We start from the raw sequence: 57,671 nt of genomic DNA, 5'->3' as shown, positions 1-57,671 counted from the left end.
GACTGAGTTTTCCGTCCTCATACCCTGTATTGGACCGTCTCAGCATCAGAATTTTCCCATTCCGTATGAATAACATATATACTGCACTGTTGACTTGAAACCATGGTTTGCTCATAAGCTGCCTCCACACCGATGTTCATTGCCATTACCGAACAGGACCTGCCGAACATCCATTTTTATCTCGAATCGCTTGATCCAATCCTTCCGCGTTCTACAGTGTATGATGACCTCGCTTGGTCGTCCAGCCCAAATCGTTTGAACCCTACCGCCCCTATTTCATTCCATCGTCCGAATGCTATAAGGTTCCCCAAAATTCACTTCATGTCATGCTTGAACGGGAGGATTGGTATGCTGCAAAAAACACATAGCGCGGCCGGACTTGTAGCCGCTGAGCTTGTGATCGTTTATCATGAGGGTTCCTTTTGGTCCTGGGAAGCCGCAGGAGCTCTACTGCTGGGCTGTTTGGCCGGCCCTTTGGCTGATGTCGACAAGCAGGGATCGACGATGGCCAAGCTGCTTTTCCCCGTGTCCGCTCTGCTGCGGCTTCTCAACGTGCGCCATCGGACAATGACGCATTCCATTGTCTTTATTTTGACATTAATGGTGCTTTCTCTTCCTTTATCACCATTATATCATGCCGTTTTCATCGCCGCCTATTTATCGCACCCGCTCATCGACTTGTTCAATGAACAGGGAGTTCATTTATTTTGGCCGCTCAAAGCGAGGGTCCGCCTGCTTCCAAAATTTTTGGCAGTTGATACGGGCTCGACCAGCGAAACGGTATTTCGGTGGATGCTTCTTGCCGTCGGGATATGGCTTCCGGTTTCTGCGATTGGCTTTCCCCGCCTATTTTAGCGTGAAATGAAAAATAGCTGCCCGTGGGCTAACACCCGCATGGCAGCTATTTTCAGTTTTTAATACGCTCTTTCGTACTGCTTTGGCAGCTCCGGCTGGCCGGATACGGCCTGAATCGCATGAATTGCCCAATAAGGATCGCGCAGCATGCCGCGGGCTACCGCGATCAAATCGGCATCGCCGTTAGCGACGGTCGCTTCCGCCAGCTTCGGATCTTCCAACAGACCGACCGCGATGACCGGAAGGCCAAGCGCTTGCTTGAAGGCGCGCGCCATCGGAACTTGATAGCCCGGATAATTTCCCGGCTTTCTTTGGCCTGCAGGCCCTTCCCCGCCGCTCGTAATATGGAACACATCCACTCCGGCTTCTTTGTACCTTTGGCCGATCTCAAGGCTGTGATCCAGATCGTAGCCTCCATCAATGTATTCGATTGCCGAGATTCTCATAATAAGCGGCATATGCTCCGGAATGACGCTTCTGATCGCTTGAACGACTTCCACACCGAACTTCGCCAAATCACGGCCGTACTCATCACTGCGGTTGTTGATGGCCGGAGAATGAAACTGATGGATCAAATACCCGTGGGCACCATGGATTTCGATCGTGTCCACCCCGGCTTCAACGGCCCGTCTGGCGGCTTCCCGGAATTTCACGACCATCTCCTTGACTTCCCCGGTTGACAGAGCCCTCGGCTTCTTAAATCGGGGACTCACCGGAATGTCGGAAGGTCCTACCGGTACCTCCGCATCCTCCGCTTTGCGCCCGGCATGGGCGATTTGAATTCCTATTTTGGCGTTATATTTATGTACTTCGTCAATAATTCTTCTGAACGCAGGAATCTGGTCGTCGGACCATAATCCGAGGTCATAGTCTGTAATGCGGCCATCCGGCTCCACATCGGTCATCTCCATGATGAGAAGCCCCGCTCCTCCAACGGCTCTGGAAACGTAGTGGACAAAGTGCCAGTCGTTCGGGGCACCGTCTTTTGCGGTAACGGAGTATTGACACATCGGCGGCATGACGATTCTGTTTTTTAATTCCAAGCTCTTTACGGTAAAAGGAGTTGATAACACAGCCATAAATGATTGCTCCTTTGCACAATGTGGTTTTATGACAATAGTACCCCAAATGGATATTATTTACAACTCTTGGGACTGTTTGGGATTCGGTTGAACAAGGTTGAACGATATAAGTAGGCCGTATTGGGCATTCCTCACACTTTTATGGTGTGAATACCACATCGGCAAGCAGCTCGTAGGAACGCAGCCGCTTGCGATAATCGGGTACCATGGTGACGATGAGAAACTCATCCGCGTCGTACATACTGCTGAATTGTTCCAGCTTCGCTTTCACTTGCCCGGGAGTTCCCGCGAGCAGCTTTCGTTCGAAGTGTGCACTCTCCTCTTCTGCAGGGCCTTCCGGTCTAAACCATGCATTCGCCTTGACCGCTAGGCTTTGGGCCTCCTCTTCCGTGTCGGCGCAAATGACGCCCACGGCCACGATGATCCGGGGTTTCTGGGAAAGATGCGAAGGCTTGAACTCCCGTCTGTAAGCCGACAGCACCTCCACTCCATCCTGGTCGCTCATGAACTGTCCGAAAACATAGCCTGTACCGAATTCGGCCGCATACGAGGCGCTTTTGCGGTTCGTGCCGAGCATCCAGACTTCCGGCGGGAGGGGCGGAGTTGGCCGTGCCTTAACAGAATGGCCTTCAAGCTGATAATGGCCGGCCAGCAATTCCGACAAAGCCTGAATTGTTTCCGGAAGAACGCTGACATTTTCCAAAAAATTGCCGCTCAATGCGATACTGACGTGCGCTGAGCCGCCGGGAGCCCGCCCGATGCCCAAATCCATTCGTCCGGGATACAGGACAGCCAGCATATGAAAAAGTTCCGCCACTTTGATCGGCTTGTAATGAGGAAGCAGCAGCGCTCCCGAGCCTAACCGGATCCGCTGTGTGCGGGCGCCGATATGGGCTAACAGCACCTCCGGCGCAGTGCACGCGAGCCCCTCCATATCATGATGCTCGGCTGCCCAATAACGGCAGTAGCCCAGCCTTTCCGCCGTACGAGCAAGCAGCGCCGCCTGTTCCAAAGCTTGTACAGAGTCGGCACCCGGAAAGACGGGAACAAGATCCAACACGCTAAGCTTCATGAAATCCACTTCTCTCTATGTGTATTGCTTACACTTCATCATATCAAAAACAGCCCTAAACCGGAAAACCATGTTTTGCGGGTTTCCAATAGGATTAATCTGTATGAATAACGCCGGGTTTATACGAAGCGGTACAGACCATAAAGACCCCGTACCGCTCCGCCTGACGGCGTTGCAAGCGCGAGGTCTTTACTCTTCAAGCCGATTACGGCATTTTTCGTCCTCTGGAGCTCACATACAGAGAATACCATTCTTCCCGGGACAGGCTTACCTGTAAGGCTTCGGCGCTGGCCTGAATGCGCTCGGGCCGGATCGTACCCAGTACAGGCTGGATGCCTGCCGGATGGCGCATCAGCCATGCCAATACGATGGCTTCCGGAGCAGTCCCTTTCCGTTCAGCCATTTCCCGGACAAGGGCGGCGGTCAGACGAACCGATTCCGGTTGATTCTCCGGCTCCCGGCCGGTGAATACCCCCTTGGCCAACGGACTCCAGGCTTGAATTTGAATTTGCTCCATCCAGCAAAACTCGATCGTCCCTTCAGGAAACGATACTTCGGCGCCCTCCTGCTGGTTCACCAGCACACCGGCTTCAAGCCAATCCAGCTTGCCCAGGTTCAATTCCAATTGGTTCACAAGCAGCGGCGCATCCAGATGCGACTGGAGAAACCGGATTTGCGCCGGGCTCATGTTCGATACGCCAAAGCCTTTCACCTTCCCGGCCTGCTTCAGCTTGCTGAAAGCGTCGGCCACTTCTTCCGGTTCCATTAAAGGGTCCGGCCGGTGCAGCAGCAGAATGTCGAGCGACTCGACGCCAAGCCTGCTTAAGATCCCGTCCACGCTGGAGAGGATGTGCTCCGCAGAGAAATCGTATCTTGCCGGGCGGCCGGTGCCTTCGTCGAACCGGATGCCGCATTTGGATTGCAGCACCATCTGCTCCCGAAGCCCGGGACGTTCCCGAAGCACCTGGCCGAATACCTGCTCCGCTTTACCATAGGCGTAAATATCGGCATGATCGAACATGGTGATGCCGGCGGCAAGAGCCGTTTCCACCGCAGCGTGTGCCTGCTTCAAATCGTCCGCGGTAACCGGATTGCGGTTCCAGCCTCCGCCAAATCCCATACATCCCAGCACCAGACGGCTGGCGGGAATGCCCCGTTTTTGCAATGGAATGGTTTTCTTCATATCTAATGTCGTCCTCCCTGAGTTCCGTCCACTTTCACTTTCAATTTCATCATCAACTCTAAAAGGATGGTACCAAGATGAAATCAGGTCTGTCAACCGTTGGAACAAGCGGTACATCCTGCTTTAACTCCGCTTTGGATTAAGAATGATTTAAGATTTTAACCAAAGGACCGTTAAGATTTATCGGGTAGAATGAAACATGTTATGATGATCTCGGAATCACGCCTGACAAAACTTTGGATATAAAGGAGGCCGCTTAACCATGGCTCAACATACGATTCTTCTGGTCGATGATGAAAAAGAAATTATAGATCTGCTGGAAATTTACTTGAAAAATGAAGGCTTCCGTCTTCTCCGGGCTGCGAACGGATTAGAGGCTTTGAGCATCCTGCAGAAGGAAGAGGTCGACCTTGTCGTGCTTGACATTATGATGCCGAAGATGGACGGAATCGAGGCCTGCCTCAAAATACGCGAGCAAAAAAACATGCCTATCATCATGCTCTCCGCCAAGAGTCAGGATATGGACAAAATTCTCGGCCTCAGCACAGGGGCCGACGATTATGTATCGAAGCCCTTTAACCCGCTGGAGCTGATCGCCCGAATCAAATCCCAGCTTCGCCGGTATACGCGGCTGAACGTGGCGCTGCCCAACAAAGACCATGAAATTGAGGTGGACGAGCTGACGATCAATACGTTGACCCATGAAGTGAAGGTGGACGGAAGAGAGGTTCGGCTGACGCCGCGTGAATTCGCCATACTTGAGCTGCTTGCCCGTCATCGGGGCACCGTATGGAGCATCGAAAAAATCTATGAATCCGTTTGGAAGGAAGCCTATCTCGATTCGGACAACACCGTCATGGTCCATATCCGCAAAATCCGCGAAAAGATCGAGGCCAACCCGAGAAAGCCCAAATTCATAAAAACCGTGTGGGGAGTGGGATATAAAGTTGAGTAACGCAGATAAAATGAAGCGGTCCCGCAAGCCGATCCTGGAGCGCTTTCCATTCACCTGGTTTCCGTTTACGCTGCTGCGCGGTCTGATTTTGTTCATCCTGGATTTGTTCCGGATGAGCCGAGAGCATGTCGAACGCAGCATACGGCTTCAGCTCGTACTGACCTTTGCGATTTGTCTTGGCGTAAGCACCCTTTTCTATGGCATCAGCTCCGCCTTGTTCGGACAAATCAACAAAGGCACTGTCATCGACTACTCCCAAGGCATCAGACAAATCGATAGCGCAGCCCGCTCGCTGGTTCGCCTGCTGGAGCCGTCCTTGTCGGATGATGAACAGATCGAAATGAGCAGCTTGCCGAGTCGCTCGAACGCTGATGTGGAAATGACCGATCAGGAATCTGCACAACCTGTTTCTGACACCGATAACGAGAAGCAGCAGCAGAAAAAGCAGCAGGAGGAACGGCGCAAACGCAAGTTTATGGAAGATGTCCAGCATCTAACTACCTATGAAAATTACAAAATCGTCATTACCGATCTGGAAGGAAAGGTTATATTCCGCAGCGAGAACGCTCCTGAAACGTATATCGACGTTCACAAAGTGATTCGCAATGCCATGGAAACCCGCAACGAAGTCTCTCACAGACGTTCGGAAGTATCCAGCTTTTATCCGGTTACCTATGATAATCAAAAATCCTACTTGATCGTCTCCGGCATTCCGCAGCCGTCGATCAGCTACATCAAAGGACAGAGCCCGCTTTCGCTGTTGAGCGCCATCGCCGTATTCATCTTTCTTTTTTACTATTTGACACGAAAAAAAATGAGATACATCGAGGAGCTGGCCACCGGGCTGCGAATTATCGCGACGGGCAACCTGGATCACCGGGTGATCGAGCGTACGCGCGATGAACTCGGCTCGCTCGCCAAAGACATGAACTTGATGGTAGCCGATCTGCAGCATACAATAGAAGAGGAACGGCGGGCCGAGCGGTTGAAAAACGAGCTGGTGACGAATGTATCCCACGATTTGCGCACACCGCTGACCTTGATCATCGGTTACCTGCGGCTTCTGCATGACAAGAATTACGAAACGCCCGAGCAAGCTGCAGGTTATGTCGCCATTGCTTACAGCAAAGCGGAGAAGCTGCAAGGACTGATCGAGGACTTATTCGAGTATACCAAGCTTACCCACCAGGACGTTCCCATGCATAAGCGGGAAGTCGCCATCAATGAGGTGCTGGAGCAGCTGCTGGAGGAGTATGTAACCCTCAGTGAGGAACAGCAGTTGACCCTCATCCGCAGCATTCCGCAGGAAAGACTCTCCGTGCGGATCGACGTGGACAAGATGATCCGCGTGTTCGAGAATCTGCTCGGCAACGCCATCAAGTACAGTCCCAAGCCGGGGACCATTACGGTCGGAATGGCGAGGGAGCGGGATCATGTGCTGATTCGAATCAGCAACAAAGCGGACGCCCTTACCCGTGAGGAGCTGGAGCAGCTGTTCGACCGCTTCTACCGCGTCGACAAGGCCCGGACCTCCGATACTGGAGGCTCCGGTTTAGGCCTTGCGATCGCCAGGAGCATCGTCGAATCGCATGACGGAACGATCTGGGCCGAATCGTCCGGCGGCAGCATTCATTTTTATGTCAAACTAAAGCTGGAAACTTAAGAAAAACCGGCTACACGATGCTCAGGAGGTTCAGAATGCCTGGATTTTTACTCGATTTGGATGGAACGCTGTACAACGGCGACCGCCCTATTCCCTATGCCGCGGAGTTTATCGGCTGGCTTCGGGAACGGGGCTACCCGTTTCTTTACTTAACCAACAATTCGTCCCGGACGCCGGAGCAAGTGGCTTTACACCTCACAGCCACGGGCATAGAGGCGTCCGCGCACGAAGTGCTGACTTCAGCCCAAGCGGCGGCAATGTATTTGAAGGATGCGGGACTTGATAGCGGTCCGGTCATGTGCATTGGCGAGACCGGGCTGCAGCAGGCGCTGCAAGAGATGGGATTGGAGCTGGTTGGAGAGGAAGCGGAGCAACGCGGGGTGACGGTCGTAGTCCAGGGAATTGACCGGACCTTCAGCTACGAGAAGATGTTTAAGGCCGTACGCTATATCAGAGCCGGTGCGAAATATGTCCTGACGAACCCCGATCACCTGCTTCCGTGGAACGGCGAGCTTTCGCCGGGGGCAGGCTCCATTTCCGCCTCCATCGAACGCGCAAGCGAGACGGCGCCTGTCATCATCGGCAAACCCTCTCCGATCATTATGCGCTATGCCACCGCCAGGCTCGGGCTTGCCCCAGAGGAAATTTGGGCGGTCGGCGACAATATAAACACCGATATCCGCGGTGGAGCAGAGGCAAAGTGCCGCACGGCCCTGGTGCTTACAGGGCTGGCGAACGAATCCAATGTAGAGGAGCAAATCGCAAGAGCCGGCGTCCGGCCGGAGCTCGTTTGCCTCCATCTCATGGAGCTCGCCGGGCGGATCGGGTAAAGAAGCTTACGATAATTCTATGAACCCCTCCAAAGGAGAGGGTTCTTTTATTTCCATTTGACAATTATGTTGGCTGGTGCTATGATTTTTGATTATTAAATTATTTACTATTAAACTATTTTATTATTAAATATTATTTTCAGATTAGGATGGTTGCTTATGAAAATCCCCTTGGATCCTGCTGTCCGTCGCTTTGAGGCCGCCTTCTTCACGCTGTTTCGCAAGCTGGGACCTGAGCTCGGCATACCGGCCGACCTGTCGTTAACAGGACCTCAAATGATGATACTGTTTACCATTTCCAGCAGCGGGCGCTGCCCTGTCGGACAGCTGGCGCAAAAAATGGAGGTTACTCCCGGCGCCATTTCCGTGATGATTGACCGGCTGGTGAACAACGGTTTTGTCGTTCGGAAGTACGACCCAAAGGACCGGCGGGTTGTGCTTCTTGAAATTACCGGGCAAGGACGCGAAGCGCTAGAGAAAATAAGAGAGGTGCGCACAGCCCAGATCAAGCAGTATTTAGCTTACCTTGAGCCGGACGAGCTGGATTTATTCCTGCATTCGTTCGAGAAAATCGCCGCTCACATTAAACAATAATAAAGATAAACGGGAGGAATAATGGTGTCGCAAACCTTAGAACTCAATTCATCGGAAAATAACCAAATTGCCGGCCGCGGTCTGCTGATCACCGGTTTGATCATAGCCATGCTGTTCTCCGCTTTAGACAACACCATCGTCGGAACGGCCATGCCGCGTATTGTCGGAGACCTCGGAGGTTTCAGTTTAATGACGTGGTTGACGACGGCTTATATGCTTACATCTACCACCGTCGTCCCGATTGCCGGCAAACTCGCTGACCTGTTGGGCCGCAGAACGGTATACTTGGCAGGTTTATTGATTTTTATTCTGAGTTCCATGCTCTGCGGGCTTGCCCAGACGATGGAACAGCTGATTTGGTTTCGTGCGCTGCAGGGTATCGGGGCGGGATCATGATGCCGATGGCCATGATTATTATCGGGGATATGTTTACCGGAAAGCAGCGGGCCAAATGGCAGGGAGTATTCGGAGGAATTTTCGGCCTTTCCTCCGTTATCGGTCCGCAGGTCGGCGGTTGGATCGTCGATTCGATGAACTGGCACTGGATCTTTTTTATCAATTTGCCAGTCGGCATTCTGGCAACGATTTTTATCGCGATGGGTTTAAGGGGCCAGCGGGCACAAGGACCGGTCAAATTCGATATGGCTGGCATGATTACGATGATTATCGGTATCGTCACGCTGCTGCTGGCCCTGACGTTCGGCGGCAAAGAATACGCTTGGGGATCTTGGCAGATCATCGGGATGTTCGCGGTTTCTGCCGTTTCGCTGCTGGCCTTCGTACTGATCGAGGCCAGAACCAGCGAGCCCATATTGCCTGTGCGTCTGTTTAAAAACAGGACTTTCACCGTGGTTAATTCCATCGGGTTTTTGATGAGCGTGGGCATGTTCGGAGCCATTATGTTCGTACCTCTGTTTATGCAGGGGATTGTGGGGATCAGCGCTTCAGCCTCCGGCACCGTCATGACTCCGCTTATGATCACGATGATTGCGGCAAGCATGATCGGCGGGCAGCTGGTGCACAAAATCGGTGTAAAAATACAAATGGTTATCGGTATGATCGTCATGGCCGCAGGCTTCCTTCTGCTTACGACAATGAATATCGATACGACCAAACTGACCGCCAGCGGGATCATGGTGGTACTCGGCCTCGGCATGGGTCTGGTGATGCCTCTGCTGACGCTTACGCTGCAGGAAACGTTTCCCAAATCGGAGCTTGGGGTGGTCACGTCCTCCAGCCAGTTTTTCCGCCAAATCGGCGGTACCTTCGGCATGACCATTCTCGGCGTGGTCATGAACAGCAAGTCGGATGAGCTGCTCTCGTCGCAATTGGTGCCCAAGCTGAAGCAGCTGCCGGATCAAGCTGCCGGCATAGCCGATCAACTTGCCGAAACGATCCATACGAATCCGCAGGGCTTGTATTCAACGCTTTTGAATCCGGAGACGCTGGCCCAATTTCCCAAAACGCTGGCGGATCAAATCGTTCCGATCGTTAAGAACGCATTGATCGAATCGCTGCATTCCGTCTTCTGGTTCGGACTGGTTTTCGTGCTCCTCGGTGCCCTCTTAACGCTGACTCTCGGTAAAATCAAATTGGAAAGCCGCAGCGGCAAAGAAGAAGCCACGGCCTCGAAAGGGGCCATGGAGTAATCCTTATAAGTCCCTTTAGAAAAGGAAACATCTTTTAAGCGCGGTTACCATTGTTCTTTCAACGGGGGGCTCCCTTTCGCATCCGAACCGGTCATCAACATTTAAATATTGGTTGGCTGCTTAGTTTGCCCTAATGCCGCAAGTATCATATAATGGTATTAGTCGAGAAACCGGATTTATGTATTTTACTCATTTGATAAAAATTAATTATTCTGCGCACAGTAGAGTTGCGCAGGTTCACGCTTGGGAGAGGAGGGATACCGTGAACCTCAACCAACTGGAAACGCTTATCACGATATCCAAAACGATGAGCTTCCGTAAAGCCGGCGAGCTTCTCAATTTAACCCAGCCTGCCGTGTCGGCGCAAATCAAGAGCCTGGAGGACGAGTTCAAAACGGTACTTATTGACCGGAATCAGCCCGTGACGTTGACTGACAGCGGCAAGGTATTTTTGGATCATGCCGAAAAAATTCTGCAGACGGTAGAGGATTTGAAACAGCGGCTTGCTGATTTGAACCAAACGCCCCAGGGACACATTCACCTCGGAACGACGACGTCCATCGCCATTCAAATTTTGCCAAGAGTTTTGTCGTATTTCCAAAACCAATTTCCGCTAATCAAAACAACGATTCATTCCATGACGACTTCGCAGATTATGCAAAACGTCGAGAACGGAACGATCGACATCGGCATTACGTATTTGTTCGACAAGCACCCGGCGCTGGAAAGCTCCGTACTGTATTACGACACGTTCGAGCTTGTCGTGTCCCCTGACCACCCGCTGGCTCAATACAGCCATATCCCCATCGAACGGCTGCATGAGCTGCCTCTCATTATGCTGTCTCCCGAAACGGCCGGACGCCGGTTCGTCGATCAAATTTTCAAGCAGCTTCATATCGTTCCGCAAGTGGTCATGGAGCTGTCCAGCAGCGAGGAAGTGAAGCGGATGGTGGAGCTGAATTTGGGAGCGGCAATCATCTCCAAGCTGTCGATTCAAAGTGAGCTTCGTCTTGGCACGTTGAAAATGATTAACGTCAACGAGTTGGAAATCAGCCATCCGGTCGGCGTGGTATACAAATCCGGACGTTATTTGAGCTCGGCGCTGCATCAATTCTTAATGGATCTCAAAGGCATGGAAGAAATTCAATTTATCGGTTCGGAGTGATGAAAAATATGAAATTCGATTTGCATACCCATCACGAGCGCTGCGGGCATGCCGTAGGTACGATCCGCGATTACATTGAAGCAGGTATTGCCCGCGGCCTTCAGGTCATCGGGATTTCCGACCATTCGCCTTACTTCGCAAGCGAGTCCGACCGGGAACAGCCGGGTATTGCCATGGCGAAGAGCGAATTTAAACGCTATGTAGATGAAGTTCTCAAGCTGAAAGAAGAATACCGGGGACGCATTGAGGTGCTGCTCGGTGTGGAATCCGACTTTTTCCCGGAGCATGCGGACGTATACCGTAAGGTATATGAACAATATCCGTTCGATTATATCATCGGCTCTGTCCATTTGTCCGGCGGGGTCAGCATTTTCAACAAAAAACGCTGGAACGGACTGACCGACCGTCAGAAGGTCGAGCAAAAAGAGCTGTATTACGATCTGATCGAGCAATCCGCGCGCAGCGGAATGTTTCAAATTCTCGGTCACATCGACGCGATGCGGGGCTTCTACCCTGCCTTTTCAGACATCCAAACAGATGCGGTGGACCGGACGTTAAAAACGATCGGCGAAATCGGCATCGCCATCGAGATCAATACTTCCGGCAAAACGAAGGATTGCGGCGGCTGGTACCCGATCGATCCGATTCTGGAGCGGGCGCTGCATTACGGGGTGAACGTTACTTTCGGCTCGGATGCCCATGTGCCCGGGCGGGTCGGTGACGATTGGGAGGAAGTAGCCGTGCGGCTCAAGGAGATCGGGTTTCGCGAATGGGTGTATTTCAAAGAAAAGCAAATGCATAAGGTACCTTTATAACCTGTTTGCAGCGGATGTCGGGGTCTCCCCGGCATCCGCTTTTTATACCAGCCAATCCGGTCAACCCGCTGTTCGGAGCCGGGGGCAGACCGGATTTAACCAAGCGGCCTGTAGCCAAGCTGACTCATTTGCTGCGCCATGACACGATATCCCGCCGCATTCGGATGAATCTTGTCGGAAGACAGCAGTTCTTTTTCCCTTCCTGCAAACAGGCTGTAAATCCGTGCCACCTGAAAATTGGCGCACTCCAGGCTCTCAATGTGCTGGCCCAGGCGCTGTACCCATCCGGCCGCCGCGGGAACTTGCGGAAGAGGATTGTACAAATCGACGGCACGGATGATATAAGGCCTTGAACGATTCGCTTTCAGCTTCCGGATGGAATCCACGATCTTTCCATAGTTCTCCCGGCACTGCACCAGCGCTTGCTGAAGCACCTCGGGATTGGTTTGCATCGCGTAACGCTGAGCAGCGCGAATTAAATCGTTGCCTCCCGCCGTAATCGTAATGATATCCGCACGGGCCAGAATATGACGAATTTCGGGGCTTCCGTGCACCACCCGAAGCAAGTCACCTGTCGTCGCCCCGGATATTCCCAAATTGATGCTGTACACACATTGTCCCAGCCGCTTCTCTGTCATAGACCGATACTGCGGCACCAACCCGCCGCCGGGACATGCGCCTGTTCCGACGGTTATCGAATCTCCAAGTGCAGCATAGGTGAGCACGATCTTCACCCCTTTCTTCCATTATCTCTGTTTTTGGCGTACAACGGCTTTCTTGGGTTTTGCAGCATGTTTGCCTTGCAGAGGGACCGCCTTGACGTTGGCCGTTCCCAAACCGCCGATCCCGGTTCCAAATCCGCCAAAGCTGCCCATCAGCTTAAATATCGGCCCCATCTGTTTCATGATCGTAAACAGCTTCTGGAATTTTCCCATAGTGGACACAATACCGTCCAATCCGCCGATTCGATCGTACATAGAGAGAAAACCTCCGCCCGATCCGACCGCTCTGGCTGCGTCACCCGCGCCTGTTCCCCCCGCGCCATCCGGAATGCTGGTCGCTCCTCCACCGCCGAAAGGACTGAACAATCCTTTTACATTGGCTGTATGCATGTGAGGACGACTTGTACCGTCAGAGCGGCGACGTTCGGGTTTAGAGCCTTGCGCCGCACGCGGGACGGATTTACGGACTTGCGATTGCTTTGTCTTCTTCATGCTCGTTCCCTTCCCTCTTCACGTGTTGGCATACTCTGACTTGTCTACTTAATCCAGATTATGTGAATGCGCTCCGTATGGCTTGGGTAAGTGGAATGCTTGCGGTAAAATGGGCGGATACCTGTGCCTGACTGTCTCAACGAAAACTATCCGATAAAGCAAAAAAAGAAGCCGGCCTCATTTATCCGACACTTGCGTCACGGAATGATGAGTAGTCCAGCTTCTTTCCTGCACCAGTTTTATTCGGTTTTTTTCAAATCTTCTATCGAATTGATTTCCATATACTTCGGCACAACCAGGCCGATCTTGGTACCGTTCAAGTTCGGACCAAGGTCTTCAATTTTGTCCTTGAACTTATCAAAGTAGTCTTTGTGCGTAGTCGGCAACCATGCGGCTACGATGCCGTCCGCATCGCCTTCGGCCACTCCGGCCCACATCGGTCCGGCTTCGACCTGCAGCAGGTCGACTTTATATCCAAGTCTCGTTTCCAGCACCTGCTTTACGACATGGGTGCTGGCGATTTCGGAATCCCAGGCCACGTAAGCAAGCTTCAGGGTCTTGCCTTCTTGTTTGGGCAGATCCTTCACCCATTCGTCCGCCTTGTCGGCATTGTCGCCGAGCCATGCAGCCGCGGCTTCTTCAGGCTTCTTGCCTTCCTGCACCTCCACCATCACCTTCGCCATATCGTCCGGTGTCCATTCAAACCGGTCCAGCATAGCGTAAGCGGCCGGATGTTCCTCTTTCAGTCCTTTTCTGACGATCGTATGAATTTGCTCATCCCCGCCATACACGTTTTTCGGATCTTCCAGATATTTAAGGTCATATTTGGCGAACTTCCAATGCGGGGTCCATCCCGTCACAATAATGGGTTTTTGGTCTTTATAGGCTTTATCCAGCGCAGCCGTCATGGCGGCCCCGGAGCCCTCCACCAGCTTCCAGTCCGTGAGTCCGTACTCCTCTAACGCTTTGCTCGTGGCCTGCATCAAACCTGCACCGGGATCAATCCCGATAATTTGATAATTGACCTGTTCCCCGACAGAAGCGGAACCGGAGTCAGAGCCGGAATCCTTCTGTCCGCAGCCGGCGGCCAGTACCGTTATTCCCAATACACATGCCGCCATCATCATCAGGTTACGAGTTCTTTTTTTCAATGCCTACCCTCTCCTTTTTTTCTTTTTGACTATATTTTGAGTTAAGCGGTCCAGAAGGATCGCCAAAATCACAACGGCAATGCCTGCTTCAAAGCCTTCGCCTATCTTGAGCTGGGTCACCGCGCGATAAACGTCCGCACCGATTCCCTGGGCTCCGATCATGGATGCAATAACGACCATGGATAAGGACAGCATAATTGTCTGGTTGATTCCTGCCATCAGTGTAGGCAGGGCCAGCGGGAGCTGAACCTTCCACAGCTTCTGGCCTGGAGTCGAACCGAACGAATCCGCAGCCTCAATCAAATCGAACGGAATCTGGCGGATACCCAGGTTCGTCAACCGGATCGTAGGCGGCACGGCAAAAATGACTGAAGCGATAACGCCGGGCACCACGCCTAAACCAAAAAAGAAAACGGCGGGAATCAAGTAAACGAATGCGGGCATGGTCTGCATAAAGTCCAGAAGCGGCGTCACCGCATTCTGGACCGAGTTATTCCTCGCGCACCATATGCCAAGCGGCAGCCCTATAATGACCGAAACCAGCGCGCTCGTCATCACCAAAGCCAGCGTGTCCATCGTGTGGTCCCAAAATCCGAGATTATTAATCAACAGCAAGCCGACCAGAGAAAACAGCCCCAGCACCCAGCCCGCTGAGCGGTAGGACCAGAAAGTTACCAACAGAATAAAAACGAAAGCCGGCGGCCAATGAAACAGCCACGAGAAAACATCCACCGTGCCACCGATGATGGTGGAGATGAAATCAAATATGAAATCAAAGGTCGAGCCGACCCAATCAACAAAACGCTCTATTCCAGGAGCAATCGGCAGCTTAGGCATCTTCGCTCACCGCCTTTCGCACCCGGTCTTGATTTCCTGCCAAAGCCCCAAGCACGGCGCCGCGGATAATTACACCAAGCAGTCTCCCGCTTTCCGAGGTTACGGCTACGGGCACACGACTGACACTGACAAGCTCGAACAAGTCGTTCAGCAGCGTATTCTCCGACACCGTCGGCACATCTTTGACGATAATTTCGTCAAGCCCTTTATTCTCTTTAATGGCCTGAGCCGTATCCTCCGCCGTCAATACGCCGATAAGACGTTTTGAATTGTCGACGACAAACAGATTGGAGATGCCGTTCTCCCGCATCAGCTCAAGCGCTACTCTCGGGCCTCCGCGGTCGTAGACCATCGTCTCCGGTCTGCGCATGACGTGCGATGCCGTCAGTACCCGGGACAAATCCACGTCCTCGATAAACCGTTCCACATATTCGTTGGCAGGCGAAATCATGATTTCCTCCGGCGTGCCGATCTGTACGATCGAGCCGTCCTTCATCAGAGCAATGCGGTCTCCGATCCGAAGCGCCTCATTCAAGTCGTGCGTAATGAATATGATGGTTTTCTTCAGCTTCTCCTGAAGCTCCCTCAGCTCCTCCTGCATGTCTTTGCGGATGAGCGGATCCAACGCGCTGAACGCTTCGTCCATCAGCAGCACCTGCGGCGAGTTGGCCAGCGCCCTGGCCAGTCCGACGCGCTGCTGCATTCCCCCGCTAAGCTGGTCTGGGTAACTGTTCTCCCATTCCTCAAGGCCGACCAAAGCCAATGCTTCCCGCGCTTTCTCTCGGCGGATTTTGGCAGGAATCTTCTGTATCTCAAGACCGAACTCTACATTCTGCGCCACCGTGCGATGCGGGAATAAAGCGAATTTTTGGAACACCATACTCATCGCCGTTCTTCTGAACTCTCTGAGTCTTCCCTCCGACATCTCGACGATATTTTCACCTTGAAACGTAATGCTTCCGAACGTCGGTTCGATCAGGCGGTTTATAAGACGGATCAACGTCGATTTACCGCTGCCCGACAACCCCATGATAACGAAAATTTCCCCTTCTTTTACTGTAAAGTTGGCGCGGTTCACGCCCACGGTCAGCTTTGTCTCGGCAAAAATGCGTTTCTTGCTCCAGCCTTGCTCCAGGAGGCTAAAGGCTTTTTCCGGCGACTGCCCGAATATTTTAGTCAGGTTTTTCACCTCAATCAACCTGTATCACCCCATTCTTTGATGTGCTTAAGTTTACAGGTTTTGGTGTAAAATGGTCAAAACCCAAATAAGTTTGTTTCGTACGTACAGAAAAAACTTTATAAACGTATTATACAGAATGCTCCTTATTCCTCCAAATTCCTGTCCATGTAACTTCTTTACTTTCAAAACCAACTTCAATACAATGTAACTATTCTAGTAAGAGCGTGCCGGCGGCTGCCGGTCCGCAGTTATGAACAACATACGAATAACATCTGAACAGGCAACCGGCTTCGTCCGGAGGAGGCAGAACGATGAACAACTGGGTTGGCATGTCGGAGGAACAAGTCGGCATCATTCAAAAAGCCCGCAAACGCGTGATTGAATCAATCGGTAAAAACATGGACTTATACGGAGTTACATTATCGTCCGGACATTTATACGGTATGATGTTTTTTCAGGACAAACCCATGACGCTCGACGAAATGGGCGAAGGCATGGGGATGAGCAAGACCAGCATGAGCACAGGCGTGCGCACGCTCACGGATCTGAAGATGGTTCATAAGGTATGGGAACCGGGGTCGCGCAAGGATCTGTACGAAGTGGAGCCGGACTGGTACCAGACGTTTGCGGATTACTTCGCTATCAAGTGGAGGAAGCAAACGGAGATGAATCTTCAGGCGGTGCGCAAGTCACTCAGCGAGCTGAAGCGGTTGAAGGAAGCGTACCAAGACAATGAACAGCTGCAGAAGGTCGTTAACACGGATATCAATAAGCTGGAGGAAGCCGTCCGCTATTACATGTGGCTGGGCCGTTTGATCGATACCTTCGAGAGCGGGGAAATCTTCTCGCTGGTACCGAAGGAGGAGCCCGTAAAACCATAATGCAGGAGAGCCGATTAAGGCTCTTTTTCCTGTTCAATCGTCTTTATGATAGAATAGAGTAATACTAACCGTTGTGATGAGGTGAAGCTTTTGAAAACCGATTTTGACCGTATCATCAATCGACGCCATACGCATTCCTACAAATGGGATCAATCCCTAAAGCTGTTCGGGGATCAGGACATCCTCCCCCTTTGGGTGGCCGATATGGATTTTGAAAGTCCTCCTGCCGTAAGGAAAGCTCTGGAAGCCCGTGCTGCGCTGGGAGTTTACGGCTATTCGATCAAAAACGAAGCTTATGTGGACGCCATTATCCACTGGTATCAACGGCGGCACGGCTGGACCATCGAGCGGGAATGGCTGAGCGACGTGCCCAGCGTCGTCACATCGCTCAGCATCGCGGTAGATGTATTCAGCGAGCCCGGCGGCTCCGTCATTCTTCAATCCCCGGTTTACTATCCTTTTTACGATGTGATTCGGATGAATGGCCGCGAGGTGGCTAAGAACCCTCTGGTCATCCGTAACGGCAGATACGAAATGGATTATGACCATTTGGAGGAACTGATGGCGGGCGGAGCCAAGCTGATGCTGCTGTGCAGTCCGCATAATCCGGGCGGGCGCGTCTGGGAACGCGAGGAGCTGCTCCGTCTGGGCGAGCTGTGTCTGAAGCACGGGGTCACGGTCATCTCGGACGAAATTCACTGTGATTTGGCACTGCCGGGACATCGCCACATTCCGTTCGCCTCTTTGTCGGAGGAGCTCTCGCAAATTACCTTGACCGCACTCGCGCCGACAAAGACGTTTAATCTCCCCGGCCTCCAATCCTCGTTCATTGTCACCGCTAATGCGGCGATGAAACGGAAATTCGATTACCGGGTCAAAGCGCTCAGCCTGCACATGACGAACTTCTTTACTCATGAAGCCGTGATGGCCGCATATAATGAAGGGGAAGCTTGGCTCGACGAACTGATCGAATACGTAGCAGGCAATGTCGACTATGCCATAGCTTATTTGGCTGAGCATCTTCCCGAGGTAAAGCCGATGCGTCCGGACGGCACTTATTTGCTGTGGGTGGACTGCCGGGGCCTGGGCCTCGATATTAAGGGGCTTAAGTCGCTGATGTTCGAAAAAGCGCGTGTGGCCTTCAGCGAAGGCTCTGCCTTCGGCACGGAGGGACAAGGCTGGCTGCGCATTAACCTGGCCTGCCCGAGATCGCTGTTGACGGATGCGCTGGAGCGGTTTTGTGAGGCGGCTTCGAATAGAAGTTAATCCGTTGTTTCTCACTAACACTACAGCCTTGTATTCCGTAGCGCCTTTTCGCGAATACAGGGCTTCCTTATGTCGCCTTTGGGACTTGGGCATCGGGACGTAATTCCATCTTTCCGGTGAGCCGGCGGCAGGAGAAAAGCTTACGAACGAACGGCTGCTTGCCGAACAATGCGGCGCAGCCAGAGGACGTATACGCGAAGCCCTGCGGCTTGTCCCTGATCGGCATAATTCATATTAAGGCCGGAGAAGGCAGCTTTGCGAAATAGCGGAACGATTCCATTTCTTCCAAAACGATTACCTGGCTCTTCATATTCCGGATGAGGTCATGCCGCAATGACTATTTTTCAACAGGTCTGAACCGTCAATCATAAGGATCATAGACCGCAGCCCGAATAAGGACCGCGCCTCCTGAAGTCAGCCGGGAGACCCGGTCTTTGGGGTGCCGCTTTCTCCAGATACGCGGACAAGACGCTGCCCATCATCCGCCTTCATGCTGTTCGTCGAGATAAGCCTTGTACTGCTCGGCATTGAAAAGCTCGTTCAGCTCTTCTCCGGCATCGGGAGACCATTCGATCTCTACGATCCATCCGCCCTCATACGGCTGCTCATTGACAAGCTCAGGCTGATCGAGCAGAAGGGCATTTATACTCGTGATGATGCCCGAAACGGGAGCAAACAAATCCGAAACGGTCTTCACCGATTCGATCGTACCTATAGGGTCTCCGGCGCGAACACTCGACCCTATCTCGGGGAGCTCGACAAATACAATATCCCCCAGCTCGCATTGCGCAAAATCGCTTATGCCGACCCTGACTGTCCCGGATTCCCCGATGTCCGCCCATTCATGCTCTTTGCTGTAGAAAACGTTCGCTTTAACCTCGCTCATATCCATACAGCTCCCCGTCTGTGCGGTGTTCTGCACCTGCCGGCTGCGATTCGTTCTCCCCGGAGGCACAGGCCTTCCACCCTTGTGATCCTTCATCTTCGCACGTATACTGGTAGAATAAAACAATGGACAAGTTTACGTCAATATAACTTACATATCAATTTATTTTATCGGAAAAGCACATTGACAATCCGTTTCAACCGGGAAATAATGAGAATAAGACAACTAAATATCCGTGGATGATGACAAAAGGAGAGATTACTTGACATTAAAGTAACGCCGAAGGGGTAAGCCGCAAGGTGAATCTCTCAGGCAAAAGGACTTTTGCCGGACACATCTCTGGAGAGAACCTGCAAAACAGGTCACCCAAGGGGAAACTTGTGCTGCGGCATAAGGTAACTCTCAGGTAGAAGGACAGAGCAAGGAACGAGGTAACGCCGGCAAGCCCGGCAAGCCCGCTTCTTTTGCTCTGTTTGTTTTTTCTATGCGCTTGAGAGGCCAAATCATCGAAAGAGGTGAAAGAGATGTCCCCCTTAAAAAGAACACCGCTATTCCCGCTCTATGCGGATGAACCGGGAGCCCGCTGCATCGATTTCGGCGGTTGGGAGCTGCCCGTCCAATTCATCGGCATTCAAAAAGAGCACGATGCCGTTCGCAGGCACGCCGGATTATTCGATGTTTCCCATATGGGCGAGGTTCTGGTTACGGGCACCTTTGCCGAGGCTTACCTGCAGCACTTGACGACGAACGATGTCTCAAAATTAAGGGACGGTCAGGCACAGTACAGTTTGATGTGCTATCCTGACGGCGGCGTCGTTGACGATTTGCTGGTTTATCGGCTCAGCGCAGACCAGTTCATGCTGGTTATCAACGCCTCGAATATCGACAAGGATCTCGAATGGATGGACCGCCACCTGATCGGCGACGTCGTCATCCGAAACGCCTCTGAGCAAACCGCTCTGCTTGCGCTTCAAGGCCCGTTGGCGGAAACCATACTCTCTCGGGTTACAGACGCCTCTCTTTCCGATTTAACCTCATTTTCGTTTATTTCGAATGTTCAGGTCTGCGGCGTTCAGGCTCTTGTCTCCCGCACAGGATATACCGGCGAGGACGGGTTTGAACTCTATCTTCCCGGCGCCGACGCTCCTCATGTATGGCGGACGCTGCTTGAGCACGGCCGGGATCACGGCTTAATCCCCGCCGGACTTGGAGCCAGAGATACGCTTCGCTTTGAAGCTAGGCTGCCTTTGTACGGGCAAGAGCTCAGCGCCGGGGTATCCCCTTTGGAAGCCGGAGTTGGATTTGCCGTGAAGCTAAGTAAAGAAGGATTTATCGGCAGGGAAGCGCTGTTAAAGCAAAAGCGGGAAGGAGTACGCCGCAGGCTTGTAGGCATCGGGATGATTGACCGTGGCATTCCCCGCCCCCACTACAGGGTATATGCAGACGGTGCATGCATAGGAGAAGTTACATCGGGCACCCAATCCCCCACCCTGAAAAGGAGCTTGGGCTTGGCCTTGCTGGATACCCGTTATGCAGACATCGGCACGAAAATCGAAGTGGATATTCGCGGCAAACGATTACGGGCGGAGGTAGTTCCCAGTCCGTTTTATAAACGGGCCAGCAAATAAGGTAATCGGCTTTCCCCCATCATAAAGGAGCTGAATAAGGTGAAGCATCGATACTTACCAATGACGGAGCAGGATCGGCAGGACATGATGGCCGAAATCGGCATCAAGTCGGTGGAGGAGCTGTTTGCCGACATCCCTGCCCCAGTCCGGTTTCAAGGAATCTTGAATGTCTCTTCCGCACTTAGTGAGCCTGAATTGCTCAAGCACACACGCCGATTAGTGGAGAAAAATGCGGATACCGATCGGTACACCAGCTTCTTGGGTGCCGGCATCTATGATCACCACATCCCCGCCGTCATTCAACACGTGATATCCCGTTCCGAGTTTTACACCGCCTATACCCCCTATCAACCGGAAATCAGCCAAGGCGAGCTTCAGGCGATCTTTGAATTTCAGTCGTATATTTGCGAATTGACGGCGATGGCCGCGGCCAATGCAAGCATGTACGACGGCGCTACCGCTCTGGCGGAGGCCGGAAAGCTGGCCTGCGAAGCCACCAAACGAAAGCAGCTGGTCGTCTCGCGGGCGGTACACCCCGAAGCCCGGCAAACCTTGCGCACGGCGGCACGGGGGTTAGATCTGGATATCATTGAAATCGACTATGCGGATGGTGTAACGGATCAGAAGCTGCTCGCCTCCCAAATCTCCGGTCAAACCGCAGCCATAATCGTACAATCGCCCAATTTTTTCGGCTGTATCGAGGATTTACGAGCTATGGAGCCGCTCATTCATGCCGTCAACGGCTTGCTCGTAGTGTATACCAATCCGCTCTCACTCGGTTTGCTGGAGCCGCCAGGCGCTCTCGGCGCGGACATCGTGATAGGCGATGCGCAGCCGCTGGGCATTCCTGCGGCTCTTGGCGGACCTACCTGCGGCTTCTTCGCCGTCGGCTCACCGTGGCTCCGCAGGATGCCCGGCCGAATCGTCGGCCAAACGGTAGACCGGGACGGCAAACGCGGTTTTGTGCTCACGCTGCAGGCAAGGGAACAGCATATCCGCCGTGAAAAAGCAACCTCCAACATTTGCTCCAACCAGGCTCTCCTGGCTCTATGCGCTTCCGTTTACTTGTCGGTCATGGGTAAAGCCGGCTTACAGGAGGCGGCAGGCACGAACGTGCGGAAAGCACACTATGCAGTCGAAAGCTTCCGGCGGATCAAGGACGTCACCCTTGCTTTCAACAGCCCTTTTTTCAACGAGTTCGTACTTAAGCTGCCCGAACAGGCCGACATCGGAAGGCTTAATGAAGCGCTGCTGTCCTTTGGATTTATCGGAGGCTATGATCTGGGATCGGCATACCCGGAATTAAAAAATCACCTGCTCATCGCCGTTACGGAACGAAGAACCCGGGAAGAGATCGAGGAATTTATCGACCGAATGGAGGCATCCCTGTGAGCAGTGAAAAATCCACTGAACGTATCGTAGAGGAAACAAGCAGCGTAAAGCACGATCAAGCCTTGATTTTCGAGATGAGCAGGCCCGGACGGATCGGGTACTCCCTACCCGAATGCGATGTGCCTCAGACCAGCATCGATGAACTAATTCCTTCCCGTCTGCTGCGAACAAAGCCCGCTCAGCTTCCCGAGGTCAGCGAGGTCGACGTCATTCGCCATTACACCGCTTTATCGCGCCGCAATTTCGGCATCGACAACGGATTTTATCCCTTAGGCTCCTGCACCATGAAATATAATCCGAAAATCAACGAAGATGTCGCCCGTTTTCCCGGTTTTTCCAAAATTCATCCGTACCAGCCCGAATCCTCCATCCAAGGCGCATTGGAGCTGTTGTATACGCTGCAGAATGATTTGACCGCCATCACCGGCATGGACCGGGTGACGCTGCAGCCCGCAGCCGGGGCACACGGCGAATGGACCGGACTCATGATGATTCGCGCCTATCACGAGAGCCGTGGAGAGCATCGGACGAAGGTCATTATTCCGGACTCCTCCCACGGCACCAACCCTGCAAGCGCAACCGTCGCGGGGCTTGAGACCATCATCGTCAAATCCGACGCCAAGGGGCTGGTCGATCTGGAAGCGCTGCGCGCAGCGGTAGGTTCGGATACGGCCGCGCTCATGCTGACCAACCCTAATACGCTCGGCTTGTTCGAGGAGCGGATCGTGGAAATTGCGGAAATCGTACACGAAGCCGGAGGCCTGTTGTATTACGATGGAGCCAATTCCAACGCGATTATGGGCATTACGCGCCCCGGAGATATGGGCTTTGATGTTGTTCATTTAAATCTTCATAAAACCATGAGCACCCCGCACGGCGGCGGAGGCCCGGGCGCAGGCCCGGTGGGCGTGAAGCAAAAGCTGGTCCCATTCCTGCCTGCACCGACCGTAGAACGCAAGGAAGACGGGACGTACTACTTCGACTATGACAAGCCAGAATCGATCGGCCGGGTCAAAGCCTTCTACGGCAATTTCGGGATTCTTGTACGGGCCTACACCTATATCCGCAGCTACGGTCCGGAGGGGCTTCGCGCCGTGTCCGAATGCGCCGTGCTGAACGCCAACTACATGATGCGCAGGCTGGCGCCTTATTACGAGGTTCCGTATGAGCGCCTGTGCAAGCACGAATTTGTCATGTCCGGCAGAAAGCTGAAAAAATTCGGCGTGCATACGTTAGATGTAGCCAAAAGACTACTTGATTTCGGTTATCATCCCCCGACCATTTATTTTCCGCTGAATGTCGAAGAATGCATCATGATCGAGCCTACCGAAACCGAGAGCAAAGAAACACTCGATGCTTTTATCGATGCGATGATCCAGATCGCTCACGAAGCCGAGCATCATCCGGAGCTGCTGCTGAACGCCCCGCACACTACGGCCGTAAGAAGGCTGAACGAAACCCAGGCAGCCCGAAAGCCCGTACTGAATTGCACCTGCAGCTAATAGTCCGTTTCGAAACATAACGGGGTTACCCTGCAATAAAGCAAACTCGCCTAACCTGGCGGGTTTGTTTTTCTTCGATCCTATCGGCAAGCTTCTAATTGATTCTCATATGGCCGCGAAAAGTTGGCGAGTTATCGTCCTTCTGCATAATATATCCTATTTCATTTTAACTTTATCGGATCTGGACATATCTTTATTGTTCTAAGCCTTCAAGACAAAAAAGAGACCCGCCAACGGGGCCGGGTCTTAAAGTGTATATATTAAAAAAGGGGGTCTTGTCACTAATCATACATCGTCAATATGTTAAACAAGTAACAGAAATATTTCATTTATGTAACAAGTTTGAAAGCGCTATATCTAAATTGAGAATAACTATCAAAATCATTGATAAAACTTCTCAATCGGGAGATAATCCACCAAAATAGGCTAATAATCGGTATCAATTAAAGTATTTGCCAAAATTCAACACTTGACGTATAATTCGGAGCACAGGGGTACATGAAAGGCGAGGTGAGAAGAATGTACGACTATCATCATTTACATCATGTCAAGGAGCAGTCCCGATCCAAGAGAACCCTGTGGATCACGCTGTTTTTAACTGGATTTTTTACCCTGGTGGAAATTATCGGAGGTCTCCTCTCCAATTCTCTTGCTCTGCTTTCCGATTCGGCTCACATGATATCCGACGTATTCGCACTCGGGCTCAGCATGTTTGCGATTCATTTGGCTACTCGGCCCCCGAATGCAAAGTTTACGTTCGGGTACCTGCGCTTTGAGATTATCGCCTCTTCGATCAACGGACTTACGCTTTGCGCCATCGCGGTCTGGATCTTTATCGAAGGCATCCGGCGCTTTATCCATCCGGAAGAGATCAACCTGAAGCTGATGCTGACCATTGCCTCCATCGGACTTGTTGTAAATATAATACTGACCTACGTATTAAGCCGCAGCGTGAAGGAAGAAGACAATTTAAACATCCAAAGCGCATTATGGCACTTTATCGGCGATTTGCTCAGCTCGGTCGGGGTTATCGTTTCCGCGATCCTCATTTATTTTACGGGCTTCCTATGGTTCGATCCGCTGATCAGTATGGTGATCGGGGGCATCATCTTTACAGGCGGTGCCAAAATCCTGAAAGAAGCCTACTATATTCTAATGGAGTCGGTGCCTGACCGCTTTCAGCTGGATGAGATACGGGAATCGATTGCTCAGGTAGAAGGTGTGGAGGATGTGCACGAAATGCATTTGTGGGCTATTTCCACCGACCATTATTCGCTGACCGCGCATGTGTTTATTGACAATAAGACCCAACCGTTTTGCATCATTCTCGCCATTAACGAGACGCTGAAGGAGAAATACGGCATTGAGCATTCCACTATTCAAATGGAGCATGCGGTCATTCATCCCCATGGAGAGTACGGCAAGGAATTTTTACGGCACAAGGACGAGGTCGGCGGGACGGCGCTGCCAACCTGATCCGGGAAATAAAGCAAAACCCTCTTTCATCCAAGCGATGGCAAGAGGGTTTTATGCTTTATCCGCTTTCGCTCCCGTAATCAGTATATGACGAGCGACCCTGGAACGCCTCCCTTCTCTTGAAGATCAGTCCCCGTCAATGTCATTCAAAACTACAAAACGATATAAAAACCGCCCCTGCCGGCCAAAGCCGACAAAGGCGGTGATATGCATTAGCCCGGATATATTCCGGACTTCATTTACAAAATTACATGCTGAGCCATTTTTTGAACAAATGCTTCGTCGTATCGAGGTTGATCGCTGCGATCGAAGTCGTGAGCGGGATGCCTTTCGGACAAGAGCGCACGCAGTTCTGCGAGTTTCCGCAGCCTTCGATGCCGCCGTCGGACATGAGTGCTTCCAGACGCTCGTGAGCATTCATCTCGCCAGTCGGATGCGCGTTAAACAAACGCACCTGCGAGATGGCCGCCGGGCCGATAAAGTCCGTTTTGTCGTTCACGTTCGGACAGGATTCCAGACATACACCGCAAGTCATGCATTTGGACAGCTCATAAGCCCATTGACGCTTGGCTTCGGCCATACGCGGACCGGGACCCAAATCGTATGTGCCGTCGATCGGAATCCAGGCTTTCACTCTCTTCAAAGCGGAGAACATACGCTCGCGATTGATCACCAGGTCACGAACAACCGGGAATGTCGTCATCGGTGCGATGCGGATCGGCTGTTCCAGCTTGTCTACCAGCGCTGTACAAGCCTGACGCGGTTTGCCGTTGATAACCATGGAGCAGGCTCCGCACACTTCCTCCAAACAGTTCGATTCCCAGCAGACCGGTGTCGTTTTTTCGCCTTTGGCATTCACCGGATTACGCTGTACCTCCATCAAAGCGCTGATCACGTTCATGTTCGGGCGATAAGGAATTTCAAACTCCTCCGTGTATGGCGCACTTTCCGGTGAATCTTGACGGGTTATGATGAACTTGATCGTTTTGCTTGCAGTCGCGGTTGCTTCGGCCATGATTAATGACCTCCCTTCTTCTTGTCGGTCGTATAGTCACGTTTACGGGGCGGAATGAGTGATACGTCGACGTCCTCATACTCGATTTGCGGACCATCCGGCGTCCATTTCGCCTTCGTTGTTTTCAAAAATTTCTCGTCATTACGCTCCGGGAACTCCGGCTTGTAGTGTGCACCGCGGCTCTCGTCACGCAGCAAAGCGCCGAGCGTCATGGCATGCGCCAGTTCCAGCATGTTCCAAAGCTGACGGGTATAAGCCACACCCGGGTTGTTGAAGCGGGCGGAGTCGTTGATGTTGATGTTGCGGTAGCGCTGCTTCAGCTCGTTGATCTTGTCGATCGTTTCCTGCAGCTGCTTGTTGTAGCGAACCACCGTCATGTTATTGGTCATCCATTCGCCGAGCTCTTTCCCAATCACGTAAGCATTTTCGGTGCCGTCCATCTTCAGGATGCTTTCGTATTTATCGGTATGAAGCTTCGTATAACGGTCGAATACCGAGGAAGAAATATCTTCCGCATGCTTATCCAGGCCTTTGATATATTCGATCGCTTTCGGACCGGCAATCATACCGCCGTAGATAGCGGACAGCAGTGAGTTCGCGCCCAAACGGTTCGCGCCGTGATACTGGTACTCGCATTCGCCTGCGGCGAACAAGCCCGGAATGTTTGTCATTTGGTTATAATCTACCCACATACCGCCCATCGAATAGTGAACGGCCGGGAAAATTTTCATCGGAATTTTGCGCGGGTCATCGCCCATAAACTTCTCATAGATCTCGATGATCCCGCCAAGCTTGACATCCAGCTCTTTCGGATCCTTGTGGGATAGGTCAAGATAAACCATGTTCTCGCCGTTGATGCCCAGCTTCATGTCCACGCACACGCTGAAAATTTCCCGCGTAGCGATATCACGGGGCACCAGGTTGCCGTAAGCAGGATATTTCTCCTCAAGGAAGTACCAAGGCTTGCCGTCTTTATATGTCCATACCCGTCCGCCTTCACCGCGTGCCGATTCGGACATCAGACGAAGCTTGTCGTCGCCCGGAATGGCTGTCGGGTGGATCTGGATGAATTCGCCGTTAGCGTAATAAACGCCCTGCTGGTACACCGCGCTCGCCGCCGTACCCGTATTGATAACGGAGTTGGTCGATTTACCGAAGATGATCCCGGGACCGCCTGTCGCCAAAATAACCGCATCCGAACGGAATGTTTTCACTTCCATGCTGCGCAGGTCCTGGCCGACAATACCGCGGCATACGCCGTCATCGTCAAGCACCGCACCAAGGAACTCCCAATGCTCGTATTTCTGAACCAGACCGGCAGTTTCCCAACGGCGCACTTGCTCATCCAGCGCATACAGCAGCTGTTGACCCGTTGTCGCTCCAGCAAATGCCGTACGATGGTGCTTTGTTCCCCCGAAACGCCGGAAATCGAGCAGACCCTCAGGTGTACGGTTGAACATCACCCCCATCCGGTCCATCAAATGGATGATGCCGGGCGCCGCTTCACACATCGCTTTAACAGGCGGCTGGTTCGCGAGGAAGTCTCCGCCGTATACCGTATCGTCAAAATGTTCCCACGGAGAGTCGCCTTCTCCTTTTGTATTAACCGCTCCGTTGATACCACCCTGGGCGCATACGGAGTGGGAGCGCTTGACAGGAACAAGGGAGAACAAGTCTACGTGAACTCCAGCCTCGGCCGCTTTGATGGTGGCCATCAAGCCCGCCAGACCTCCACCGACTACAATGATTTTTGAATTCGCCATGATCGTCCGCCCTCCTTAACCTTTTGCCATTTGAGGCACTTGCTGGAATGATGGGTCCATAAATGCCGTCAACGACAAGATAAACATGATGGACATGATAACAAAAACGCCCATCCATACATAAGTAGATACTCGCTGTGCGCGCGGACCTATGGTAATACCCCAGCTGACAAGGAAAGACCACATTCCGTTGCTGAAGTGGAATACGGCTGCAATCACACCGATCACGTAGAGCACGAAGTAGACGGGATTGACTACAATACCGTGCATGTGGACGCCGATCTCACCTTGGTCAACCGTTCCGATAGCAATCTGAAAGCGAGTTTGGAAAAAGTGCCATGCCACGAAAATAAACGTGATTACGCCGGTCACACGCTGCAGAAAAAACATCTGGTTGCGGAAATACCCGTAGTTAGACACGTTGTTGCGTGCTGTATAAGCTACATACAGACCGTAGATGGCATGGTATGCCAGCGGAATCCAGATCCCGAAAATCTCCAGGAACAGGACCAGCGGCAGCGAATGCAGCCAATGCACTTGCTCCATAAAGCCCGTGTGTCCACCGCTGAACGCTTTGTAGTTCGTCAGCAGGTGCTCGATCAGGAAGAAACCGACCGGGATGACACCCAGCAATGAATGAAGCTTTCGAGAATAATACGAGTTCTTAAACATTAGTAATTCGTTCCCCCCTTAAGGTCAAGGCTTGTCACTATTTCGTCAAAACCATCTTTCATTGTACTCCCGCATACTTAGAGCGTCAACAGAAAACGCTACAACTATTTTCCATGAATCGACATGCTTTTATGCAGAATACGCCGAAAAATGTGAACGGGAAGTGACATATACCATACTACTCTTGAATCGCTTATAATGGAAGTGCGGATTTTTTATATATCGTTATAACAATACTGCATATGTAAAAAGGAGACGGTTCTTATTATGGAACTCATTGATGTTTTCGCTGCCGTCGTCGAGCAGCAAAGCTTGAATAAAGCCTCTCAACTGCTGAATATTTCACAGCCTGCCTTATCGCGCAAAATCATGCGGCTGGAGGAGGAGCTCGGTGTCCAGCTGTTCAAGCGCATAGGCAAGCGTCTTGAGCTGACCCGGGCCGGTGAGATTACCTATGAATATGCTCTCGATCAGCAGCGGCTGGAACGCAAGCTGCATGAAACGCTGCAAACCTTCAAAACGGGTGTGCAGCCTGCCAGCATGATCATTGGAGCAAGCTTGACTACGCTGCAGTCTACGCTTCCGGACCTGATTACGATGTATATGAGGGAATACCCGAACACCGATATTAAAGCGATCACCGGCAAAACCCATGAAATCGTGCCGCTGGTTAAAGACAGAAAAGTGGACATCGGACTCGTCGCTTCCAAAATCGATGATCCGTCCCTCACCTGTGTTCCCTTGTTCGACGACCACCTGTGCCTTGTTTTGCCGGACGGTCATTCTTATACCGGCAAGACGGAGCTCAAGATTCACGATCTTCACGGGCTGCCGATGATCCTGTTCTCGCGAGGCACCTGGTACCGTGTCCTGATGGACGAGATCTTCCAACGCTATGCCGTCCATCCCGACGTCAAGATGGAAATCGATTCGTTCGAAGCCATCACGCGTCTGGTTTCCACCTGTAATGCGGGCACCTTGCTTCCCGAATCCTATCTCCGCCGTAATTTAATGGAAGACAACCAATTGACCGTACGTTATATACCGGAGCTGAAGCAAACCAAAAGAACGACCTCTCTGCTGTATACAGATGATGCCGTTCTCCAGACTTCCATCGGTCTTTTCATTGATCAGGCGGTGCGTCATTATCAACAGGCCAGGACGGTGGGCGTTTAGCCTTTTGGGGTTCACTTGCCCCTTGAGCCAAGCGCCTCAGCCGATGGTGATTTTACCTTCAGGGTAACGGTACAGCTCCTTATCCGTTTTCTTTCCAAGCGCGTAGGCCAAAGTCATCGGTCCAAGCCGCCCGGTGAACATCGTCAGAGCGATAACGACTTTACCGAATTCGGTGAGCTGGGGGGTTAGGCCCATGCTTAATCCCACGGTGCCGAAAGCGGAGGTCACTTCGAACAGGATAACCAAAAAGGCGTGATCCTCCGTCGTAGAGAGCAGCATCGTTATGAAAACGACCATAAAGATCGCGAACATGGTCAGTGTGATCGCTTTGAGAATCCGGTCCTTTCCGAGCCGGTAGCGAAACATGACAATGTCTTCCTTTCCCCGAACCATCGCAACCAGCGCCCCGACCAGGATGGCGAAGGTCGTCGTTTTGATTCCGCCGCCCGCCGAACCTGGAGAAGCGCCGATAAACATAAGAATAATGAGAAAAAATTGCGAAGCTTGTCTCATCTGGGAGACGTCCACCGTGGTAACCCCTGCGGAACGGGGGGTCACGGAATGCAGCAGCGAAGCCAGCAGTTTACCGGAACCGTTTAATGCTCCGAACGTTTTGTGATTCGTAAATTCAAAGATCAGCAGAATCACAAAGCCGATAACGGTGAGTGCCCCTGTAGTGCTCAGTACGACTTTTGAGTGAAGCGAGAGCTTTCGGGTTTTATGATATTCCAGCAGATCCGCAATGACAATAAAGCCGATTCCGCCAAGCACGATCAGAATGATCGCCACCAAATTGACAATCCAATCGTAAGCCAGATGAGACATGCTGCCGAATGGCTTATGGATCGCGCCGAATAAATCGAAACCTGCATTATTAAAGAATGAAATGGCATGGAAAATGCCGTAATAAATCGCCTGGCCGGGTTCCATCTCGAACGACCAACGGACCGAAAAAATCACCGCCGCTGCAAACTCAATCGTTAAAGAATATAAAAGAACCTTGCGTATTAACCGGACGATCCCTTCCATGCTGCCCTGATTCATTGCCGTCTGCAGCACCAGACGTTCTTTGAGCGAAATCTTCCGCTTGAACACAAGAGCGATCAAAGCGGCCATCGTCATGAAGCCGAGTCCGCCAATCTGAATCAGCAGGATAAGGACAAGCTGCCCGAACGCGGAAAAATACGTGCCTGTATCCACCAGCACGAGTCCCGTTACGCATGTCGCTGAAGTAGCTGTAAATAAAGCGTCCAGGAAGGGCATGGACTCCCCGCTGACCGTTGCAATCGGCAGTGAAAGCAAGACTGCGCCAATCATAATAATCAAAGTGAAGCCATATACCAAAATTTGCGGCGGTGACAGCCTCATAATCAATCCAGGTTTCAAGCCTTGGCACGTCCTTTCCGTCTCCCGGGAGCATCAAATCTGCTCCGTCCGCCTGCTAGCGGATGACTTCATTCTCGAATGTTTCGATCTGTTCGTTTGTTCCAATCACGACCATAACGTCGCGCTCTTCGAAAGTATCTTCCGCTGTAGGCGCAATGATGACACCGTTCTTTCTATTGATCGCCACGACACTGCATCCGTAACGCGCCCTGGGATCAAGCTCCTTCAGCGTCCGCCCGGCAAGCCTTTTGGGTACGGCCAGCTCCGCAATGGTGTAGTCATTGGACAGTTCAATATAATCAAGCAAATTGGGAGAAACGAGTTGATGCGCTACGCGTATCCCCATATCCCGTTCGGGATAAATGACCCGGTCAACCCCGATTTTGTTCAGCACTTTGCCGTGAAGCTCGGACAGCGCTTTGGCTACGACCGTTTTGACCCCAATGTCCTTTAATAGAATCGCAGTAAGAATGCTCGCTTGAATATCGTTGCCGATCGCCACCACCACGCAATCGAAATTCCGGATGCCCAGCGATCGGATCACCTCTTCTTCCGTCGAGTCCGCTACCACCACGTGCGTCAGCTTGTCGCTCATCTCCTCCACCGCTTCTTCGTCCACATCGATGCCAAGCACCTCATAGCCCAGTTTCAGAAGCTCCTCGGCAAGACTTGAACCGAATCGTCCTAATCCAATGACTGCGTATTGAGTGTTTTTCATCCATTCGTTTCCCCTAACCAATCGTAATTTTGCCTTCCGGATATCTGTACAATTCCTTCTCCGCCTTCGGACCCAGTGCATAAGCCAATGTCAGCGGACCCAGACGTCCGGTAAACATAGTAAACGCGATAAGGATCTTGCCGAGATCCGACAAATCCGGTGTTAACCCCATCGACAAGCCAACCGTGCCAAAGGCCGATGTCACTTCAAACAAAATCATCAGGAACGCATGATCCTCCGTTGTAGAAAGAATCATCGTGATCGTGACGACCAGCGCCAAAGCGACCATCGTAATCGTAACGGCCTTCAGAATCCTTTCTTTGCCTAACCGGTGACGGAAGAGTACAATGTCTTCCTTCCCGCGGACCATCGCGATCATCGCGCCGACCAGCGTGGTAAAGGTCGTCGTTTTGATCCCTCCGCCTGTAGAGCCGGGAGAAGCACCGATGAACATCAGAATGATGATAAAAAACTGCGTCGCCTGCCTAAGCCCGGCAATATCAAGCGTATTGGCTCCAGCTGTCCGCGGTGTAACGGATTGAAACAGTGAGGCAAGTATTTTGCCGGACCAGTCGAGCGGTCCAAGCGTTCTGGAATTCGTAAATTCGAAGATAAATATAATCAACGCCCCGATTCCGATCAAAAAACCGGTAGCGCTTAGCACCACTTTGGTATGAAGCGTCAGCTTTTGGTTCCTTCTATAATCCATGAGGTCCGACAGAACGACGAAACCGATTCCACCCAAAATGATGAGTCCCATCGAAACCGCGTTGATCACCGGATCAGCTGCATAAGCCGTCAAGCTGCTGAATTTTCCCGTTACCGGCCCGAAAATATCGAAACCGGCATTGTTGAAGAAGGAGACGGCATGAAAAATACCATAATAAGCCGCTTTACCGGGACCCAAATCAACCGACCATCGAACAGCGAAAATAACGGCAGCCGTAAACTCAATCGTGAGCGAATAAATCATCACCTTACGGATTAACCGCACAATGCCTTCAAGACTGTTCTGGTTCAGTGCTTCTTGCAAAATAAGCTTTTCTTTAAGTGAGATGCGCTTTTTCAGGGCAAATGCGAATAAGGTAGCCATGGTCATAAACCCGAGCCCGCCGACCTGGATCAATAGCATGATAACCATCTGGCCGAACAGGGTAAAATAAGTGCCCGTATCCACAACGACAAGTCCGGTTACACAGGCTGCCGATGTCGCCGTGAATAAAGCATCCAGGAAACGCATCGGTACACCGCTGGCCGAGGCCGCGGGAAGCGACAACAGCATGGAGCCGATCAAGATCATAACAGCAAAACCGATGACCAAAATTTGCGGAGGCGTGAGCTCGACTTTCCTGGCAATGGTTTTCATGAATGCACCCCTATTTGACGTTTCAGGCAACAAAAAAGACACTGGAAACCCAATGTCAATTTAAGGTTCCTGTAATTCAAGCCTACGAGGTTAGCTGTCGGATTCGGATGTACAGGCACCCTATCAGCGGATTGTATCCGCTGAATTCACCCCTAAACTCATGGTTCCCCCGTTTTCCTTTAGAAATTCGGCTCGCTGTTCAATTGATATGAATTATAATCCTCTTTTCATTGAAGTACAAAGCCTTGTTTCACCTGAATGCACCGGATTTCGCAAAATTACGACATATGTAAGCGTTTTTATAGGTGTGGCGCTTCGCTTTGCTGAATATTGCCTCGCGTAGCTCTTGTTATCATTGGATTTGCTTATGGAATGTATGCTACCTTAAAAGAATAGACTGTTATTATCCCATATCTGCTAAGGAGCATTTCATGCCGAAACGACGATTCGAACCTCCACTGCTGCTTCTGGCCGTCCTTGGCCTGATGCTGTACCTGGGCGTTACGTTTGCCTCCGCCTATTTGGACAAGACTCGCCTCCCTAAAGACGATGCCGAAGACCTTCCCGTCGTTACAAAGCAGCAAGCGGCGAATGCTGCGATGAGCTTTGTCCGCAACCGCTTTGCGATAGGACCAGGCGCACAAGCCCATACCTTGTACCAATCTTACCCGGTAAGAAACGGCTATTTGCTAAAGGAGCAGCTATACGATCAATACAAGAAAAATATGAAGGACGATTTCCCCTCGAATATTTTGAGGTGGAGATTAACGACATCGAAAAGGGCGCAACGTACTATGTGGCGGTGAATTATAAAACCTTGGCCATATTCGGATTCTCGATGAGCCGGACCGCAACCGCCAGAAGCGAATCCGTAAGCTCTCCGGATGCCGGCCTCCTGAAGACGGCGAATACCGCCATTCGGGAGATGGGCTATGACCCCGCGGAATTTGCATTGACGGGCGAATCCGGGCGGGCCGGGAACGGAAGTCTCATCTTCCGTAGCAAGACGGAGCGAATAGGCGAAGCCCCGCTGGAGCTTCACCTGAAAGTGTCCGGCAGCCGGGTCACTGCGTTTGAGCCGGTATTTACGGTTCCGGATGCGTTCATGGCCTGGCAGGAAGCGCAGGATCGCCGTTCCGCTTTAATGACGCGGATCAGTATCGGAATCTCGCTTGTGATGACACTCGCGGCGCTGATCCTTGTTGTGCGGCGGCGGCGTGACATCCGCTATGCGCGCGGTGCGCTGCTCACGTTTTTCTTCGTGGCGATTTATATCGTCAACAATTTTAATATGATCCCTGCTTTCCGAACGATGCACGGAAGCGGACCTTCCTGGCCAGTAGCCCTGTTTTACTTATGGTTCACCAATATTGTTGTCGGACTGATGGCCCTTTCGACGTATTTGGCCTTGAGTGCGGGGCGGCGGCTCTGGCTCGACCGCGGATGGAATCCCTGGCCGGTTTGGCGGGACTCTGTATTCGGAGGCGAGGTATGGAAAGCGGCGGTACGAGGTTATTTCATTTGCTTGTTCATTTTGGGCCTGCAGCAAACCATGTTTTTTATCGGTACCGAAGTGTTCGGCGTATGGACGGTCAGCGACCCGGCCGACTCCGTATACAACATGACCTATCCCGGTATATTTCCGTTGATGGCCTGGGTGGCCTCCATCTCCGAAGAGGCGGTGTACCGGCTGTTGGGCATCGCCCTCATGCTGAAGCTGACACGCAGCCGTTTCCTGGCCGTACTGCTGCCGAGCGTCATCTGGGCGATGAGCCATACCCAATACCCTATTTACCCGGTGTACACCCGATTGGTCGAGGTGACGGTCATCGGATTGATATTCGGTTATGTATTCTTGAAATATGGCTTGCTTACCGCTCTGTTCACCCATGCGTCCATGAACAGCATCCTGATGGGGCTCTCGATCATGTTCGTCGGAGAGCCCGAACAGGTCGCTATCGGCGCGGCTTATTTGGCGGCGCCATTGGCTATCGGCCGGGTGCTGTCTCTGCTGCACGCCGGATTCAATCGACGGCCCCCGTCGTTTCCCCCGCTGAATCCTTCGCCGGATCCGAATCCGCACCCTGGCTCCGGCCATTTAACGCCGTTATGATTTGCTCCGCCAGCTTTGGACCGATACCAAGAGGCTTAAAGTCTTCAGGCTTGGCCTCTTTTATTTTTTTCAGGGAACCGAAATGCCTCAGCAGCGCTTTCCGCCGTTTCTCCCCAACGCCGGGTACGGCATCCAGCTGGGAGACGACCATCGACTTGGCCCTCGTTTCCCTGTGGAAGGTGATCGCGAACCGGTGCACTTCGTCCTGGATGCGCTGAAGCAAATAAAATTCCTGGCTGTCGCGCGGCAGGGGCACAACCTCGGCCGGATCGCCCATAAGCAGCTGCGCGGTTTTGTGCTTGGCGTCTTTTACCAAACCGCAAACGGGTATAAAGAGTCCGAGCTCGTTCTCAAGCACGTCCACCGCAGCAGCGATATGCCCCTTTCCGCCGTCAATGACAACGAGATCCGGCAGCGGCAGACCTTCCTTAAGCACCCGTTCATAGCGGCGCCTTACTACCTCGCGCATCGTTTCATAGTCGTCCGGTCCCTTTACCGTGCGTATTTTGTACTTGCGGTATTCCTTACGGTCCGGCTTGCCGTCCGTAAATACAACCATCGCCGATACGGGGTCCGAGCCTTGAATGTTGGAGTTATCGAACGCCTCGATGCGCCGTACGACGCCCGTGCCCAAATAGCGGCCTAGGTTCTCCACTGCCTTGACCGTACGCTCCTCATCCCGTTCAATCAAACGGAATTTTTCTTCAAGCGCAACCCGGGCATTCTCGCAAGCCATATCCACCATATTCTTCTTCAGGCCCCGGCGCGGAATATGCACCTTTACCTTCAGCCAGCTTTCAAGCGCCTCCTTGATTTCGACTTTGGCCGCCACTTCATGTTCTTCCGATTCAGCATCGGAGAAGCCGGCCTTATGCTCCGCTTTCCCGGCAGGATCGCCTGCTTCTTCCTGCTTCTGCCCCGCTCCCCACGCCGGCAGGAAGACTTCCTTCGGCAGCGCCGGATTCTCGCTGTAGTATTGCGTCACGAAAGTGAGGAAGTCTTCATCCGCCTCGCCATAATATGGAAAGAGAGAGGCGTGGCGTTCGATCAGCTTGCCTTGGCGCATGTACAGGATTTGCACACACATCCAGCCTTTGTCTACGGCAAAGCCGAATATGTCCCGGTCCACGGTATCCGTTGTCGTAATTTTCTGCTTTTCCATCACGGCATCGATTTGCAGAATATGATCACGGAGTTCCTTTGCCCGCTCGAAGTTCAGCTCCTCTGCCGCTTCGTTCATTTTACGAGTCAGCTCCGCCTTGATGGCATGATGTCCGCCGTTTAAGAAACGGCTGATCTCTTGGACCATCTTGTCATACGTATCCTGCTCCACCTCATATTCGCAGGGGGCGATACATTGGCCAAGATGGTAATACAAGCATACCCGGTCCGGAAGCGTCTTGCATTTGCGCAGCGGGTACAACCGGTCCAGCAGCTTCTTCGTCTCCTGTGCCGCAAAGGCGTTCGGGTAGGGTCCGAAATATTTGGCTTTATCCTTCAGCACCCGGCGGGTCACCTCAAGCCGCGGATGCTTTTCATTCGTAATTTTAATATATGGAAACGATTTGTCGTCCTTAAGCAGAACGTTATATCGCGGAAAATACGTTTTAATCAGGTTGGCCTCAAGAATGAGCGCCTCCACATTGCTGGCCGTAACAATGTATTCGAAGTCGACGACCTCATTGACCATCAACTGCGTCTTCACGGTATGACTGCCGGTAAAATAGGATCGCAGCCGGTTGCGCAGCACTTTCGCTTTGCCGACATAGATGACGGTGCCCTCCCGGTTTTTCATCAAATAACAGCCGGGCTGCTCCGGTACGAGCGACAGCTTGTTTTTGATGGCTTCCAGCGTCTTCTTCCGTTCCTGTAGGTGATGGGCTCCCCCTTCGTGCTCGGTCATCTGCGCTCCTCCTTTCCATAACAAAAAGCTCTTTTTCCAGCATAGCAGAAAAAGAGCTTTTTCGTCACCTTACTCGCCTGCTGCCAATTTATTGATAGCGGCTCAGTACGTTTTTCAGGGCATCCTTGGATTGGAAGCCGACAACCTTGTCCACCGGCTGTCCGTCCTTGAACACAATCAGCGTAGGAATACTCATAACGCCAAAACGGGAAGCGGACTCCGGATTGTCATCCACGTTCACCTTGGCGATTTTTACACTGTCGCCGATTTCTTTATCCAGCTCCTCAAGTACAGGAGCGATCATTTTGCAAGGACCGCACCAAGGAGCCCAGAAGTCTACTAGAACCGTACCGGATCCTTCTACTTCATTAGTAAAGGATTGGTCAGTAACATTTACGATTGCCATATTTTATATATTCTCCTTTCGGTTTGGTATGCCAACATGTAAAGTATACCACATCACGGCCCTTTTTCAACCGCGCTAAAGTTTGCATAATTGTCACTTTCACGTTCTTTACAATTCCTTCGAAAGTTGGGTATACTGTCTTTATATATGCACCCCGGCTAATTGCCGAAGGAGGAAAGGGACATGAACGATCCGAAACATCCGGAGCTGCACGTATACGAAGAAGGACGCGACGATTTGATGGATACGGCCATGGGCTTTGGCGTATTCTTTATCGTTCTTATCGGAATCGCGGTAGTGGCTACCGTTGTCTCCGTTTTGGTGAAGTAATTTCTCATTAGACAAGTTAGTTTTCCCAAAGCCAAAAGCCCTTCTCGACGTCTGCATGACGCGAGAAGGGCTTTTTTACCTTTTTTATAAGCGGCCGCTTATTGCAAGCCCCGTTTATTCGTTCCATTCACCATGACCACATCGACAAAATGCCGGATGCGATCCATGATTCTCTGCCCTTTGTACTCCTCGTCTCCATCCTTACTGGTGAAGCTGAAATGCTTCTCCAACGAGGTTAAATCCAGATTAGAGGTAAAGAACGTCGGCTTGCGGTTCATCCGGTAATTGAGAATCGCTCCCATCACATGGTCGCGCAGCCACGGATTCAGGTTCTCCGCGCCGATGTCGTCAAATACCAGCAGATCCGTTTCCTTGAGCACATCAATCGTTTCCTTCAGCTTCAGCGGTTCCTGGAACATCGACTTCAAATCCTCGGCAAAATCCGGCATGTACACAATGGCTCCCGTATATCCGTCTTTGGCCAGCTCATAAAGCAGGTAACACATTAAGAAGGTTTTTCCTGTTCCGAACGCCCCTGCCAGGTAAAGCCCCTTCGGTTGCAGCCCGTTTTCCCGCACCTGGAAAATATAATCCATCACCTGCCCGACAGCTTCTTCACGATCGGGGTCCTTGCCCAAAATCTCCAATGACGAATAACCTTCCGACAGCGCCCGCTCATCTACATAGAAGCTGCGAATGCGGCTGCGTACCGCCTCTTGCGTTGACCTTGCGATAAACTTTTTGCAGGCCACCTTCTGATCGTGGATGCGGATCCGATCTTCCGCCGCCTCCACCGTCAGTATCGAGTAATGACCTTCAAAATCGTTCGGACAGCGGTCCAGGCCCGGACAATTGGAACAGTTGTTATATTCCGTCACATATTGGTGCAGCTTATTTAAATTCAGCTTCATCGTCTGAAGATCAAGCTCCGGATATTTTTGTCTCAGCTTCACGATGAGCGGGTCCTTTGCCACCTGCTGTAACTTTTCATCCGCCTGTTTTAACAACTGTCGTCCCTGCATCCCGCGCAGCAACTCTCCTAACGATTCCACCGGCTTCACCTCCCCATGGTTTCCGATTCATTGACCGGACTAAAGCCTACCGCTGTCCGTCCAGCTGCTGAGCTTTTCTGCGGAGCGTCTCCCGTTCAGCTTCCGTTAACCGTTTGACGTTAGGCGCATCCTTGACGATCGGGATGACCGGCTTCTGGCGCCCTCCTGCCCGGCTTCCCCTTGCCGCTGCAGCGCCCCTGCCTCTTGGGCTTTGCGCATCGCGAGACGCTTTCTTGTCCGTATATTTCATCTGCTCGCGTATGTATTGCACCGCTTGTTCGAACGAGTTCACCTGTTTCCCCAGCATATCCGTCACGCTGAATTCAATGGATGCCCTTGACCAGGATCGTTTATTTACATAGATATAATGAATGAGCACATTGATGACTTCTTCACGCAAGCCGTAATTCAAATCGACCTTTGCCAGCGTATCGAGCAAACCGTCCGGTACCGAACCCTTCGAAAAAATTTTCTCCAGCAGGAACGTGTAGGGCTCATTACGCAAAATGTAATTATACTGATGCTGGTTGCATTCGCCTTGAAAAATATCGGGCACGTCCAGATAATATTCCATTTCGACGATGTTGTCCCCCGATTCCGGGCCTTCGCCGCCGCGGTTCAATTCACCCTGCCTGTCGGTCAATTTGGCCAGCAAACGGGTACGGTCGTCGCTTCGTTTCTTATCCGCCCGGAAGATCTGATTCGCCTTATGCTGAAGCAGTTCCAGCACCACCCGGCCCTCTTCATCAAACACGCCATCCTCATCCAGTAAGCGGCAGACGTCCGTCAGGTGTAAATTATACTTTTTGGCCACAAAATTAATGGTTGCCATTTGCTCTGTTTCGTATTTGAGCCTCTCCACGTACTCCCGGTTTATGGATTCGCGCGGGAAATGCATGATGATGTCGGCATATTGATAGCCCTTGTACGTGACTTCCGGCTTCCCTTCCGCAGGTTCAGACGCGGCGGATTCGAAGAAAGCCTGCTCCAGCTCATAATCGACCACCTGTGTGTTGAGCCGGAACAGCTCGTAGAAGGGCACGGATAAATTCTCCGTATTGGCATTCTTCAGTTCGTCAGGCTCCGGCCGCACCAGCTCGTCCCGAAGCGCAAAGACCGCATACTTGCCAACCTTATCCCGCAGCAGCAGCGTCAAATGCTGGTTGCGGAAAAATTCCGCCGGCGTATGGGGCGCATACAGCGTATATTCATATACATAGTCCTCCGAAGCCGCCGCAAACCGGCGGGAGGTTTTCAGAAGCCCTACCGCCTCGAGACGCGAGGTCTGTTCAATAAAGAGCTTTCTGCCCCGCTCTCCCGCCTCCAGCTCCAGCGCCAAAAACAGCTTGCGCTGCTGCTCCACCTCGGAGCAGCCTGTTTTGTCGGCCGGCAGCTGCTGAAACAGCGTATGGTATATGCTCAGGGCATACGCCCCGACCATAGGCTGGTAGACGGCGGTCAGCATCTTGTAATCCAGGCTGCTCAGCGCGAAATCCCGTACGACATAGAAACGGTGGTATTCGGAAAAATGCAGCAAATTCGTTATTCGCATTCGTTCAAAGCTCCATCCGTGTTGCGAGTCTTACTCTCCATTTTACCACAGGAATCGACAACATGTGTAGATGAAAAAGAAGGCTCTGCTCTGGTTGGCGTGGCTGAAGTGCCAGGGTGGCTGCCGGCGTTCCGCTGCGAGCTCGTGTTAACTGCCTCCGGCCGCTCTTGAAATCAGGTTCTTCTTATTATTAACTTACGTAGCGGTTAGAACCCGATTTCAAAGGCGGCACGTAAACTCTCCGGCAGTTACACGGCTCTCCGCTTCACACCAAACCACCTTAAAAAACGTAAGCCCCGCCAAAATGGCAGGGCCTTGAGGGGGGATAAGCAGGAAAATCAAAGCGACAAAATATCAGAAATATCAAGGAGTTTAAAACATTTTGTAGCCTTTTTGCCGAAGAGATTTGATCGTGGAGCCGCTGACGATGGCGCCGGCTAATCCGCCGATCGCAGGTATATAATCGACAATCGAGTACTCTGCAAGGTTTGCGCCAAGCGAACCGGTACCCCATTCCCAATAAATGACCAACCCGATGACCAGTACGATATATCCGTAAATGGGAAACCATGTCGTTTTCATCAGCATGTTTAGTATAAAACCGAGTCCGAAGAAAAGCACGAACAACAGCATCGTAACGATAATTAATTGAAGCAATCCGGACAACCCCTTTCTTTTCGCACACAACGCAGGCTTTTCCATTCTATTTTATAATAAACAGGAGTGCCCGGTAAAGTGAACGGTGACTGAACAGAGAATTTGGACACAAATCGTTCGCTGTTTTGTCACGGTCTGTCATTTGCCCTTTATTACCGATTTCGTTACAATGAAACAAGCAACCTCAAAATTATATCATAAATGTTCCAATATAAAGGAGTTGTATATCATGAGTGAAGCCGTTTCTACATTGGAAGGCTGGTACTGCCTGCACGATTTCCGCGCCATCGACTGGAATGCCTGGAAGAGCCTGACGGACCAGGAGAGAGCCCGCGCAGAGGATGAGCTGTACACCTTGCTGCGCCAGTACCAGAATACGGAAGACCAAAAGCAGGGAAGCACCGCTTTTTACTCCATCGTCGGACAAAAAGCCGATTTTGTGTTCATGCACCTGCGCGAAACGCTCGAAGAGCTGAACGAGCTTGAAACCGCGTTTAACAAAACGTTATTCGCTCAAGTTACAATACCGACCTATTCCTATGTTTCAATTGTAGAACTTGGCGGCTACATGGCCAAACCCGGATCGGACCCGATGCAGGATCCCGAAATTCTCGCCCGTTTGAAACCGATCCTTCCAAAAGCAAAACATATCTGCTTCTACCCGATGAACAAGCGCCGTGAAGGCAATGACAACTGGTACATGCTGTCTACCGAAGAGCGCCGTAACTTTATGCGGAACCATGGCATGATCGGCCGTAATTATGCAGGCAAAATCAAGCAAATTATCTGCGGCTCCATCGGTTTGGACGATTGGGAATGGGGAGTTACCCTGTTTGCGGATGACGCGCTTCAATTCAAGAAGATCGTCTATGAAATGCGTTTTGACGAAACGAGCGCACGCTTCGGCGAGTTCGGCGAATTTTATGTCGGAAATCTGCTGGATAAAGACAAAATGGAAGCGATGCTGAAGCTATAGGCCCGGCATTCCTGAATACAGCCGACAAAAAACCTTATCGCGCACGGTTCCTAACTCATACCGGGCTGCGATAAGGTTATATTGGTCAATCTTCATCATCGTCCGCTGTCAAACGCGCCAGTTCTTTTTCAAGCTCTTTACGGCGAAGGTATTCTTCCGTATCCCGGTCGCGCTGCCGCGACTTCTCTTTCAGCCGCTCGATGGCGGGAAGAATCAAAATATCGATTTCCTTCTGTACCGTATGAACCAGATCGTAGCGCTCTTGCGATTCCAAATAATGGCCGACGTCCATCAGCGCATTGTACCGGTCAAGCTCATCCCGCGTCAGAAGTCCCCGAACTTGAACGCTGCAGTGTCTCACGATTTAAAACTTTCCTTTCCTAATGACCAGCGGAATTCCGCCGATGATGTACAGGTAACGCAAATCGATGATTTTCTTCATGATGGCGGCGATTCCGCCTTTAATTTTCTTTGAACCGACAATCCCGATCGCTTCGCCGCGGCCGAGGGACGCCACTGTACCTTTAGGTTTGTATTCAAATTTCTTCAGCTCGGAGCCGCGGATTTGAGCAACCAGATTGCTTGCGCACACTTCGGCCTGTTGCATCGAAATTTGCGCCGTTGGCGGATACGGACGGCCTTCCGGATTCATTACAATGGAGCAATCGCCCAGGACGTACACATGGTCGTAGCCTGGCGCACGCAGCGTCTCATCCACTTTAATGCGGCCGCGCATCGTTTCGAAACCAGCTTCATCCAGCAGGTGATTACCGCGGATACCGCCGGTCCAAATGACCGTGGAGGACTTGATTTCCTCGCCCGTTGCCAGCACGACGCCTTCCGGCGTGCACTCTTTGATCGCTGTAGCGATTTTGAACGTCACACCTTTTTTCTGCAGAACTTCCATCGCGTACTCGACCAGCTCCGGATCAAAGCCCGGCAGTGCGGTCGGCGCCGCTTCAACGTTATAAATTTTAACAAGGGAAGGATCCACGTCGAATTCCTTGCACAGCTGAGGTATGCGGTCAGCCAGCTCGCCGACAAATTCGATCCCCGTAAACCCTGCTCCGCCGACGACAAAAGTCAAGTAATCGGTACGGGAAGGTTCACGCTTGAACTTGGCGAACTGGTATTCGATATGCTCGCGAATGAGGCGCACGCTGTTGATCGAGCGAATGTTCATTGCATATTCCTTCAAACCCGGAATCCCGAACGTTTCCGGTTCGCCGCCTAGACCGATGACCAAATAGTCGTACGAGAGCGTTCCTTCTTCAAGAATGACCTTCTTCTCCTGCGGACGAATCTGAACGACCGTGGATTTCACAAAGTCAATTTTAAACTCGTCGATGAGCTTCAAAATATTCACTCTTGCATTCTCGGGATTGTCCGTCCCTGCGGCCGGCATGTGCAGATGCGTTGTGATGTAATGGTAATCATGCTTGTTTACCAATGTGACATCCGCCTCATTATAATTCAACTCTTTTTGTAAGCGAATAGCTGTTACAATGCCTCCATACCCTGCGCCTAAAATGACTATTCTCGGAATTCGACTCATGGCTTTATCCCTTCCATCCCGCATTTGCGTTGTATATGTCTATCATAGCGCTTGTGAAAAAATACACAAGTTATACCAAAAATAGCTTCCATCTTTACTTTTTCCGTCGGAAAATGAAAGTATGAACGTTTAAAGCATACGTGGTACAACAGTTTTAACCAATTCACAAAAATAATATAATTTTATGACTTAAATAGCAAGCCCTATTTTGGATAAAATAGTAGGAAAATCAGCAGAATAATGGGGCATACGCCAGTAAGACACGCAAAAAATGTCGAAAGCTATACAAAAACTTTATCGGGCTAATCAATTAAATCACTCATTGAAAAGGGGATTTTTTATTTTCATACTACTGGACGTACGTTTATAATAAAAAGGATTGAACTTCGGAGGTGTTATTTTTTCATGAGTAACCAAATCAGCGACGTGATTATTGTCGGCGGTGGCCCTGCAGGTATGTTCGCCGCTTTTTATGGAGGAATGCGGCAGGCTTCCGTAAAATTGATTGAAAGTATGCCGCAGCTTGGAGGACAATTGGCCGCGCTCTATCCGGAGAAATATATTTATGATGTGGCCGGATTTCCCAAAGTGACGGCACAAGAGCTGGTCAACAATCTGTATACCCAAATGAAGCATTTTCCGATCGAAGTATGCCTGGAAGAAAAAGTGCTGAAGGTGGAGAAAAAAGACGAGCGGCTGTTCGAAGTGACTACGGACAAAGGAACCCATCATTCCAAAGCGGTCATCATTACCGGGGGCGTCGGCGCGTTTGAACCGAGAAGACTGGAACTTCCGGAAGCGGCACAATACGAAAAGAAAAACCTGCATTATTTCGTAAGCGATCTTAACCGGTTTAAAGGACAAAAGGTGCTCATTAGCGGCGGCGGAGATTCCGCTGTAGACTGGGCGCTGATGCTGGAGCCTATCGCCGAGAAGGTGACCTTGGTTCACCGCCGCGATAAATTCCGCGCCCATGAGCACAGTGTAGAAAACCTGATGAAGTCCAAGGTCGAAGTGGTTACTCCAACGGAAATCACCGCCCTGCACGGAAACAGCCAGATCGAAAAAGTCACGCTCAAGCACATCAAAACAGGTGAAGAAACCGTTGTAGATGTGGATGCTGTTATTATTAATTATGGTTTCGTCTCCACTCTCGGTCCGATCGCGGAATGGGGACTTGAGATCGACAACGGCTCGATCGTCGTCGATTCCCGGATGGAAACGAACATTCCCGGCATTTTCGCTGCCGGCGACATCACCACTTACCCTGGCAAGCTGAAATTGATCGCCGTCGGTTTCGGCGAAGCGCCAACGGCGATCAACAACGCCAAAGTATATATCGATCCTTCAGCCAAGCTTTCCCCGGGTCACAGCTCGAACATGAAGCTCTAAGCACGGGTTTACATTTAGGCTCTACAAAAAACGGACTCCACGGTCCGTTTTTATTTTGGGTATTTTCTGTTTTTTATACTCCATTGCAGCCCGTCTCTTAAATCACCTGAAAAAGAAAAAAAAGCCCGGTCAGCTGACCTGGGCTTCACCCGCTCTGTAGTAATCTAGGTTGATTTGCCTGTGTCTAATTTCATCCAACAACAACGCAACAAATTCATCCTCTAACTGCAACTCAATAGCTTTGAAATAGGACTCGACCAACATCTCATCACTGATAAGTTTCATAATAACTATCACCTTATTCTGTAATCTACCATCATATTAGCATGCGGTTAACATTAGAACAAGCGTTCTGTTATCCACAAAATCATGTGAACAACCTGTGTGTATCTTGTTAATAACCTTCTAATAACTGTTATTTATGCGGTGGGTAATGTGGACAAAGTTATACACAGCCGCTTATTCGATCTTGTCGATAAAAAAGAATAATTGGAAAACATATAAACAATCTGATTTAATAAATTTTTCCTTTCATGTCAAGACTGCCCTTTTTCGCAAAAAACCGCCAGGCTTGTCCGCCTGACGGTCCCGCTATTTACAAGTGCAGATTTTCCAGTTCAATAAGCGTTAGAAGAACGGAGAGTTGTTTATACTTGCTTTGAACGGATGTCTTCTTCAATCATCGCAATGACGCTCTCCAGGCTTTGAGCGCCCAAATCGCCTTGTCCCCGCTTGCGTACCGACACGCTGCCCGATTGGACCTCGTTCTCGCCCACTACAAGCATGTAGGGGATTTTTTCCAATTGGGCTTCACGGATTTTGTAGCCGAGCTTCTCGTTCCGCAAATCGGCCTCCACACGAATACCTGCGAGCTTCAGCTTCTCTTCCACTTCCTTGGCATAAGCCTCGAAATTGCCGGATACCGGAAGGACTTTCGCCTGCACCGGACACAGCCAGGTCGGCAATGCGCCTGCAAAATTCTCGAGCAGGAAGGCCGTCATGCGCTCCATCGTCGAAATAATGCCGCGGTGAATAACAACCGGACGGTGCTTCTGGCCATCGGCGCCGACGTACTCCAGCTGGAAACGCTCCGGCAGCAGGAAATCGAGCTGGGCAGTAGACAGCGTCTCTTCCTTCTTAAGAGCGGTTTTGATCTGCACGTCAAGCTTCGGACCGTAGAAGGCCGCTTCGCCCTCTGCTTCAAAGAACGGAAGGCCCAGCTCCTCCACAACCTCACGCAGCATGCGTTGCGACATCTCCCACATCTCGTCGTTTTGGAAATACTTCTCCGTATCCTTAGGATCGCGGTAAGACAAGCGGAACCGGTATTCCTTAATCCCGAAATCCTCATATACCTGACGAATCAGGTTCACAACACGGGCAAACTCCTCTTTAATCTGATCCGGACGGCAGAAAATATGTGCATCGTTCAGTGTCATCGCCCGGACACGGTGAAGACCGGTCAGCGCTCCGGACATTTCATAACGGTGCATCGTACCCAACTCGGCGATCCGTACAGGCAGGTCGCGATAGCTGCGCATGTCGCTTTTGTACACCATCATATGGTGCGGACAGTTCATGGGACGCAGCACCAGTTCTTCGTTATCCATCGTCATCTTGGGGAACATGTCCTCACTGTAGTGCTCCCAATGGCCGCTCGTTTTGTAAAGCTCGACGTTAGCGAGCACTGGTGTGTAGACGTGCTGATACCCCAACCGTTCCTCCAAATCGACGATGTAGCGCTCCATCGTGCGGCGCAATTTTGCTCCGTGCGGAAGCCACAGAGGCAGTCCTTGTCCGACCTCGCTGGAGAAAGTGAACATTTTCAGCTCTTTGCCCAGCTTGCGGTGATCGCGTTTTTTGGCTTCCTCCAGCAGATGCAGATGCTCGTCCAGCTCCGCTTTTTTCGGGAAAGCCGTACCGTAAATGCGCTGCAGCATTTTGTTTTTGGAGTCTCCTCTCCAGTAAGCGCCCGCTACGCTCAGCAGCTTGAACGCTTTGATCCGTCCGGTGGAAGGAAGATGAGGGCCGCGGCATAGATCGAAGAACTCGCCCTGATCGTAAATCGTAATTACGGAGTCCTCCGGCAGATCACGGATCAGTTCGAGCTTCAAAGGATCCTCCAGCTCGGTGAAGATGCGAACCGCTTCTTCCCGGCTCACTTCGCGGCGGCGAATCGGCAAATTCTCCTGAGTGATCCGCTCCATTTCCTTTTCGATCTTCCCAAGATCCTCCGGCGTCAGCGAGGTCTCCATATCGATATCATAGTAGAAGCCGTCCTCGATGACCGGGCCGATCCCGAGCTTGACGTTCTTCTCGCCGTACAGGCGTTTGATCGCCTGCGCCATCAAGTGCGCCGTACTGTGACGGTATACTTCCAGTCCTTCCTCGCTGTCCAGAGTCACGATTTGAAGCGCGGCATCCGCTTCAATCGGCGTATTCAAATCCACCAGCTTGCCATTGATTTTGCCCACCACAGCGTTCTTTTTCAAGCCCGGGCTGATCGAGCCCGCAACGTCCTCTACCGTGGTCCCCCGTTCAAACTCCCTTACTGCGCCATCCGGAAAACTTACTTTTACTGCCATACTCCTGTACCTCCGATTCTAAGTCCCTTTTCAAAATAAAAAAGCGCTTCATCCCGTAAGGGACGAGTGCGCTTGGCTCGTGGTTCCACCCTAATTCGATTCGAAAGCCGATTCCTGACAGGACGCCATGCTTGCGAATCCTCAAAACATTCGATAACGTGAATGATCCGGTGACATATACTGAACGCCTGCTGACGGTCGCTCCGCCGATACGGTCGTCGTTCCACATCACGGCTACAAAGGGGTAAACCATTGTCGTTCACTGAAGGGGATTTCAGCCAAGTCCCCTCTCTCTGGGCAGCACTTCAATCGTTCATGTCTTTGATCATAGCCTTAACCTTTATTATATTCAGCTGCCGCTCCCCGGTCAAGATTATGACACAACCTGCAGTACCCGCACAATTCCACCCGGTTTTCAAAAATTTGCTTGATCGTTTTGATCACCTGCAGCTCCGGTTCCCGGGTGTGAATATAGATTTGCTGGGGAGAAACGGTAATTAAAGTACTGATGATCATATCTTCAAAATTGATTTCCTTCTCAAGCATCTCTACAGTAACGACCGCATCCATTTCCGGGGTTTCCATGCTTTCCATCTGTTCGTTAAGCAGCAAAAAATCACTGCCCCCCTTATGAATCAGATGCACGAACGGTATTTTCGCCTCCTGGATATAGACAAAATACTGCAGCAGGGAGATGAATTCCTGATACTGCCGGTCCATCACAAATTCATCGATCGCGTATTCCACCACATCCCGCAGCTCATCCTTGTAGGCATGAAGCCGAAACCGCAAAAATCCGTTCAGGTCGAACTCCGTATACACCTCGAGATATTCGTAAAACTCCGATATAATTTTTTGTTTTCTTCTTAAATAAGCCTCCGTTTGACCGGCTCCTTCGCCCCATTCGCCTTCACCGTACAGCACCTGCCTGCAAAAGGCCAGGATGCCTTCCACTTCGTCATCCTGCTTATAGTTAAAGTCCTGTTTAATGATCTTGAGCAGCAGTTCCCGCTCCTCTTCCTCCAGTACATAATCCGCAAGGACATCCGCCGCTGCTTTATAAACTCGAATGCCGTCTTCCTTCAACCGAAATCCGGGCGGCACTCCGCTGACTTCTATTCGATACAAGCCTTTCCGCCGGTCCAGGGCGATATGGATGTGCTCCTTATGATGTAGGATCCCGCAGGAGGATTGAAGCAGTCGATACAGCCGATCTGCTTGCTCATCCGTACGTTTGGTCAAGGTCACTGTAAACAGCTTCATCCCCACTCACTCCTTTGAGGCCTTACTTTCTTTTTTAAGTATATGGTAGGACATTCGCATATATACAAATATCCGCCGGCCTAAGTATAGGAATAAATGAGATTTACACACAATTATGGTGTATTTCTCAAGCCGATACATAAAAAACATGGCGCCATCGCCCGGAATATCATTTTTTATTGATACGTTGCGTATATTAAATATGTTCTTATATTAAATCCAGAATAAATATGATACTATATGTATCATAACGTTGTGATGAACAGGAGGGCAGATATGCGGCATAATCGCGATCGGTATAAACCCCCGGCAGCGGACAATCTGGTTCACCTTCACAAAAATGTTTACGTGAACCGCAGCGACCCGAACTATCACGAAAAAGTCCTCCGCTACCTCGATCCTCATTCGCCTGAAGCACATTATCGGTTAGGACAGCAATTCGAGCATGCAGGAGATACCGGCAAAGCCCTTTTTCATTACAAGGAAGCGATGAAGACGCACCCTTCCCCATACTATTATCCTGCATACACAGCCATTCGCAGGTTGGATACTCAACCATTGAATCCGTCAACTCCCCACCATGCCGGAGACATCGCTTCTTCTTCCGGCACGAGGACGCGACCTTTCATTCCCTTGTTTTTGAAAACGCTTATCATCGTGCTGTTGTTATTGAATTTCCTTCTGCTTGCGGCACTTTACGGGCCCGGATCCGTATCCAAAGCGGTATCCGTAGTCATCCCATGGTCCATCGGCAAAGAAGTCACCTATGAAAGCGTGGAGACGCCGTTTATCATGCATTTCCCATACGGTTTCCCTCGCGAGCAAGTCGAAAAAGCGCTGCACACCAAAGCATTGCAGCTGTCGGAAACTTATCCGACGCACAGCATTCGCATTTACGGTATGGCTTCACCCGTGACGGTCGCCGACAATAAAGCGATGCCGCTAACCGACGAGACGACTAAAAGCAAAGCCTTTGTCGTAGCGGAATATAACCCGGCCATCGATACGGCCGTAAAAATCCGTTTTCTGAATACCGAACTGCAGCAGCTTCATACCGCCGCGGGCGCCAACCTGGTCCGGACGGCTCTCCTTGCTTATCAGGAGGATCACGGGAGCCCTCCCGCCTCCATCGGTTTGCTGCTTAAAGATTACCCTAATAATTATTTAAGCTTCCTCCCTATAGAAACGGAATCCGGTTCGGCGAATGTCCGAACCGTTTTTGATCGCAGCGGCGGCTGGGTGTACGATCCAACGGCAGAGGAACCGTCCGCTATGTTTTATCCCAACACCATAAAGGGTACAGCCTTCCCTTATGTTCCTGTGAAGCTGACCGTCGATCCGTCCGCCCATGCTTTACGGCTTGCGGCCGGCCCGCTTATCCTTGCGGAAGCCCCCGTCGGAGTGGGCAGGGACAACCTTACTCCGGAAGGCCGTTTCTTCATCTCCGAGAGGGTTCTGGACCCGCAAGGCATCCATCCCGGGGTATACGGGGCCGCAGCGCTCGGTATGGGACAGCTTGCCATCCATGGAACCTTCGATAAAGAGTCGATTGGTCAAAATCAATCGCTGGGATGCATCCGGCTAACCAACAGCGATATTACGGCCATCTATCCCCTGGTTCCCAAAGGCACCGAGGTGGAGATCGCCAACGGCGCAGCAGCGGATGCCGCCTTTACCGCCACCCTGACGCCGGAGCTGCTGCTGCCCGATCCCTTCCTTTTTCCTCCTCCCGACGAAACGGCGCCAAGCCGCCAGTTCCATTGGCTTGGCTGATCCCATCTATGAAAAAAGACGCCTGGCTCCACAGAGGCAAGCGTCTTTTTTGCATATTAATTTTGCATAACAAAGTCCTTGTCCACAGACACCGAAGCATCGTCAAACACGCGCAAAATTTCGTACTTCGTATTGCGCTGAGCCGGAATCTTGCCCGCTTCACGAATGATCTGCAGCGTCGAGCTGATGTTCACCTTATGCGTGGTTCCTGCGGCGGATACGACATTCTCCTCGATCATCGTCGAACCGAAATCGTTGCAGCCGTAATGCAGGGACAGCTTGCCTACTTCCGGTCCCATCGTTACCCATGAAGATTGGAAGTTCGGAATGTTATCCAGCATGATGCGGCTGATCGCCACATTTTTGAGATAATCCTCCGCCCCCAGCTTCTCGGCCTTCATGTTCGTATTCTCCGGCTGGAAGGTCCATGAGATAAAGGCCAGAAAGCCCGGTGAATTCCAGCCGTTGGCTATACATTCATCTTGAGCGTCGCGAATGCGGAGCAGATGCAGCGCTCTCTCTTCTATGGACTCGCCGAAGCCGATCACCATCGTACCCGTCGTATGCATCCCGACCCGGTGGGCTGTCTGCATGACATCCATCCAGTCGCGCCAGGAGCCCTTCAGACGGCTGATCTTGCGCCGCGTCCGATCATCCAATATTTCCGCGCCGCCGCCCGGAAGCGAATCAAGTCCCGCCTCGTGAAGCGCGCGGACGACCTCTTCCAGCGTAAGGCCGTTCGATACTTCCTTCATCTTCATGATCTCCGCAGGAGAGAAGGAATGCATCGTAATTTGCGGGAACCTCTTCTTAATCTCACGCAGCAAATTCGTATAGTACGTGAAAGGAAGGTCCGGATTCGTTCCTCCCTGCATCAGGATTTCCGTCCCGTTGACATCTATCGTTTCCTGGATTTTTTGGAAAATGACATCATCCGGAAGCACGTACCCTTCTTTAGAGCCCGGGGCCCGGTAGAAGGCGCAAAACCGGCAGTACACATCACAAATATTGGTATAGTTCACATTCCGCCCGATCACAAAGGTCGTAATCGGTTCCGGGTGGTGCTTCAGCATAATCTGGTTAGCGGCATGGCCCATTTTTTCAATTTCATCCGATTCATAGAGCGTGATGCAATCTTCCAGGCTAATCCGATTCCCGGCCAGCGCATGCTCCAATATCCGGTCGATGGAACTCATCGCATTCATCTCCTTTACCCTATTCATCGTATCATAAATCACACGCTACCCGCTATACAAAAAGACCGTCATTTCGGACCATAGGCCTTCAAACGGTCAAAAATTCAACAAATTGTTCAGGTTATCCGGAGTTATTCTCAGTGAATAGGATGGTCCTTCAGACATGATCCAAAGAAAAACCGGTGACGCCTGCCAAGGCCACCGGCTGCATTTATCGTTTATCCTAACGTCAGCGGCTGATTTTCCTCGATCTCCTGACGGGCCAAGTCAATAGCCCGGGACAAATCCGCAATCAAATCGTCAACGTGTTCTATCCCGACGGAATAGCGCAGCAGCTTGTCATCCACGCCAATCCTGCGGCGGATTTCCTCGGGAATGTCCGCATGCGTTTGGACGGCCGGATACGTCATTAACGATTCGACCCCGCCCAAGCTTTCCGCGAACGCAATCAGCTTGATATGCCGCAGAATCGGCTCGACGTAGCGGGCATCTTTCAATTTGAAAGAAAAAATACCGCTGTTGCCCGAGGACTGCTTGTTCTGAATATCATGACCCGGATGGTCCGGAAGCGCCGGATAATACACCGCTTCCACCTGCGGATGGGATTTCAGGAACGAGGCCACGGCCAGCGCGTTGGCTTGATGGCGCTCCATACGGATGGCCAGCGTCTTCATTCCCCGCATTAACAGCCAGCTGTCCTGCGGATTCAGCACCGCGCCGATGGAATTGTGCAGGAAGGCCATCTGCTCCGACAGCTCCTTGCCCTTAGTCACGATCAGTCCGGCAAGGACATCGTTATGGCCTCCGAGATATTTGGTCGCGCTGTGAATGACGATGTCTGCGCCAAGCTCGATCGGCCGCTGGAAGAAAGGCGTCAGCAGCGTGTTGTCAACGATCGAAAGAATGCCTTTCTTTTTGGCCCAGGAACACACAAGCTCCAGATCCGTAATCATCATGAGCGGATTCGTCGGCGTCTCGATCAGAATCGCTTTTGTGTTCGGCTTGATATTGGCTTCCAGCTCATCTAAATTGTTCGTATCCACATAAGTGGCCGTCACTCCGAAGCGTGACATGATACGTTCAAGGAGACGGTATGTACCGCCGTACAAATCAAGCGAAACGATCAAATGATCCCCTTGACTGAACAAAGCGAAAATCGTCTGCAGCGCCGCCATTCCGGAGCTGCAGGCAAACCCCGCATCTCCGGATTCCAGCTCGGCGATTGCATCTTCAAGCACCTTGCGCGTCGGACTCTTCGTACGTGCATAATCGAATCCGGTGCTTTGCCCAAGCTTCGGATGACGAAACGCCGTGGATTGATAAATCGGAAAGCTGACCGCTCCGGTCACCGGCTCCTCCTGAGAACCGATTTGAGCCAGCCGGCTTTCGATTCTCCATCGCTGATTTTCCTCTTTGCTGTTACTCATCTTACGAATTCCCCCTTGTGCAGATCAAACGGTGTCTCTTGGTACACATAATAATTGAGCCAATTGGAGAACAACAGATTGGCATGCGCCCTCCAAGTGTTAAGCGGCGGCTTGCTGGGATCGTCGTTCGGGTAATAATTTTTCGGGATGGCAATGTTTAACCCTCTATTGATATCGCGGTCATACTCCATTTTGAGTGAACACGCATCATATTCCGAATGTCCGGTAACAAAAATTTGCTTACCGTCATGGGTAGCGACGATATATACGCCCGCCTCCTCCGACTCGGAAAGAATTTCAAGCTCCGGCACCTTCAAAATGTCCTCCCGGCGCACCTCCGTATGGCGGGATTGGGGCACCAGATACAACTCGTCGAAGCCGCGAAGCAGTTTGACATTGGACCTTGTGATGGTATGCGGGAACACGCCAAACATCTTTTCCTCCAACGGATATTTCGGGACGCCGAAGTGATGATACAGCCCGGCTTGCGCCGCCCAGCAAATATGCATGGTGGAGGTGACATGCGTTTTGCTCCATTCCATGATTTGCTTGATCTCATCCCAGTAGTTGACGTCTTCAAAATCCATTTGTTCCACTGGAGCCCCGGTGATGATCATGCCGTCGAACCGTTCATGCTTTACATCTTCGAACGTTTTGTAAAACTGTTCCAAATGCTCGGGTGATGTATTTTTGGACCTGTGTGTTTTGGGGTGCAGCAGTGTGAATTCGACCTGCAGCGGAGTGTTTCCGATCAGCCGCAGCAGCTGCGTTTCCGTCGTCTCTTTGGTCGGCATCAAATTCACAATGGCAATGCGAAGCGGCCGGATATCTTGACGATATGCCACACTTTCGTCCATGACAAAAATATTCTCGTTGATCAATATTTCTTTGGCAGGCAGATTATCTGGAACCTTGATAGGCATCGGAAAATCACTCCTTTTCATTGTAGGATTCGTATGTTCCTTGCACTCTCACGCTCGCAGCAGGCAAAATAAAAAAGCCTTCTTCGCACGCACGAGAAAGGCCTTTGTCTGTAACATCGTCCTCTCTCATCTCTCAGAAGCCGCTACAGCTTCCGCAAGATTTAGCACCGTGCAGTCTTTGTTATGCAAAGAACTGTCGGTTGCCGGGTATCATAGGGCTAGTCCCTCCACCTGCTCTTGATAAGAGTGTGAAACCGAATCTATTCAGTTGAATTTGGATAATAATAATGTATACGAAAACTCGGCGATCGTCAAGCGCATGCCTCACGCCATCGAACGAATTGTACGCTTTCCGGATGGACTCCGCGGCACCAAAAGATACACGCATTCATAGTATGTGGTAAGGTGCATTTTTTCTATACATTATGGATTGTCTTCTCGAATATGAGGAGTTATACTAGACAAGTATTCGACAATTCATGCAAAAAAGGGGTGCAGTATTCGAATGGACGGAGACCCGAGGGGTAAACATCTTACGTTCAAACAACAGAATAACTCGTTTGGAACCCGGTCGCAGCCGTTCGTCGGATTCTTGCCCCAGACGGTAGAAGGCAGGCTTGACGTTCTATTCCGGAAATGACCGCCTCGCTGCCCGGAACGGCTGACGCCGACCGTGCGTTCCACTCGGGTACAAGCAAAAGGGGTGGAACCTATGAAGGCACGTTTAGTGCAGGATGGCATTTTTACACTTGTTGAAGACATTACTCAGACCGCTTATCCGCCTCAGCACGGCTTTTACTGGATTGATGCCGAGCCGGAGGATTTGGATATTTTACAGCCTTTATTTCATCTTCATGAATTGGCCGTGGAAGACATGCTTACGGAAGAAGAGCAGCGGCCGAAAATCGAGCTTTATGATACGCATTATTTCATTGTGGTCAACAGCATCCGTTTTGACGATGAAGAAATTTTCCTTCGCGCCTTGAACATCTTTTTGGGCAAGCATTACATCATCACGATCACAAGACAGAAAATCAATGAAATCCGTGCTGTAAAGCCGGTTCTCTGGGAAGAAAAGGTCACTTCCCCCGACCAATTTTTGTATCATCTCATGGATTTGATCGTGGACAATTACACGATTGTCGGCGACCGGATCGATGCGAAGATCGAAAAGCTCGAAGAAGATATTTTGATGCATACGAAGAAGTCTCACCTGAATGAAATTATCGGGCTGCGAGGCGAGATTCTATGGCTCAGGAAAGTGCTCGTCCCGCAAAAGGAAGTGCTTTTCACGCTTCATAAAAAAGAACTGAGGCTGATCAGCGAGCCGCTCAAAAAATATTTTGGCGACATCTACGAAAATGCCGTCAAAATTTCTGAAACATTCGATACGCTCCGGGATTTGATGGGCAACTTGCGGGAAGCTTACCAATCCAGCCTGGCGAGCCGCGCGAACGATATTATGCGCATATTCACCGCGCTCACGACCATCTTCATGCCGCTGACGTTCATCACGGGGATCTACGGAATGAATTTCGAGTATATCCCGGGTCTTCACTCGCATTATGGGGGAATCGCAACCGTTGTATTTATGGTCATTGTCGGTGTATCCATGTTCATTTTATTCCGCAAAAAAGACTGGCTCTAATCGCCAGTCTTTTGTGGTTTTCAGAGCTCTTTGCGGCATCAGCTTGCCTCAACGGATTTCATCGCGTTCGCACGACGAAATTTCATTCGCAGCAGGCGCAGCCATTCGTAGATGCGGTCCGCATCCTTGGCCGAGAGCTCTTCCTCCTTGTAGACGGCTTGCAGAATCGGCTTCAGATAACGGTCGCCCTGCTGTTGGAACGCCCGCCAAGCCCGTTCCCGTTCCGCTGCGGGAATCGGCTCGAGCAGCTGCTCGATATAGCTTCCTAAATCGTAACCGTCGCGATCCAGTTCCTCGATCCATAGGAGCAGATTCCTGCGCTGCACCTTGGTCTGCTCCATCAGCTTGTCGAGCTGCTCGCCCCGGGAAATCGCCTCAAGCAGCTTCCGTTTGATCTCCTGCTTGTCCGCCTCCGCCTTCCGCTTACGTTCCTTCTCTTCCAACAGCCAGGCATTGAATTCCATGGGGTCGACTTTTTCCTCCACCCACGTTAACGGAAACAAGCCGTTTTGCGGGAGTTTTGCAGTCAATGCAAGAATCTCTGCGCCGTACATGGACAATTTGGTTCGTCCAAATCCGGGAAGCTGCAGCAGTTCTTCTTCCGTTTGGGGAACGAAGGTGCTGATCAGTTTGAGCAAACGGTTCGTAGCAACGATGAACTGCGCTTTGCTCTCGCGCGACGCCTGCTTCCATCGCCATTGGCGCAGCGCCTCATAAAGCTCCTCATTCGAATGCTTCTCGCTGTAAAAATGCAGCATCTGAACAAACGCGGCGCGTCCATCCAGTCCGTCAACCTCGCTTACGCTCATCTCAAGCAGGGGTTTAAAGCCTCCACACTGTTTCATAAATACCCCCTCCCGAAAGGAGGACATCATCTCATCCCAATGCAAGCCCTCGTACCAGGTCTCCTGCTCCGACCGCCCGTCCTCCTTGATTTCATTCCACATCACGGCCCATACGCCTTGATTTTCAACGATGGATACCTGAGCCGTCCGGACTCTTCCCTCCTCCGTCGCCTTTTCCATACTGTTCATAAACATCAGATTCAATGGGCTCCCCTCCTGAACTTCATGATTTTCAAACGCAAAAAAGCACCCTCCTACGGTAAGTAAGAGAGGTGCTTCCTGTTGTTTGAGACTGCCCGTCTTATTACTTCTAAACCCGTCTAACCCTTATAAATCAAGGTGTTTCAGCGTTTTTAGTTACCCTTCTGTGCCCGTGTTAAAACTTTCGAAAACAAGCGAAAATTTCCCCCATTGTGGGCAATTTGTGGGCTACGTGGGCATGAGAAAAGCCACGGGAATCACCCTCTTATAAACGGCATACTATATTGGTGTGGTATTTTTTCTCTTAGTCGGTGTTCCGCTTTTTGCGGCCCGGCTTTTTTGTTTTGCCCAGCTGCAGCTCGTCGATCTCCCGACAAATCTCATGTTGCCAATCGACGTCTGAAGTCATTGAGGCCATTAATGAAGCATTTTGCAAGTAAGCCATTTTCCACACATACTCTACGTTTGCTGTTAAACAATGATCCATCTCCTTTATTTCCTC

General features: G+C 51.4%; 52 protein-coding genes, 1 pseudogene and 3 riboswitches (1 of these 56 running past the window's edge). Of the genes and pseudogenes, 22 read left to right on the top strand and 31 right to left on the bottom strand.

Annotated elements, in window-relative coordinates:
• Positions 1-115: the start of an NUDIX hydrolase gene (locus EXW96_RS05555; RefSeq protein ID WP_062409378.1), read on the bottom strand. 338 nt of this gene lie to the left of the window's left edge; 115 of the gene's 453 nt are visible here — the first part of the coding sequence; its start codon is at positions 113-115; its stop codon lies off the left edge, out of view.
• 233 nt (positions 116-348) lie between these two features.
• Here EXW96_RS05555 and EXW96_RS05550 point away from each other — a divergent pair, with 233 nt between their 5' ends.
• Positions 349-855 (top strand): metal-dependent hydrolase, encoded by a 507-nt coding sequence (locus EXW96_RS05550; protein ID WP_174350110.1) that lies wholly within the window; start codon positions 349-351, stop codon positions 853-855.
• A 59-nt stretch (positions 856-914) separates the two neighbouring features.
• Here the strand turns inward: EXW96_RS05550 and EXW96_RS05545 are convergent, their stop codons facing one another.
• The 3 genes from EXW96_RS05545 to EXW96_RS05535 form a co-directional block, all read right to left on the bottom strand.
• Positions 915-1,934 (bottom strand): NADH:flavin oxidoreductase/NADH oxidase, encoded by a 1,020-nt coding sequence (locus EXW96_RS05545; RefSeq protein WP_062409379.1) that lies wholly within the window; start codon positions 1,932-1,934, stop codon positions 915-917.
• Between the two features lie 142 nt (positions 1,935-2,076).
• Positions 2,077-3,009 (bottom strand): LLM class flavin-dependent oxidoreductase, encoded by a 933-nt coding sequence (locus tag EXW96_RS05540; protein WP_174350109.1) that lies wholly within the window; start codon positions 3,007-3,009, stop codon positions 2,077-2,079.
• A gap of 205 nt (positions 3,010-3,214) precedes the next feature.
• Positions 3,215-4,192, bottom strand: a complete 978-nt coding sequence (locus EXW96_RS05535) for an aldo/keto reductase (protein ID WP_174350108.1) — start codon at positions 4,190-4,192, stop codon at positions 3,215-3,217.
• 262 nt (positions 4,193-4,454) lie between these two features.
• Between EXW96_RS05535 and EXW96_RS05530 the strand changes: the two genes are divergently transcribed.
• The 7 genes and pseudogenes from EXW96_RS05530 to EXW96_RS05500 all read left to right on the top strand — a co-directional run bounded on the left by EXW96_RS05530 (position 4,455) and on the right by EXW96_RS05500 (position 11,863).
• Positions 4,455-5,147 carry a response regulator transcription factor gene (locus EXW96_RS05530; protein WP_174350107.1) on the top strand — a complete coding sequence of 231 codons (693 nt, stop codon included), beginning with the start codon at positions 4,455-4,457 and terminating at the stop codon, positions 5,145-5,147.
• Between the two features lie 10 nt (positions 5,148-5,157).
• On the top strand, positions 5,158-6,810 hold the full coding sequence (locus EXW96_RS05525) for a sensor histidine kinase (RefSeq protein ID WP_375256444.1): 1,653 nt from the start codon (positions 5,158-5,160) through the stop codon (positions 6,808-6,810).
• 35 nt (positions 6,811-6,845) lie between these two features.
• Positions 6,846-7,640 (top strand): HAD-IIA family hydrolase, encoded by a 795-nt coding sequence (locus EXW96_RS05520; RefSeq protein ID WP_174350105.1) that lies wholly within the window; start codon positions 6,846-6,848, stop codon positions 7,638-7,640.
• A 159-nt stretch (positions 7,641-7,799) separates the two neighbouring features.
• A complete protein-coding gene (locus EXW96_RS05515; protein WP_062409385.1) occupies positions 7,800-8,234 on the top strand; it encodes a MarR family winged helix-turn-helix transcriptional regulator in 435 nt (144 codons plus the stop codon).
• Positions 8,235-8,255: 21 nt separating this feature from the next.
• Positions 8,256-9,883 (top strand): annotated as a pseudogene (locus tag EXW96_RS05510) (MDR family MFS transporter).
• A 262-nt stretch (positions 9,884-10,145) separates the two neighbouring features.
• Positions 10,146-11,048 (top strand): LysR family transcriptional regulator, encoded by a 903-nt coding sequence (locus EXW96_RS05505; protein ID WP_062409387.1) that lies wholly within the window; start codon positions 10,146-10,148, stop codon positions 11,046-11,048.
• Between the two features lie 8 nt (positions 11,049-11,056).
• Positions 11,057-11,863 carry a histidinol-phosphatase gene (locus EXW96_RS05500; RefSeq protein ID WP_062411004.1) on the top strand — a complete coding sequence of 269 codons (807 nt, stop codon included), beginning with the start codon at positions 11,057-11,059 and terminating at the stop codon, positions 11,861-11,863.
• Between the two features lie 95 nt (positions 11,864-11,958).
• Here the strand turns inward: EXW96_RS05500 and EXW96_RS05495 are convergent, their stop codons facing one another.
• The 5 genes from EXW96_RS05495 to EXW96_RS05475 form a co-directional block, all read right to left on the bottom strand.
• Positions 11,959-12,597 (bottom strand): GDSL-type esterase/lipase family protein, encoded by a 639-nt coding sequence (locus tag EXW96_RS05495; protein WP_054819597.1) that lies wholly within the window; start codon positions 12,595-12,597, stop codon positions 11,959-11,961.
• Positions 12,598-12,609: 12 nt separating this feature from the next.
• Positions 12,610-13,077, bottom strand: coding sequence for a hypothetical protein (locus tag EXW96_RS05490; protein WP_174350104.1), 468 nt, complete (start codon positions 13,075-13,077; stop codon positions 12,610-12,612).
• A gap of 239 nt (positions 13,078-13,316) precedes the next feature.
• On the bottom strand, positions 13,317-14,201 hold the full coding sequence (locus EXW96_RS05485) for a glycine betaine ABC transporter substrate-binding protein (RefSeq protein ID WP_373864980.1): 885 nt from the start codon (positions 14,199-14,201) through the stop codon (positions 13,317-13,319).
• A 30-nt stretch (positions 14,202-14,231) separates the two neighbouring features.
• On the bottom strand, positions 14,232-15,065 hold the full coding sequence (locus tag EXW96_RS05480) for an ABC transporter permease (protein ID WP_174350103.1): 834 nt from the start codon (positions 15,063-15,065) through the stop codon (positions 14,232-14,234).
• Positions 15,058-16,263: a quaternary amine ABC transporter ATP-binding protein gene (locus tag EXW96_RS05475; RefSeq protein WP_174350102.1), complete on the bottom strand. Its 1,206-nt coding sequence runs from the start codon at positions 16,261-16,263 to the stop codon at positions 15,058-15,060. Before EXW96_RS05475 ends, EXW96_RS05480 begins: the two co-directional genes overlap by 8 nt.
• A 293-nt stretch (positions 16,264-16,556) precedes the next feature.
• Here EXW96_RS05475 and EXW96_RS05470 point away from each other — a divergent pair, with 293 nt between their 5' ends.
• Positions 16,557-17,126, top strand: a complete 570-nt coding sequence (locus tag EXW96_RS05470; protein WP_174350101.1) for a GbsR/MarR family transcriptional regulator — start codon at positions 16,557-16,559, stop codon at positions 17,124-17,126.
• 90 nt (positions 17,127-17,216) lie between these two features.
• Positions 17,217-18,392 (top strand): MalY/PatB family protein, encoded by a 1,176-nt coding sequence (locus EXW96_RS05465; protein WP_054819595.1) that lies wholly within the window; start codon positions 17,217-17,219, stop codon positions 18,390-18,392.
• Positions 18,393-18,870: 478 nt separating this feature from the next.
• Here the strand turns inward: EXW96_RS05465 and gcvH are convergent, their stop codons facing one another.
• A complete protein-coding gene (gene gcvH / locus EXW96_RS05460) occupies positions 18,871-19,278 on the bottom strand; it encodes a glycine cleavage system protein GcvH (protein WP_174350415.1) in 408 nt (135 codons plus the stop codon).
• A gap of 239 nt (positions 19,279-19,517) precedes the next feature.
• Positions 19,518-19,612: riboswitch (glycine riboswitch) on the top strand.
• Positions 19,613-19,802: 190 nt separating this feature from the next.
• On the opposite strand from gcvH, the gene gcvT reads away from it, so the two are divergent.
• From gcvT to EXW96_RS05440, 4 genes are all read left to right on the top strand, one after another.
• Positions 19,803-20,906 carry a glycine cleavage system aminomethyltransferase GcvT gene (gene gcvT, locus EXW96_RS05455; RefSeq protein WP_174350100.1) on the top strand — a complete coding sequence of 368 codons (1,104 nt, stop codon included), beginning with the start codon at positions 19,803-19,805 and terminating at the stop codon, positions 20,904-20,906.
• 39 nt (positions 20,907-20,945) lie between these two features.
• On the top strand, positions 20,946-22,298 hold the full coding sequence (gene gcvPA / locus EXW96_RS05450; RefSeq protein ID WP_174350099.1) for an aminomethyl-transferring glycine dehydrogenase subunit GcvPA: 1,353 nt from the start codon (positions 20,946-20,948) through the stop codon (positions 22,296-22,298).
• On the top strand, positions 22,295-23,800 hold the full coding sequence (gene gcvPB / locus EXW96_RS05445) for an aminomethyl-transferring glycine dehydrogenase subunit GcvPB (protein WP_309225030.1): 1,506 nt from the start codon (positions 22,295-22,297) through the stop codon (positions 23,798-23,800). The genes gcvPA and gcvPB overlap by 4 nt, the downstream gene beginning before the upstream one ends.
• A 519-nt stretch (positions 23,801-24,319) precedes the next feature.
• Positions 24,320-25,276 carry a cation diffusion facilitator family transporter gene (locus EXW96_RS05440; protein WP_074729301.1) on the top strand — a complete coding sequence of 319 codons (957 nt, stop codon included), beginning with the start codon at positions 24,320-24,322 and terminating at the stop codon, positions 25,274-25,276.
• A gap of 247 nt (positions 25,277-25,523) precedes the next feature.
• Here the strand turns inward: EXW96_RS05440 and sdhB are convergent, their stop codons facing one another.
• Genes sdhB through EXW96_RS05425 form a run of 3 tightly spaced genes read right to left on the bottom strand, consistent with a single transcriptional unit; the run spans position 25,524 to position 28,726 of the window.
• Entirely contained in the window at positions 25,524-26,291 is a 768-nt protein-coding gene (gene sdhB / locus EXW96_RS05435) for a succinate dehydrogenase iron-sulfur subunit (protein WP_062409396.1), read from the bottom strand.
• Between the two features lie 2 nt (positions 26,292-26,293).
• Positions 26,294-28,054, bottom strand: a complete 1,761-nt coding sequence (gene sdhA, locus EXW96_RS05430; RefSeq protein ID WP_174350098.1) for a succinate dehydrogenase flavoprotein subunit — start codon at positions 28,052-28,054, stop codon at positions 26,294-26,296.
• A gap of 15 nt (positions 28,055-28,069) precedes the next feature.
• Positions 28,070-28,726, bottom strand: coding sequence for a succinate dehydrogenase cytochrome b558 subunit (locus EXW96_RS05425; RefSeq protein ID WP_062409398.1), 657 nt, complete (start codon positions 28,724-28,726; stop codon positions 28,070-28,072).
• A 267-nt stretch (positions 28,727-28,993) separates the two neighbouring features.
• Between EXW96_RS05425 and EXW96_RS05420 the strand changes: the two genes are divergently transcribed.
• Positions 28,994-29,902, top strand: a complete 909-nt coding sequence (locus EXW96_RS05420; RefSeq protein WP_054819386.1) for a LysR family transcriptional regulator — start codon at positions 28,994-28,996, stop codon at positions 29,900-29,902.
• Positions 29,903-29,938: 36 nt separating this feature from the next.
• On the opposite strand, the gene EXW96_RS05415 is transcribed toward EXW96_RS05420, so the two are convergent.
• The 3 genes from EXW96_RS05415 to EXW96_RS05405 all read right to left on the bottom strand — a co-directional run bounded on the left by EXW96_RS05415 (position 29,939) and on the right by EXW96_RS05405 (position 33,372).
• Positions 29,939-31,270, bottom strand: coding sequence for a TrkH family potassium uptake protein (locus EXW96_RS05415; protein WP_054819391.1), 1,332 nt, complete (start codon positions 31,268-31,270; stop codon positions 29,939-29,941).
• Positions 31,271-31,343: 73 nt separating this feature from the next.
• Positions 31,344-32,006 (bottom strand): potassium channel family protein, encoded by a 663-nt coding sequence (locus EXW96_RS05410; RefSeq protein ID WP_062409399.1) that lies wholly within the window; start codon positions 32,004-32,006, stop codon positions 31,344-31,346.
• A gap of 13 nt (positions 32,007-32,019) precedes the next feature.
• Positions 32,020-33,372: a TrkH family potassium uptake protein gene (locus EXW96_RS05405; RefSeq protein WP_062409400.1), complete on the bottom strand. Its 1,353-nt coding sequence runs from the start codon at positions 33,370-33,372 to the stop codon at positions 32,020-32,022.
• Positions 33,373-33,436: 64 nt separating this feature from the next.
• Positions 33,437-33,575, bottom strand: a riboswitch (cyclic di-AMP (ydaO/yuaA leader).
• A gap of 228 nt (positions 33,576-33,803) precedes the next feature.
• Between EXW96_RS05405 and EXW96_RS27295 the strand changes: the two genes are divergently transcribed.
• Together EXW96_RS27295 and EXW96_RS28265 are read left to right on the top strand one after the other, a co-directional pair.
• The gene (locus tag EXW96_RS27295; RefSeq protein WP_254611258.1) at positions 33,804-34,178 is read left to right on the top strand and encodes a hypothetical protein; all 375 of its coding nucleotides are present in this window, start codon (positions 33,804-33,806) and stop codon (positions 34,176-34,178) included.
• A complete protein-coding gene (locus EXW96_RS28265; RefSeq protein ID WP_309225029.1) occupies positions 34,130-35,485 on the top strand; it encodes a CPBP family intramembrane glutamic endopeptidase in 1,356 nt (451 codons plus the stop codon). Before EXW96_RS27295 ends, EXW96_RS28265 begins: the two co-directional genes overlap by 49 nt.
• Here EXW96_RS28265 and uvrC read toward each other — a convergent pair.
• Both uvrC and trxA read right to left on the bottom strand, forming a co-directional pair.
• Complete coding sequence (gene uvrC, locus EXW96_RS05395; protein ID WP_074729308.1) at positions 35,397-37,388, bottom strand: excinuclease ABC subunit UvrC; 1,992 nt, start codon at positions 37,386-37,388, stop codon at positions 35,397-35,399. The two genes, EXW96_RS28265 and uvrC, sit on opposite strands and share 89 nt — an antisense overlap.
• 88 nt (positions 37,389-37,476) lie before the next feature.
• Positions 37,477-37,794, bottom strand: a complete 318-nt coding sequence (gene trxA, locus EXW96_RS05390; protein ID WP_054819385.1) for a thioredoxin — start codon at positions 37,792-37,794, stop codon at positions 37,477-37,479.
• A 183-nt stretch (positions 37,795-37,977) separates the two neighbouring features.
• Between trxA and EXW96_RS05385 the strand changes: the two genes are divergently transcribed.
• On the top strand, positions 37,978-38,124 hold the full coding sequence (locus EXW96_RS05385; protein ID WP_137670599.1) for a YqzM family protein: 147 nt from the start codon (positions 37,978-37,980) through the stop codon (positions 38,122-38,124).
• A gap of 98 nt (positions 38,125-38,222) precedes the next feature.
• Here EXW96_RS05385 and dnaI read toward each other — a convergent pair whose 3' ends face one another.
• The 3 genes from dnaI to EXW96_RS05370 form a co-directional block, all read right to left on the bottom strand.
• Positions 38,223-39,176, bottom strand: a complete 954-nt coding sequence (gene dnaI / locus EXW96_RS05380; protein WP_062409403.1) for a primosomal protein DnaI — start codon at positions 39,174-39,176, stop codon at positions 38,223-38,225.
• 46 nt (positions 39,177-39,222) lie between these two features.
• Positions 39,223-40,728: a replication initiation and membrane attachment family protein gene (locus tag EXW96_RS05375; RefSeq protein ID WP_074729310.1), complete on the bottom strand. Its 1,506-nt coding sequence runs from the start codon at positions 40,726-40,728 to the stop codon at positions 39,223-39,225.
• Positions 40,729-41,100: 372 nt separating this feature from the next.
• A complete protein-coding gene (locus tag EXW96_RS05370; RefSeq protein ID WP_054819389.1) occupies positions 41,101-41,385 on the bottom strand; it encodes a YuiB family protein in 285 nt (94 codons plus the stop codon).
• Positions 41,386-41,614: 229 nt separating this feature from the next.
• Here EXW96_RS05370 and hemQ point away from each other — a divergent pair, with 229 nt between their 5' ends.
• Complete coding sequence (gene hemQ, locus EXW96_RS05365; RefSeq protein ID WP_054819383.1) at positions 41,615-42,361, top strand: hydrogen peroxide-dependent heme synthase; 747 nt, start codon at positions 41,615-41,617, stop codon at positions 42,359-42,361.
• 85 nt (positions 42,362-42,446) lie between these two features.
• Here the strand turns inward: hemQ and EXW96_RS05360 are convergent, their stop codons facing one another.
• Positions 42,447-42,722 (bottom strand): hypothetical protein, encoded by a 276-nt coding sequence (locus EXW96_RS05360; RefSeq protein WP_054819382.1) that lies wholly within the window; start codon positions 42,720-42,722, stop codon positions 42,447-42,449.
• Between the two features lie 3 nt (positions 42,723-42,725).
• Positions 42,726-43,916 carry an NAD(P)/FAD-dependent oxidoreductase gene (locus EXW96_RS05355; RefSeq protein ID WP_174350097.1) on the bottom strand — a complete coding sequence of 397 codons (1,191 nt, stop codon included), beginning with the start codon at positions 43,914-43,916 and terminating at the stop codon, positions 42,726-42,728.
• A 405-nt stretch (positions 43,917-44,321) separates the two neighbouring features.
• Here EXW96_RS05355 and EXW96_RS05350 point away from each other — a divergent pair, with 405 nt between their 5' ends.
• On the top strand, positions 44,322-45,308 hold the full coding sequence (locus tag EXW96_RS05350) for an NAD(P)/FAD-dependent oxidoreductase (protein ID WP_062409406.1): 987 nt from the start codon (positions 44,322-44,324) through the stop codon (positions 45,306-45,308).
• Between the two features lie 129 nt (positions 45,309-45,437).
• Here EXW96_RS05350 and sda read toward each other — a convergent pair whose 3' ends face one another.
• The 3 genes from sda to ytxC form a co-directional block, all read right to left on the bottom strand.
• Positions 45,438-45,593: a sporulation histidine kinase inhibitor Sda gene (sda, locus tag EXW96_RS05345; protein ID WP_054819381.1), complete on the bottom strand. Its 156-nt coding sequence runs from the start codon at positions 45,591-45,593 to the stop codon at positions 45,438-45,440.
• A gap of 362 nt (positions 45,594-45,955) precedes the next feature.
• A complete protein-coding gene (thrS, locus tag EXW96_RS05340; RefSeq protein ID WP_062409407.1) occupies positions 45,956-47,893 on the bottom strand; it encodes a threonine--tRNA ligase in 1,938 nt (645 codons plus the stop codon).
• A gap of 333 nt (positions 47,894-48,226) precedes the next feature.
• Entirely contained in the window at positions 48,227-49,156 is a 930-nt protein-coding gene (gene ytxC / locus EXW96_RS05335; protein ID WP_174350096.1) for a putative sporulation protein YtxC, read from the bottom strand.
• 276 nt (positions 49,157-49,432) lie between these two features.
• On the opposite strand from ytxC, the gene EXW96_RS05330 reads away from it, so the two are divergent.
• Positions 49,433-50,929, top strand: coding sequence for a L,D-transpeptidase family protein (locus tag EXW96_RS05330; protein ID WP_174350095.1), 1,497 nt, complete (start codon positions 49,433-49,435; stop codon positions 50,927-50,929).
• 56 nt (positions 50,930-50,985) lie between these two features.
• Here EXW96_RS05330 and mqnC read toward each other — a convergent pair whose 3' ends face one another.
• The 3 genes from mqnC to metA all read right to left on the bottom strand — a co-directional run bounded on the left by mqnC (position 50,986) and on the right by metA (position 54,475).
• On the bottom strand, positions 50,986-52,125 hold the full coding sequence (gene mqnC, locus EXW96_RS05325; protein ID WP_062409410.1) for a cyclic dehypoxanthinyl futalosine synthase: 1,140 nt from the start codon (positions 52,123-52,125) through the stop codon (positions 50,986-50,988).
• A 218-nt stretch (positions 52,126-52,343) separates the two neighbouring features.
• The gene (locus tag EXW96_RS05320; protein WP_062409411.1) at positions 52,344-53,552 is read right to left on the bottom strand and encodes an aminotransferase class I/II-fold pyridoxal phosphate-dependent enzyme; all 1,209 of its coding nucleotides are present in this window, start codon (positions 53,550-53,552) and stop codon (positions 52,344-52,346) included.
• Positions 53,549-54,475, bottom strand: coding sequence for a homoserine O-acetyltransferase MetA (gene metA / locus EXW96_RS05315; RefSeq protein ID WP_054819377.1), 927 nt, complete (start codon positions 54,473-54,475; stop codon positions 53,549-53,551). The genes EXW96_RS05320 and metA overlap by 4 nt, the downstream gene beginning before the upstream one ends.
• Positions 54,476-54,598: 123 nt before the next feature.
• Positions 54,599-54,722: riboswitch (SAM riboswitch) on the bottom strand.
• A 465-nt stretch (positions 54,723-55,187) separates the two neighbouring features.
• Between metA and corA the strand changes: the two genes are divergently transcribed.
• Positions 55,188-56,123: a magnesium/cobalt transporter CorA gene (corA, locus tag EXW96_RS05310; protein ID WP_062409412.1), complete on the top strand. Its 936-nt coding sequence runs from the start codon at positions 55,188-55,190 to the stop codon at positions 56,121-56,123.
• Between the two features lie 38 nt (positions 56,124-56,161).
• Here corA and EXW96_RS05305 read toward each other — a convergent pair whose 3' ends face one another.
• A complete protein-coding gene (locus EXW96_RS05305) occupies positions 56,162-57,163 on the bottom strand; it encodes an HRDC domain-containing protein (protein ID WP_254611300.1) in 1,002 nt (333 codons plus the stop codon).
• A gap of 310 nt (positions 57,164-57,473) precedes the next feature.
• The coding region (locus EXW96_RS05300) for a DUF7667 family protein (RefSeq protein WP_483874532.1) at positions 57,474-57,671 on the bottom strand (198 nt) is incomplete at its 5' end.

Source organism: Paenibacillus sp. JMULE4 (assembly GCF_013337105.1).
GTDB lineage: Bacteria > Bacillota > Bacilli > Paenibacillales > NBRC-103111 > Paenibacillus_G > Paenibacillus_G naphthalenovorans.
This window is presented reverse-complemented; position numbering and strand designations above follow the sequence as displayed.

What these genes read in the sequence shown, in the direction of transcription:
- corA (WP_062409412.1), top strand. Translation starts at nt 55,188, where the DNA reads ATGAAGGCACGTTTAGTGCAGGATGGCATTTTTACACTTGTTGAAGAC.
- sdhB (WP_062409396.1), bottom strand. Translation starts at nt 26,291, where the DNA reads ATGGCCGAAGCAACCGCGACTGCAAGCAAAACGATCAAGTTCATCATA.
- EXW96_RS05305 (WP_254611300.1), bottom strand. Translation starts at nt 57,163, where the DNA reads ATGTTTATGAACAGTATGGAAAAGGCGACGGAGGAGGGAAGAGTCCGG.
- EXW96_RS05485 (WP_373864980.1), bottom strand. Translation starts at nt 14,201, where the DNA reads ATGATGGCGGCATGTGTATTGGGAATAACGGTACTGGCCGCCGGCTGC.
- EXW96_RS05500 (WP_062411004.1), top strand. Translation starts at nt 11,057, where the DNA reads ATGAAATTCGATTTGCATACCCATCACGAGCGCTGCGGGCATGCCGTA.
- EXW96_RS05375 (WP_074729310.1), bottom strand. Translation starts at nt 40,728, where the DNA reads ATGCGAATAACGAATTTGCTGCATTTTTCCGAATACCACCGTTTCTAT.
- EXW96_RS05470 (WP_174350101.1), top strand. Translation starts at nt 16,557, where the DNA reads ATGAACAACTGGGTTGGCATGTCGGAGGAACAAGTCGGCATCATTCAA.
- EXW96_RS05480 (WP_174350103.1), bottom strand. Translation starts at nt 15,065, where the DNA reads ATGCCTAAGCTGCCGATTGCTCCTGGAATAGAGCGTTTTGTTGATTGG.
- EXW96_RS05415 (WP_054819391.1), bottom strand. Translation starts at nt 31,270, where the DNA reads ATGAGGCTGTCACCGCCGCAAATTTTGGTATATGGCTTCACTTTGATT.
- EXW96_RS05440 (WP_074729301.1), top strand. Translation starts at nt 24,320, where the DNA reads ATGTACGACTATCATCATTTACATCATGTCAAGGAGCAGTCCCGATCC.
- EXW96_RS05545 (WP_062409379.1), bottom strand. Translation starts at nt 1,934, where the DNA reads ATGGCTGTGTTATCAACTCCTTTTACCGTAAAGAGCTTGGAATTAAAA.
- uvrC (WP_074729308.1), bottom strand. Translation starts at nt 37,388, where the DNA reads ATGACCGAGCACGAAGGGGGAGCCCATCACCTACAGGAACGGAAGAAG.
- EXW96_RS05320 (WP_062409411.1), bottom strand. Translation starts at nt 53,552, where the DNA reads ATGAGTAACAGCAAAGAGGAAAATCAGCGATGGAGAATCGAAAGCCGG.
- thrS (WP_062409407.1), bottom strand. Translation starts at nt 47,893, where the DNA reads ATGGCAGTAAAAGTAAGTTTTCCGGATGGCGCAGTAAGGGAGTTTGAA.
- EXW96_RS05410 (WP_062409399.1), bottom strand. Translation starts at nt 32,006, where the DNA reads ATGAAAAACACTCAATACGCAGTCATTGGATTAGGACGATTCGGTTCA.
- EXW96_RS05355 (WP_174350097.1), bottom strand. Translation starts at nt 43,916, where the DNA reads ATGAGTCGAATTCCGAGAATAGTCATTTTAGGCGCAGGGTATGGAGGC.
- sda (WP_054819381.1), bottom strand. Translation starts at nt 45,593, where the DNA reads ATGAAACTTATCAGTGATGAGATGTTGGTCGAGTCCTATTTCAAAGCT.
- EXW96_RS05490 (WP_174350104.1), bottom strand. Translation starts at nt 13,077, where the DNA reads ATGAAGAAGACAAAGCAATCGCAAGTCCGTAAATCCGTCCCGCGTGCG.
- trxA (WP_054819385.1), bottom strand. Translation starts at nt 37,794, where the DNA reads ATGGCAATCGTAAATGTTACTGACCAATCCTTTACTAATGAAGTAGAA.
- EXW96_RS05530 (WP_174350107.1), top strand. Translation starts at nt 4,455, where the DNA reads ATGGCTCAACATACGATTCTTCTGGTCGATGATGAAAAAGAAATTATA.
- sdhA (WP_174350098.1), bottom strand. Translation starts at nt 28,054, where the DNA reads ATGGCGAATTCAAAAATCATTGTAGTCGGTGGAGGTCTGGCGGGCTTG.
- EXW96_RS05350 (WP_062409406.1), top strand. Translation starts at nt 44,322, where the DNA reads ATGAGTAACCAAATCAGCGACGTGATTATTGTCGGCGGTGGCCCTGCA.
- ytxC (WP_174350096.1), bottom strand. Translation starts at nt 49,156, where the DNA reads ATGAAGCTGTTTACAGTGACCTTGACCAAACGTACGGATGAGCAAGCA.
- EXW96_RS05550 (WP_174350110.1), top strand. Translation starts at nt 349, where the DNA reads ATGCTGCAAAAAACACATAGCGCGGCCGGACTTGTAGCCGCTGAGCTT.
- gcvT (WP_174350100.1), top strand. Translation starts at nt 19,803, where the DNA reads ATGTCCCCCTTAAAAAGAACACCGCTATTCCCGCTCTATGCGGATGAA.
- EXW96_RS27295 (WP_254611258.1), top strand. Translation starts at nt 33,804, where the DNA reads ATGCCGAAACGACGATTCGAACCTCCACTGCTGCTTCTGGCCGTCCTT.
- EXW96_RS05525 (WP_375256444.1), top strand. Translation starts at nt 5,158, where the DNA reads ATGAAGCGGTCCCGCAAGCCGATCCTGGAGCGCTTTCCATTCACCTGG.
- metA (WP_054819377.1), bottom strand. Translation starts at nt 54,475, where the DNA reads ATGCCTATCAAGGTTCCAGATAATCTGCCTGCCAAAGAAATATTGATC.
- hemQ (WP_054819383.1), top strand. Translation starts at nt 41,615, where the DNA reads ATGAGTGAAGCCGTTTCTACATTGGAAGGCTGGTACTGCCTGCACGAT.
- EXW96_RS05520 (WP_174350105.1), top strand. Translation starts at nt 6,846, where the DNA reads ATGCCTGGATTTTTACTCGATTTGGATGGAACGCTGTACAACGGCGAC.
- EXW96_RS05425 (WP_062409398.1), bottom strand. Translation starts at nt 28,726, where the DNA reads ATGTTTAAGAACTCGTATTATTCTCGAAAGCTTCATTCATTGCTGGGT.
- EXW96_RS05540 (WP_174350109.1), bottom strand. Translation starts at nt 3,009, where the DNA reads ATGAAGCTTAGCGTGTTGGATCTTGTTCCCGTCTTTCCGGGTGCCGAC.
- mqnC (WP_062409410.1), bottom strand. Translation starts at nt 52,125, where the DNA reads ATGAGTTCCATCGACCGGATATTGGAGCATGCGCTGGCCGGGAATCGG.
- EXW96_RS05535 (WP_174350108.1), bottom strand. Translation starts at nt 4,192, where the DNA reads ATGAAGAAAACCATTCCATTGCAAAAACGGGGCATTCCCGCCAGCCGT.
- EXW96_RS05385 (WP_137670599.1), top strand. Translation starts at nt 37,978, where the DNA reads ATGAACGATCCGAAACATCCGGAGCTGCACGTATACGAAGAAGGACGC.
- EXW96_RS05405 (WP_062409400.1), bottom strand. Translation starts at nt 33,372, where the DNA reads ATGAAAACCATTGCCAGGAAAGTCGAGCTCACGCCTCCGCAAATTTTG.
- EXW96_RS05330 (WP_174350095.1), top strand. Translation starts at nt 49,433, where the DNA reads ATGCGGCATAATCGCGATCGGTATAAACCCCCGGCAGCGGACAATCTG.
- EXW96_RS05515 (WP_062409385.1), top strand. Translation starts at nt 7,800, where the DNA reads ATGAAAATCCCCTTGGATCCTGCTGTCCGTCGCTTTGAGGCCGCCTTC.
- gcvH (WP_174350415.1), bottom strand. Translation starts at nt 19,278, where the DNA reads ATGAGCGAGGTTAAAGCGAACGTTTTCTACAGCAAAGAGCATGAATGG.
- EXW96_RS05420 (WP_054819386.1), top strand. Translation starts at nt 28,994, where the DNA reads ATGGAACTCATTGATGTTTTCGCTGCCGTCGTCGAGCAGCAAAGCTTG.